General features: G+C 46.8%; 47 protein-coding genes. 22 read left to right on the forward strand and 25 right to left on the reverse strand.

Annotated elements, in window-relative coordinates:
• Positions 1 to 321 precede the first annotated feature (321 nt).
• Positions 322 to 1,191, reverse strand: coding sequence for a nucleotidyltransferase-like protein (locus KNP91_RS14980; RefSeq protein WP_012369566.1), 870 nt, complete (start codon positions 1,189 to 1,191; stop codon positions 322 to 324).
• A 134-nt stretch (positions 1,192 to 1,325) separates the two neighbouring features.
• On the opposite strand from KNP91_RS14980, the gene KNP91_RS14985 reads away from it, so the two are divergent.
• Positions 1,326 to 1,688, forward strand: a complete 363-nt coding sequence (locus KNP91_RS14985; protein WP_012369565.1) for a DUF2614 family zinc ribbon-containing protein — start codon at positions 1,326 to 1,328, stop codon at positions 1,686 to 1,688.
• Positions 1,689 to 1,704: 16 nt separating this feature from the next.
• On the opposite strand, the gene perR is transcribed toward KNP91_RS14985, so the two are convergent.
• Positions 1,705 to 2,127, reverse strand: a complete 423-nt coding sequence (perR, locus tag KNP91_RS14990) for a peroxide-responsive transcriptional repressor PerR (RefSeq protein ID WP_251027441.1) — start codon at positions 2,125 to 2,127, stop codon at positions 1,705 to 1,707.
• Between the two features lie 174 nt (positions 2,128 to 2,301).
• On the opposite strand from perR, the gene KNP91_RS14995 reads away from it, so the two are divergent.
• The gene (locus KNP91_RS14995) at positions 2,302 to 3,600 is read left to right on the forward strand and encodes a glutamate-1-semialdehyde 2,1-aminomutase (protein WP_214766355.1); all 1,299 of its coding nucleotides are present in this window, start codon (positions 2,302 to 2,304) and stop codon (positions 3,598 to 3,600) included.
• Positions 3,601 to 3,653: 53 nt separating this feature from the next.
• Here the strand turns inward: KNP91_RS14995 and KNP91_RS15000 are convergent, their stop codons facing one another.
• The 4 genes from KNP91_RS15000 to mutY all read right to left on the reverse strand — a co-directional run bounded on the left by KNP91_RS15000 (position 3,654) and on the right by mutY (position 7,585).
• A complete protein-coding gene (locus KNP91_RS15000; RefSeq protein ID WP_214766357.1) occupies positions 3,654 to 5,441 on the reverse strand; it encodes an ABC transporter ATP-binding protein in 1,788 nt (595 codons plus the stop codon).
• A 42-nt stretch (positions 5,442 to 5,483) separates the two neighbouring features.
• The gene (gene ntdP / locus KNP91_RS15005; RefSeq protein ID WP_012369561.1) at positions 5,484 to 6,026 is read right to left on the reverse strand and encodes a nucleoside tri-diphosphate phosphatase; all 543 of its coding nucleotides are present in this window, start codon (positions 6,024 to 6,026) and stop codon (positions 5,484 to 5,486) included.
• A gap of 117 nt (positions 6,027 to 6,143) precedes the next feature.
• Positions 6,144 to 6,569, reverse strand: a complete 426-nt coding sequence (locus KNP91_RS15010) for an SRPBCC family protein (protein ID WP_012369560.1) — start codon at positions 6,567 to 6,569, stop codon at positions 6,144 to 6,146.
• Entirely contained in the window at positions 6,569 to 7,585 is a 1,017-nt protein-coding gene (mutY, locus tag KNP91_RS15015; protein ID WP_012369559.1) for an A/G-specific adenine glycosylase, read from the reverse strand. Before mutY ends, KNP91_RS15010 begins: the two co-directional genes overlap by 1 nt.
• A gap of 114 nt (positions 7,586 to 7,699) precedes the next feature.
• Here mutY and KNP91_RS15020 point away from each other — a divergent pair, with 114 nt between their 5' ends.
• Positions 7,700 to 8,683 (forward strand): metal-dependent hydrolase, encoded by a 984-nt coding sequence (locus tag KNP91_RS15020; RefSeq protein WP_214850839.1) that lies wholly within the window; start codon positions 7,700 to 7,702, stop codon positions 8,681 to 8,683.
• A 54-nt stretch (positions 8,684 to 8,737) separates the two neighbouring features.
• On the opposite strand, the gene KNP91_RS15025 is transcribed toward KNP91_RS15020, so the two are convergent.
• The 5 genes from KNP91_RS15025 to KNP91_RS15045 form a co-directional block, all read right to left on the reverse strand.
• Positions 8,738 to 9,022, reverse strand: a complete 285-nt coding sequence (locus KNP91_RS15025; protein WP_214766361.1) for a YfhJ family protein — start codon at positions 9,020 to 9,022, stop codon at positions 8,738 to 8,740.
• Positions 9,023 to 9,024: 2 nt separating this feature from the next.
• Positions 9,025 to 9,339 (reverse strand): DUF1811 family protein, encoded by a 315-nt coding sequence (locus tag KNP91_RS15030; RefSeq protein WP_214766363.1) that lies wholly within the window; start codon positions 9,337 to 9,339, stop codon positions 9,025 to 9,027.
• A 59-nt stretch (positions 9,340 to 9,398) separates the two neighbouring features.
• Entirely contained in the window at positions 9,399 to 11,459 is a 2,061-nt protein-coding gene (locus KNP91_RS15035) for an ABC transporter ATP-binding protein (RefSeq protein WP_214850847.1), read from the reverse strand.
• Positions 11,460 to 11,476: 17 nt separating this feature from the next.
• Positions 11,477 to 13,204, reverse strand: a complete 1,728-nt coding sequence (locus KNP91_RS15040; protein WP_012369554.1) for an ABC transporter ATP-binding protein — start codon at positions 13,202 to 13,204, stop codon at positions 11,477 to 11,479.
• Between the two features lie 347 nt (positions 13,205 to 13,551).
• Positions 13,552 to 14,373 carry a RecX family transcriptional regulator gene (locus KNP91_RS15045; protein ID WP_214766367.1) on the reverse strand — a complete coding sequence of 274 codons (822 nt, stop codon included), beginning with the start codon at positions 14,371 to 14,373 and terminating at the stop codon, positions 13,552 to 13,554.
• Positions 14,374 to 14,499: 126 nt separating this feature from the next.
• Between KNP91_RS15045 and KNP91_RS15050 the strand changes: the two genes are divergently transcribed.
• From KNP91_RS15050 to KNP91_RS15080, 7 genes are all read left to right on the forward strand, one after another.
• On the forward strand, positions 14,500 to 15,408 hold the full coding sequence (locus KNP91_RS15050) for a TIGR01777 family oxidoreductase (RefSeq protein WP_214766370.1): 909 nt from the start codon (positions 14,500 to 14,502) through the stop codon (positions 15,406 to 15,408).
• Between the two features lie 15 nt (positions 15,409 to 15,423).
• Positions 15,424 to 16,569, forward strand: coding sequence for an amidohydrolase (locus KNP91_RS15055; protein ID WP_012369551.1), 1,146 nt, complete (start codon positions 15,424 to 15,426; stop codon positions 16,567 to 16,569).
• A gap of 259 nt (positions 16,570 to 16,828) precedes the next feature.
• Positions 16,829 to 17,386: a GNAT family N-acetyltransferase gene (locus KNP91_RS15060; protein ID WP_012369550.1), complete on the forward strand. Its 558-nt coding sequence runs from the start codon at positions 16,829 to 16,831 to the stop codon at positions 17,384 to 17,386.
• 136 nt (positions 17,387 to 17,522) lie between these two features.
• On the forward strand, positions 17,523 to 18,209 hold the full coding sequence (locus KNP91_RS15065; protein ID WP_012369549.1) for a response regulator transcription factor: 687 nt from the start codon (positions 17,523 to 17,525) through the stop codon (positions 18,207 to 18,209).
• Entirely contained in the window at positions 18,206 to 19,600 is a 1,395-nt protein-coding gene (locus KNP91_RS15070; RefSeq protein ID WP_214766372.1) for a sensor histidine kinase, read from the forward strand. Before KNP91_RS15065 ends, KNP91_RS15070 begins: the two co-directional genes overlap by 4 nt.
• A gap of 47 nt (positions 19,601 to 19,647) precedes the next feature.
• Complete coding sequence (locus KNP91_RS15075) at positions 19,648 to 20,238, forward strand: TVP38/TMEM64 family protein (protein WP_214850849.1); 591 nt, start codon at positions 19,648 to 19,650, stop codon at positions 20,236 to 20,238.
• Between the two features lie 53 nt (positions 20,239 to 20,291).
• Positions 20,292 to 21,173 carry an aldo/keto reductase gene (locus KNP91_RS15080; protein ID WP_214850851.1) on the forward strand — a complete coding sequence of 294 codons (882 nt, stop codon included), beginning with the start codon at positions 20,292 to 20,294 and terminating at the stop codon, positions 21,171 to 21,173.
• A gap of 91 nt (positions 21,174 to 21,264) precedes the next feature.
• Here the strand turns inward: KNP91_RS15080 and rlmD are convergent, their stop codons facing one another.
• Both rlmD and KNP91_RS15090 read right to left on the reverse strand, forming a co-directional pair.
• Entirely contained in the window at positions 21,265 to 22,650 is a 1,386-nt protein-coding gene (gene rlmD / locus KNP91_RS15085; RefSeq protein ID WP_214766378.1) for a 23S rRNA (uracil(1939)-C(5))-methyltransferase RlmD, read from the reverse strand.
• A 37-nt stretch (positions 22,651 to 22,687) separates the two neighbouring features.
• Entirely contained in the window at positions 22,688 to 22,900 is a 213-nt protein-coding gene (locus KNP91_RS15090; protein WP_012369544.1) for an SE1561 family protein, read from the reverse strand.
• 86 nt (positions 22,901 to 22,986) lie between these two features.
• Between KNP91_RS15090 and yfkAB the strand changes: the two genes are divergently transcribed.
• From yfkAB to KNP91_RS15105, 3 genes are all read left to right on the forward strand, one after another.
• Positions 22,987 to 24,099, forward strand: coding sequence for a radical SAM/CxCxxxxC motif protein YfkAB (yfkAB, locus tag KNP91_RS15095; RefSeq protein WP_214766380.1), 1,113 nt, complete (start codon positions 22,987 to 22,989; stop codon positions 24,097 to 24,099).
• 79 nt (positions 24,100 to 24,178) lie between these two features.
• On the forward strand, positions 24,179 to 24,361 hold the full coding sequence (locus KNP91_RS15100; RefSeq protein WP_012369542.1) for a hypothetical protein: 183 nt from the start codon (positions 24,179 to 24,181) through the stop codon (positions 24,359 to 24,361).
• 45 nt (positions 24,362 to 24,406) lie between these two features.
• Positions 24,407 to 25,585, forward strand: a complete 1,179-nt coding sequence (locus KNP91_RS15105) for an MFS transporter (protein ID WP_214850854.1) — start codon at positions 24,407 to 24,409, stop codon at positions 25,583 to 25,585.
• Positions 25,586 to 25,625: 40 nt separating this feature from the next.
• Here KNP91_RS15105 and KNP91_RS15110 read toward each other — a convergent pair whose 3' ends face one another.
• Together KNP91_RS15110 and KNP91_RS15115 are read right to left on the reverse strand one after the other, a co-directional pair.
• A complete protein-coding gene (locus tag KNP91_RS15110) occupies positions 25,626 to 25,913 on the reverse strand; it encodes a hypothetical protein (protein WP_214766384.1) in 288 nt (95 codons plus the stop codon).
• Positions 25,914 to 26,075: 162 nt separating this feature from the next.
• Positions 26,076 to 27,005: a DMT family transporter gene (locus KNP91_RS15115; protein WP_214850856.1), complete on the reverse strand. Its 930-nt coding sequence runs from the start codon at positions 27,003 to 27,005 to the stop codon at positions 26,076 to 26,078.
• A 186-nt stretch (positions 27,006 to 27,191) separates the two neighbouring features.
• On the opposite strand from KNP91_RS15115, the gene KNP91_RS15120 reads away from it, so the two are divergent.
• Complete coding sequence (locus KNP91_RS15120) at positions 27,192 to 29,141, forward strand: heavy metal translocating P-type ATPase (RefSeq protein ID WP_214766388.1); 1,950 nt, start codon at positions 27,192 to 27,194, stop codon at positions 29,139 to 29,141.
• 83 nt (positions 29,142 to 29,224) lie between these two features.
• Here KNP91_RS15120 and KNP91_RS15125 read toward each other — a convergent pair whose 3' ends face one another.
• From KNP91_RS15125 to KNP91_RS15140, 4 genes are all read right to left on the reverse strand, one after another.
• Positions 29,225 to 30,133, reverse strand: coding sequence for a YihY/virulence factor BrkB family protein (locus tag KNP91_RS15125; RefSeq protein WP_012369537.1), 909 nt, complete (start codon positions 30,131 to 30,133; stop codon positions 29,225 to 29,227).
• Positions 30,134 to 30,220: 87 nt separating this feature from the next.
• Positions 30,221 to 30,646 carry an NUDIX hydrolase gene (locus KNP91_RS15130; protein ID WP_012369536.1) on the reverse strand — a complete coding sequence of 142 codons (426 nt, stop codon included), beginning with the start codon at positions 30,644 to 30,646 and terminating at the stop codon, positions 30,221 to 30,223.
• Between the two features lie 27 nt (positions 30,647 to 30,673).
• Positions 30,674 to 31,585, reverse strand: a complete 912-nt coding sequence (locus KNP91_RS15135; protein ID WP_012369535.1) for a guanosine-inosine kinase — start codon at positions 31,583 to 31,585, stop codon at positions 30,674 to 30,676.
• A gap of 196 nt (positions 31,586 to 31,781) precedes the next feature.
• Complete coding sequence (locus KNP91_RS15140; RefSeq protein ID WP_214766389.1) at positions 31,782 to 32,675, reverse strand: 1,4-dihydroxy-2-naphthoate polyprenyltransferase; 894 nt, start codon at positions 32,673 to 32,675, stop codon at positions 31,782 to 31,784.
• Positions 32,676 to 32,835: 160 nt separating this feature from the next.
• Here KNP91_RS15140 and KNP91_RS15145 point away from each other — a divergent pair, with 160 nt between their 5' ends.
• From KNP91_RS15145 to menC, 6 genes are all read left to right on the forward strand, one after another.
• On the forward strand, positions 32,836 to 34,215 hold the full coding sequence (locus KNP91_RS15145) for an isochorismate synthase (RefSeq protein ID WP_214766391.1): 1,380 nt from the start codon (positions 32,836 to 32,838) through the stop codon (positions 34,213 to 34,215).
• Positions 34,205 to 35,851: a 2-succinyl-5-enolpyruvyl-6-hydroxy-3-cyclohexene-1-carboxylic-acid synthase gene (gene menD / locus KNP91_RS15150; RefSeq protein WP_214766393.1), complete on the forward strand. Its 1,647-nt coding sequence runs from the start codon at positions 34,205 to 34,207 to the stop codon at positions 35,849 to 35,851. The genes KNP91_RS15145 and menD overlap by 11 nt, the downstream gene beginning before the upstream one ends.
• Positions 35,848 to 36,645 (forward strand): 2-succinyl-6-hydroxy-2,4-cyclohexadiene-1-carboxylate synthase, encoded by a 798-nt coding sequence (gene menH, locus KNP91_RS15155; RefSeq protein ID WP_214850858.1) that lies wholly within the window; start codon positions 35,848 to 35,850, stop codon positions 36,643 to 36,645. Before menD ends, menH begins: the two co-directional genes overlap by 4 nt.
• A complete protein-coding gene (gene menB, locus KNP91_RS15160) occupies positions 36,642 to 37,466 on the forward strand; it encodes a 1,4-dihydroxy-2-naphthoyl-CoA synthase (RefSeq protein WP_012369530.1) in 825 nt (274 codons plus the stop codon). The genes menH and menB overlap by 4 nt, the downstream gene beginning before the upstream one ends.
• A gap of 73 nt (positions 37,467 to 37,539) precedes the next feature.
• Positions 37,540 to 38,913, forward strand: a complete 1,374-nt coding sequence (menE, locus tag KNP91_RS15165; protein WP_214766397.1) for an o-succinylbenzoate--CoA ligase — start codon at positions 37,540 to 37,542, stop codon at positions 38,911 to 38,913.
• On the forward strand, positions 38,910 to 39,989 hold the full coding sequence (menC, locus tag KNP91_RS15170; RefSeq protein WP_214766399.1) for an o-succinylbenzoate synthase: 1,080 nt from the start codon (positions 38,910 to 38,912) through the stop codon (positions 39,987 to 39,989). The genes menE and menC overlap by 4 nt, the downstream gene beginning before the upstream one ends.
• A 57-nt stretch (positions 39,990 to 40,046) precedes the next feature.
• Here the strand turns inward: menC and KNP91_RS15175 are convergent.
• The 6 genes from KNP91_RS15175 to KNP91_RS15200 all read right to left on the reverse strand — a co-directional run bounded on the left by KNP91_RS15175 (position 40,047) and on the right by KNP91_RS15200 (position 46,900).
• A protein-coding gene (locus KNP91_RS15175; protein WP_251136086.1) for an IS3 family transposase occupies positions 40,047 to 41,608 on the reverse strand; the annotation gives its coding sequence in 2 pieces (ribosomal slippage) (positions 40,047 to 40,978 and positions 40,978 to 41,608; 1,563 coding nt in all).
• A 119-nt stretch (positions 41,609 to 41,727) separates the two neighbouring features.
• Positions 41,728 to 42,474: a type I methionyl aminopeptidase gene (gene map / locus KNP91_RS15180; protein WP_290829809.1), complete on the reverse strand. Its 747-nt coding sequence runs from the start codon at positions 42,472 to 42,474 to the stop codon at positions 41,728 to 41,730.
• A 14-nt stretch (positions 42,475 to 42,488) separates the two neighbouring features.
• A complete protein-coding gene (locus KNP91_RS15185) occupies positions 42,489 to 43,679 on the reverse strand; it encodes an EAL-associated domain-containing protein (RefSeq protein WP_012369525.1) in 1,191 nt (396 codons plus the stop codon).
• A gap of 73 nt (positions 43,680 to 43,752) precedes the next feature.
• Positions 43,753 to 44,019: a hypothetical protein gene (locus KNP91_RS15190; RefSeq protein ID WP_012369524.1), complete on the reverse strand. Its 267-nt coding sequence runs from the start codon at positions 44,017 to 44,019 to the stop codon at positions 43,753 to 43,755.
• 95 nt (positions 44,020 to 44,114) lie between these two features.
• Entirely contained in the window at positions 44,115 to 45,707 is a 1,593-nt protein-coding gene (gene cshA / locus KNP91_RS15195) for a degradosome RNA helicase CshA (RefSeq protein ID WP_012369523.1), read from the reverse strand.
• A 338-nt stretch (positions 45,708 to 46,045) separates the two neighbouring features.
• Positions 46,046 to 46,900, reverse strand: coding sequence for a S1-like domain-containing RNA-binding protein (locus tag KNP91_RS15200; protein WP_214766405.1), 855 nt, complete (start codon positions 46,898 to 46,900; stop codon positions 46,046 to 46,048).
• A 504-nt stretch (positions 46,901 to 47,404) separates the two neighbouring features.
• On the opposite strand from KNP91_RS15200, the gene KNP91_RS15205 reads away from it, so the two are divergent.
• Both KNP91_RS15205 and KNP91_RS15210 read left to right on the forward strand, forming a co-directional pair.
• Positions 47,405 to 47,710, forward strand: a complete 306-nt coding sequence (locus KNP91_RS15205) for a hypothetical protein (RefSeq protein ID WP_012369520.1) — start codon at positions 47,405 to 47,407, stop codon at positions 47,708 to 47,710.
• Between the two features lie 43 nt (positions 47,711 to 47,753).
• Positions 47,754 to 48,011 carry a hypothetical protein gene (locus KNP91_RS15210; protein ID WP_012369519.1) on the forward strand — a complete coding sequence of 86 codons (258 nt, stop codon included), beginning with the start codon at positions 47,754 to 47,756 and terminating at the stop codon, positions 48,009 to 48,011.
• Positions 48,012 to 48,137: the final 126 nt, after the last annotated feature.

A 48,137-nucleotide genomic window follows, 5' to 3' on the forward strand; every position in this document is an offset into this window, starting at 1 on the left:
TGACCAAAGTCACGTTGACGAAGCTTGCGCTTCATTCATTGTTTGTATCCGAAGATACGTTTTTTGCCTCATCGTTCAGTTTTCAAAGTTCGTCGTGTCGTTTTCAGCGACTTTAATAAGATATCACGGAATAACTTATGCGTCAACCGTTTTTTTCTTGTTTTTTTCATCGCGTCAATGGCGTGTGCCTGTCGACATCTATTAATATACTATCTCGAGATAATAACGTCAATGCTTTTTCTTAATTTTTCTTTTCATTATTTTTTTCTTCTATATATGCTGGTTCTATATTTATTAAAAAAAAACAAAAAAACCGGTCTATCACACGACCGGTTCGTATGTCACGAGTTCCACACCAAGTCCTTTTGTCCGTTGATACGAAATTCGGATCAATCCTTTCCGAATGAAAAAATCAACCAGGCTCCCTAAATCAACCTTCAATTCTGTCAGACGACTTTCTTCCATCAACTCATGCATCGTCCAAGGACGATCCCGCTCTCGCATGACTTCAAATAAGTATTTACCACCAGACAAGACTTTTGACTGCAACAGATGTTCTAATCCGATTAACGCCAAGTGAATCCGTTGTTCCAGTGTTTCTTCACTCAACAGAAGTTGTTCATATAACTTATAGACATCCGGATCGTCCAACCGGGCCTGTTCCCAAACGACGACTTCCGGATGCGCTCCCTTTTCGAGAACGGAAAGCCGGGCCAGATGATGCAATGCATGATGGACATGCGTATAAGCATCATAATAATTACCGCGGCTGAATAGATTCCGTCCATCCTGAAAACGACGCAGTAATTTAGCGAATGATAACGACATCTGTAAGCAGCGTTCCGTCTCCGGGAAGTTGCGTAATTGTTTTTTCAAATCCGTTAAGTAATCATTCCGTTCAAAAATGATGGTTCCTTCCGACACCCAATGGACGGCCCGGCGATTTGCATTTAAGATTAACCAACGGGAGAGGACTTGTTCATGCACAAGATGTAATGAAACCCGCAATGTATTCAATCGATAATGCTTAACGGTCCACTCGACGGAAGGATCTCGTGTAATGACTAAAAGTAAAACATCAAATTGATCGGTTAAAGAGTCTCTCGGTTGTCTTTTCTCAACGGCGATGATTCCCTGTGTCTCCGGATAAGCCGCATATTCTGAATAAATTGTTCGTGTTGCCTGTTCCATTTCCTTCTCACCCTTCTCTACTCCGTACTCGTTACTCTGATCATTCGTCCGTTACCATTTTCGACAAAAAATCAATCGTTCCTGCTTCTGACTCGATCCCACAATATGCTAGACTGGCTACAGGGGGAATTCATGTGAAAAAACAACGTAAGAATAAAATAAACCGGGCCCGTAACTTGGCAATGTTCCTCGTATTCGGCGGAATGCTTGTCATGTATGGCGGTCTTTTGTTAAAACAATTCGAAATCATCATGGTCATCCTAATGCTTGTCGGGTTTGTCATGGTCCTTGCCAGCACAGCGCTCTATTTCCTGATCGGACTTACTTCGACGAAAGCTGCCGTCGTCACCTGCCCGAATTGCGGTAAAGAAACGAAAGTCCTCGGACGCGTTGATTTATGTATGCACTGCGACGAACCTCTGACGATGGATCGTAACCTTGAAGGAAAAGAATTCGATGAAAAGTACAACAAACACAGTAAACGAGCTCCCCGTTAAAAGGAAGCTCGTTTTTTTAATGCACGTTCGATTGGCAATCCGGGCAAGTCCCGTAAACCTCAAGACGGTGGCGGTCTACTTTAAAGCCTGTTAAATGCGCCGCAACAGTCTCGACGTCATCCAGGACAGGGTAATTGAAGTCGACGATTTTTCCGCATCCTTCGCAAATCATATGGTAATGACGCGTCGTGACGAAGTCAAAACGACTGGAAGCATCTCCATAATTCATCTCTTCTACGATTCCTTTTTCACGGAAGACCCGTAGATTATTATAAACTGTCGCCACACTCATATTTGGAAAACGATGTTCGAGCGCACGATAAATTTCATCTGCTGTCGGATGTGTATGTCCCGTCGTTAAATATTCCAAAATCGCATGACGTTGTGGTGTCATCCGAACGCCTGATTCACGTAAAGAGCGTACTGCATCATCTAGCATCTCGTTCGCCACGTCATCCCCTCATTTCTATCTTTCATTGATTATTAGATTGTAATCTTTATAATTAGTCTACCTACATTCTTCCTTTCCGTCAACGGCTCTGCTCTACGTTTGACGGACATGATACAATCATATCGTGATATTTTTCACGTATCAATGATTGGAGGAATCATCATGTCAACTCATACAAAACGTCCTACTTCGGAATCCTTATATGAAGTGGCCCAAAAATGTATCGTCGGAGGTGTGAACAGCCCATCCCGCTCGTATAAAGCAGTCGGAGGCGGTGCGCCCGTCTATATGGAACGAGGAGAAGGAGCTTACTTCTATGATGTCGACGGCAACCGTTACATCGATTACTTAGCAGCTTACGGTCCGATCATTACCGGTCACGGGCATCCACATATTACGGAAGCGATCACGAATGCTTCACGCAACGGGTTATTATACGGTACACCTCATCGCCTAGAAATCGACTTTGCCCATAAACTGCAACAGGCGATTCCATCGTTAGAGAAAGTCCGGTTCACAAACTCAGGGACGGAAGCCGTCATGACGACGATCCGTGTCGCCCGTGCTTATACAGGACGTGAACTCGTCGTGAAATTCAGCGGCTGTTATCACGGTCACTCAGACTTGATGCTGATTGCAGCAGGAAGCGGTCCGGCAACACTCGGTTCACCCGATTCAGCCGGTGTGACGAAAGCAACAGCAAAAGAGGTCATTACGACACCGTTCAATGATATTGAATCTTATCGTCAAATCATGGCAGAATGGGGCGATCAGGTCGCCTGCGTTCTCGTCGAACCGATTGTCGGGAACTTCGGCATCGTCGAACCGCAACCCGGGTTCCTCGAGGCCATCAACGAAATTACGCATGAACACGGCGCACTCGTCATCTATGATGAAGTCATCACGGCTTTCCGATTTACGTACGGCAGTGCCCAAGAACTTCTGAACATCCGCCCGGACATGACGGCACTCGGAAAAATCATCGGTGGCGGTCTCCCGATCGGTGCCTACGGTGGACGCCAGGATATCATGGAACACGTCGCTCCGCTTGGTCCGGCGTATCAAGCAGGTACGATGGCCGGAAACCCAGCTTCGATGGCAGCCGGTATTGCCTGCCTCGAATTACTCGAACAGCCGGGTGTGTATGAAGAGTTCGACCGCCTCGGTGCTAAACTCGAACAAGGCATTTTAAAAGCTGCCGATACACATGGCGTCACGATCACAATCAACCGTCTCAAAGGTGCATTGACGGTCTACTTCACGGATGAAACGGTCGTCGACTATTTGGGTGCCGAACGTGCCGACAGTGAAATGTTCGGCCGGTTCTTCAAATTAATGCTCGAACAAGGCGTCAACCTTGCGCCTTCGAAATACGAAGCCTGGTTCTTGACAACGGCTCACACGGAAGCAGACATCGACGAAACAATCGTTGCTGTCAACCGTGCGTTTGCCCAACTGTAAGTCAGTCCTTCATAACAAAAAGACTGTTCCGTTTTTCGCGGAACAGCCTTTTTTTATTCAACCAGCTCGAGGTTTTGAATCGCATACAGTTCAAAATAAGCGCCGCGTTTTCGCATCAGTTCTTCGTGACGTCCCATTTCCGTGATTTGACCGTTTTCAATGACAACGATCTTATCGGCATCGGTGATCGTCGAAAGACGATGGGCAACGGTAAACGTCGTCCGTCCTTTCGCAAGACGCGCAAGCGAGTCCTGAATCATCGATTCACTTTCGAGATCCAGGGCACTCGTCGCTTCATCCAAAATTAAAATCGGTGGATTTTTAAGGAAGACCCGGGCAATTGCCAAACGCTGTTTTTGACCGCCTGATAATTTGACCCCCCGTTCGCCGACCGGTGTTTTATAACCGTCCGCCAGTCGTTCGATGAACTCATGGGCATTGGCTGCCTTCGCTGCCGCGACCACCTCTTCATCCGTCGCCTCGGGATTCCCCATCTTAATGTTCATTTCGACCGATTCACTGAACAGAATCGATTCCTGCATGACCATTCCGATTTGATCGCGTAAACCACGTAACTTCAAATCACGAATATCGACTCCATCAAGCGTGATCCGCCCGGACGACACATCGTAAAATCTAGGAATCAGACTGACAAGCGTGGATTTCCCGCCGCCCGACATCCCGACGAAGGCAATCCGTTCTCCCGCCTGTACATCGAGCGTCAACCGGTCAATCGCCCGTTCGCCGCCTTCTTCGTAGGAGAAGCTGATATTTTCAAACTGGACGTTCCCTTTGACATGAACCGGATTTTTCGCATTGGCTTTTTCCGTAATATCATAGGGTTCGTCCAAAAACTCAAACATCCGGTCCATCGAGGCAATCGACTGCGTCAATGTCGTCGACGAGTTGACAAGACGACCGAGCGGCGCGTACAGGCGATCGATATAGGCGATGAAGGCGACCATCGTGCCGAGTGATTCCTGACCGTTCAGCACAAGGAAAGCCGCTGCGCCGAAAATCAGAATCGGGGCAAAATCGGTAATCGTCGAGACGACGACGTACGTCCGGGCATTCCAGTTCGTTTGACGTAATGCTGCCGTCAAGAAGCCATCGTTTTGTTTCTTGAACGCCTGATTTTCATGGGGTTCAAGCGCAAAACTGCGAATGACCGCCATTCCGTTGACCCGCTCCGTCAAGTGCCCCTGCAGTTCAGCAAGTGCCGCCGAACGGTCACGTGTCAGACTGCGGAGTCGTCCATAAAAGAACTTGACCGCGAGTGCATAAAACGGCAACGGAATGATCGCAACGAGCGTCAGCTTCGGATCGATTGTCCACATGATAGCAATCGCTATCAAAATCGTAATCATGTCGAGCCATAAGTTCATCAACCCGGTAACAACAAAATCCTTTGTCTGTTCGACATCGTTGATGATCCGGGAGATGACTTCCCCGGTCTTCGTGTTCGAATAAAAGCGGAGTGACAGCTTCTGGACATGATCAAACAGCCGGTTCCGGACATCAAACAAAATTTTTGATGCCGACCACTGGGCCAAATACTGCCGGATGTATTCAAGCGGCGGTTTGATGACGAGAAAAACGAAGAATCCGGCGCCGATCAAATAGGCAAGTTCTTTACTGCGTTCCGCGAGCGGAACCGTTTGATTATCGAGCAGATTGTCGATGATGTACTTGTAGAGAAGCGGCAATCCGAGCGGAATCGAAAACTTGATGATCCCGACGAATACCGTCAAAAGAATTTGTTTTTTATACGGTTTGACGAATTCCATGTACCGTCTGATGGAACCCTTCTTTTTTAACTGTTTTCGCTTTGCTTTACCCATGTGTTCCCCTTCTTTCCACTAAAAAAAGACGATGGCGAACCATCATCTCCGATACCTTGTTTCGTATTCACGATACCACGTTTCAACGAATGCCGGGTTAAACGGACCCTTGCGACTGCGGATCCATTGAATCAAAATCTGAACGTTGTCTTTCAGAATACGATCAATCGCTTTCGGATAGTTCATCTCCCGGCGGTGTTTCTCGTACTCATCCTCATCCAAAATCATGTAAGACATGTCCGGATAGACTTTGATATCTAAATCATAATCAATGTACTTGACTGCTCGATCCTTTTCATCAAACGTCGAAGGTGAACCCAAGTTGCAGTAATAGTAGATACCGTCTTCACGAATCATACAGATTACATTAAACCAAAGTTCTGTCGAAAAATAACAAATCGCGGGTTCTCGTGTCCGCCACTGACGACCATCCGATTCACTGACCATGATCCGGTCATTGAATCCAATCAATTCTTCTTCCGTCGATTTAAGCACGAGCGTTTCTTCCCAAACTCTGTGTAAGCTGCCATTATGTTTGAAACTTTGAATCTCAATCTTGCTACTTTCTTTTGGGAATCGACTCATGTGCTACTCCTTTCTGAAGCTTTTTATTCAGTTTTTTCAATACTCTCGTGCTTATTATACCCATTTTCAGAACACATGAAAAACGAAAGGCTACTTTTTCAGGAAAATGACTGGTATTTAACTTGAAAAATGATGTAAAATCGCCTGTTTCCGTTGCTGAAACATCGGTTTCAAAATAAATAAATCCACCAGTACTTTCGGTAAATACGATTTATAAATTAAGTCATCAATCATATAGACACCGTCCGGGCGCTCTTCGACACGGTGTGTATGACACCACGCAGAGAAAGGAAACGGTACCTTCACTCCGACGTCAACAAATGCATCTTTGCCGACCATCGGGATGATCGAATCCCATTTTACAAAAAACGGTGGAACACCGACCTTCAGCTGAATTGTATTGCCGGCATATGTCCGGGTGTCCCCGATGGTCTGCACTTTCGGAAACGTCGTCATTCCCGTCAAGGCTTTGGCATCACTTAAAAAGAACCAGGCTTGGTCTTTTGTCGCCGGCACTTTCGTTTCTGAATAAAAACGATTCATCAGAGTTCCTCCTTTAATAGGCGATCAATCTTCATTTGGGCGACCGAAATCGGTTGCTTGTCATATGTCTGTTCATCCATCAGAACGGTTCCTTCCGGTTGTGTCGCAACACGATAAACCGTAATATCCCATATCCGGTGCGAAAAGATGTGTTTTACACTGCCGATTTGCATTCCGGGTTGCTCTTCCGTCGATTCCACTAACGGATACTGCCACATGCCGGCCAACAGTCCCGTTTCCGGACGTTGCATGACGGCGACTTGTCCGTTTTCTTCATAGACCAATGCATCGTACCGGATCGTCTGTGTTTTACCTTTTTTTGTTTTGACAGGCAACTCCGCCTGAACCGAGCGGTCGTAAGCAAAACAGACATCATTGACCGGACACAGTCCGCACATCGGTGATTTCGGTGTACAGACCATTGCACCGAGTTCCATCAACCCTTGATTGAAGCTTGACGGATCCGCATGATCAATCAATTCATGAACGGCCGCTTCAAAGACTTTTCGTGTTTTCGGTGCGGCAATGTCGTCATAAATTCCGAGGACACGCGATAAGACACGCATGACGTTCCCGTCGACGGCAGGCTCCGGGTGGCCGTAGGCAATTGAGAGAACCGCACCGGTCGTATAGGGACCGACTCCCCGTAAACTTTCAAACCGTTCTTTTTCATCCGGTACGATCCCGTCATATTTTTCAACAACTTCCTGAACTGCGATTTGAAGGTTCTTAACCCGGGAATAGTACCCTAAGCCTTCCCAATATTTTAAGACTTCACTTTGGTCGGCCGACGCCAAATCGTGGGGTGTCGGAAACCGTTCCGTAAACCGCTGGTAATATGGAATCACTGTATCGACCCGTGTTTGTTGCAGCATGATTTCACTGATCCAGATATGATAAGGATTTTTGGTTTCACGCCACGGTAACTGTCGTTGTTCCCGCAAGAACCACTGCACCAATTCCGTCGTAAAATGCTGTTTATTAAAGTTTCTGAAATATTCTGTGACAAGAGTCAAAATATTACCTCTTTTCTGTTTGATACGTTATAGTAAGTTCAATTAACCTTAAAAATTAAAATCAATTTACGTTTATTATGATTTCGAATACTTTGATAGAGGAGCGAATTTGCATTGGATACTGGGACGCATATCGGAATGGGACTTTGCCTCGCCGCCATTTCCACACTTGAACCGGATATCGCAGCAAGCGCTACGCTGTTTGCGGCTGTTACGACTACGGCGTTGGTCGGTTCCCATGCTCCAGACTTTGATACTGTATTTAAATTTAAAGGCAACAGTGCCTACCTGAGACAGCACCGTGGTAAATCCCACGGTCTGATCGCCTTGATTGCCTGGCCGTTGTTACTATCAATCGTCATCGGCGCCCTGTTCGGCGTTCCGCCTACTTCATTATGGCTGATGGCACAGATTGCTGTCGCCCTTCATGTCTTCGTCGATCTGTTTAATGCTTACGGCACGCAGGCACTTCATCCCTTTAAGAAAACCTGGATTGGTTGGGGCGTCATCAATACATTTGACCCTTACCTGTTCACGATGTATTACGGGGCGTTCGGCATTTGGCTGTTGACCCGTGCCACGATGGTCATTTTCCCGATTTTGATTGCGATCGTCATCATCTATTATGCGGTTCAATTTAAGTTGCGTAACGATGCTTTGGCGACGGCCGCTCGTTATTACGGCGGAGCACACAAGCTATTCATTTCTCCCGGCATGAAATGGGATGAGTGGCATGTCGCAGCACGTCTTCGAAATGAATATGCGGTCGTCAAGATTAATTCCGGAACAGTCGTCGAGTGCGGTAATTTCCGGATCAAAAATGAACCGCATGGGGATGAATTGTATGACATCGTCAAGGAGAACGCGGATCTACAGGCGTTCCTTGAATTTTCAAAAATTCATACGTATACGGTTTCCCGAAAAGACGGAATCGTCGAATACCGGTTCACGAACTTACGTTATTTCACGAAAGAAGTCTATCCGTTCGTCGCGGTCGTCCGGATTGATGCAACGTCACGCCAAATTGTCAGTTCCTATACAGGATGGGTTTTCAGCGAACGGACGTTGCAAAAAAAATTGTTTGTACCTGCATTATAAAAAAAGGACTCGCCATGTTCGGAAAAGTTTCTTTTCCGAACCGCGAGTTCTTTTTTAATTGATTGACTGATCGTCGCGCCCAATCATCAAATGCTTGAACTTCTCGTTTGTTGTATTAAAACGGTGAAGCATCGGACCATGTTGCTTGATTTGTTGCTGAACGAAACGAACGGCAACTGCCTCACCCTGATATTTTTCTCCCGCCTTTGCAAGTGTCGCTTCGAAATCTTCCCATAAGACTTCGACCCACGTCAAGGCTTCAAGCGGCGTCAATGTCTCATTGACTTTTTGTAATTCTTCCGCCAATTCGTTTAATGCTTCTGTACGATTTTGATCCATCTTCATTCCTCCTCTTCCTGAATCAATGCGAGCGGAATCGCCACTTCGTTGACCGTTCCCTCAAAATGTCCCCAGCCCATCACACCGTTGACGAAATGCAGTTCAAATCGTGTCTCTTCTCCATCAATCCGGTAAAAGCGACCCGTCTCAAACCGGCTTGTGTCGACGAGATAACTTTGGGCAATCGCAATCTTGCGGATAATCACCTCGACTTCACTCATGTTCCCGTGTTGCTCCGCTTTACGTTTTTGCTCATTCAATTTCGTCACGAGCATCTCTAATTCATATTTTGATAACTGGCTCATACGTGTCTCCATAAAAAAACTCCCCCTCTTCGTCATTAGTATATACGAAAAGGAGAAGAAAAATGATGGAGTTAGCTTGATTTCAATTCGAGATTGCGTTTACTTTGCAACGCATACATTTTGGCATAGATTTTTTGTTTTTTGAGTAACTCTTCATGCGTTCCGCGTTCGGATATCCGTCCATGGTCGAGGACGATGATTTCGTCGGCGTCTTTGATCGTTGACAAACGGTGGGCAATGATGAAGGTCGTGCGCCCTTTCGTCAACGTCAATAAGGCATCCTGAATCATCGCTTCCGTCTCCGAATCGACGCTCGCCGTCGCTTCATCGAGAACTAAAATGGCCGGATCAAACGCCAAAGCCCGGGCAAAACTGATCAACTGCCGTTCGCCGGCAGACAAGGTCGCGCCTTTTTCGATGACGGGTTCATCGAGACCTTTAGGAAGACGGTCGATGAACCGGTCTGCCCCAACGGCGACGATTGCTTCCCGAATCCGTTCTTCGGAAATCGCCGGGTTGCCGAGCGTGATATTCGATCGGATTGTTCCCGTGAATAAAAATGGATCCTGCAGGACGATGCCCATATGATCGCGGACCGCCTGTTTCGGCAGTGACGTGACATCCTGTCCGTCAATCAGCAATTGACCGGATGACGGATCATAAAAACGCATCAGCAGATTCATGATTGAACTTTTCCCGCTGCCCGTATGTCCGACGAGAGCGATTGTCGCTCCGGGACGGGCGTCAATTTCGATGTCCTGTAAGACAGGATGACCCGGATCATAGCTGAAACCGACCTGCTTGAACTCCACACGTCCGGCGAAACGGGGTAAACGTCCTTTTCCGACATCTTCTCCCTTTTCGTCGAGCAGTTGGAACATCCGGTCTGCTGAAACGAGTGCTTGTTGCAACGGCGACAACTGATTCATGATTTGTGTGACCGGTTCAAAGAGACGTGACACATAATCGATGTAGGCATATAAAATCCCGAGCGATAAAAAGGTTCCGTCGGTCAGGCTTTTACCCGCCACGACCCAGATCAATAAGGCCAGCGTCAGGTTTTTCAGGAAATACGATAAGTTATGCGACATCAAGGCATCAAGCCGCAACAACTTCGAACGGGTTTGATAATTCTCTTCATTTTTTTGTTCAAATTCCGCCAACACTTCTTTTTCCCGCGCATACGCTTGAATGATCGGCATCGTTTGAATGTTCTCGTTTAACTGACCATTCATATCTGCGACAAGCGACCGGACCTTGAAGTTATTTTCCGTTGCAAGTTTCTGGAACAGCTGAATCCAGAAGTAGACGATCGGAATAATCAACAGCGAAACGAGTCCGAGACGGACATCGAGGAAAAACATCGCCACTAAAATTCCGGCCATCGTAATCAACCCTGAAAAGACGCGTGCGAGCACACCCAAGTACAAATCACGGATTGTTTCCGTATCGTTTGTGACACGACTGACAATCTTTCCGATCGGTGTCTGGTCAAAATAGCGGACCGGTAACCGTTGTAAATGTGTAAAGACATCGAGCCGCATCCGTTTGACGATTTTATGCGCCGACCGCTGAAGCAGGATTTGTTGGACCCAGTTCAAACCGGCCGCGATTAACAGCAGGACGATATACAGCAAGGACAGCCAGCCGACCGCTTTTAAGTCAGAGGCATAAAAATCATATACCTGTCCTTGCGTCAGCTTCTTGACGCCCGAATAACGAAACGTTTCTTCCCCACGCGTGACGGTTAACGTTCCACCGGTCACGTTGCGTTCTCCTCCGCTGACGACTTGTTCGGGCACAAAATAATAACCGCTCTTCGATTGAACAACTGAAATCGCTTGAATGACATCGGAAGACGGCACATCCTGCTTCTTCGCAAACTGGCGCCCGTCATACTCGACCCTTCCTCCGTCCTTCACTTCAACCCAATCCTTTTCAATCGCAACAATATGTTCATCGATGATGACTTTCGCAATATATGGTCCGGTCAATTCTGCTCCGACTGCCAGAATCAAGAGAAATAATCCGAGGAAAATTGCTTGTTTTTCATACATCGCATAACGAACAAGTGATCGAATCGTCGTTTTCCGACGAACGGGATCTAATAGATATAATTCTTCTTCCTTCACGTTCGACACCTCCTACCTTACGTTTCTTCACTTTGCCGTTCGAATTGTTCGGCGTACCACCCTTTATGATCCATCAACTGTTCGTGCGTACCCCGTTCTGTCACTTGACCGTCCTGCAAGACAAGAATTTCGTCCGCATGGGCAACGGCAGACAGACGGTGTGCGACAATCAATGTCGTCGCCTGCTCCCGATTGGTTCGAATCGCTTCAATGATATGCGACTCGGTTTTTGCATCGACCGCAGACAACGAATCGTCGAGCAATAATAATTTCGGTTTTTTCAACATCGCCCGGGCAATCGACAGCCGTTGCTTCTGACCGCCGGATAACGTGACACCACGTTCACCGACCAACGTCTCAAGACCTTGATCGAGCATGGTAATGTCCGTTGTGAATGACGCCAGACGAATTGCTTCCTGCAGTTCGGCTTCCGTTGCCGTTCCGGCGCCAAAGAGGATGTTATCCCGCACTGTTTTCGAGAACAAAAGGTGTTCCTGCGAAACATAACCCGTCCATCCCCGGACCGTTTCCAAAGCGACGTCTTCATAGGGAACACCGTTGACTTGCAGCATATGACGGTCAAGTGGATATTCGCGTAAAAATTGGCGAAGCAACGTCGTTTTCCCGGCACCGGTCGGACCGACAATCCCGATTGTCTTTCCTTGTTCGATCGTCACGTTGATGCCGCGCAATGCGGGCTGTTTCGTTCCCGGGTACGTAAACGTCAAATCCGATAAGACAATCGTTTCAGGAGTAGTAATCTCTACGACAGGAGTCGATGAAATCAACGGTTTGACCCGCATCGTCGCCTGAAGACGATCGAGACTCGCTGTTCCGCGCTGGATGACGTTGATCAGCTCTCCGAACGCATACATCGGCCAAATCAACATTCCGAGATAAATATTGAAGGCGACGAGTTGTCCAAGCGTAATATCGTTCGTAAAGACGAGGTACGTCCCGAACGATAGACCGATCAAATAACTGATTCCGACGAGTAATTTAATAATCGGCTCGAACAAGACATCAATTTTTGCGACATGCATGTTTTTATCAAATACATCCGTCGTGACATCATCAAATTTTTTAACATCGATGTCTTCCTGAACGAATGAACGAATGACCCGCAGTCCGGAAATCGACTCCACGACTTGATCATTCATCGTGCCAAAGGCATCCTGTGCTGTCATGAAGCGGCCGTGGATCTGACTGCCGAGTTTATTCATCGCGTACGCAAGAATGGGCATCGGCAATAAGGCGGCAAGCGTCAGTTTCCAATCGATCGCTACTCCCATGACGACAAGTGTAATGGCCGTCATATTCAGCGAGTCAACGAGCGTCAGGACACCAAAACCGGCTGTCCGTTCGACCGCTTTCAAATCATTGGTCGCAAGCGCCATTAAATCCCCTGTGCGGTTACGTTGATAAAAGGTCGGGGTTAACTTTAATAAATGCGTAAAAAATTGACTTCGTAATGTCCGTTCGAGTAAAAAGGCTGTTCCGAATAATTTCGCAAGCCATAAATACGTCAGAATAAAGGACATAATGGAAATAACGGTCAGCCCGACCACATACTGAATCAATGTCGTCCGATCCATGGATCCGGAACGCAGTCCGTCAATCACCTTTCCGATCAACCATGGTGGTGTCAAGTCGATGAAGCCGGTCACAATCAGCAATAACACGGCAATCAAATATGATTTTTTATGTTCCTTCAGAAACCAGCTGAGTTGGCGAAACAATCGCACGATGGTTCCCCCCTTTGTCGTTCATAATGGTGTTACGTTGTTTCCAAGCACGCAAAAAAGGCAGACGGATTTCCGGAGCAGTCCGAGAATCCATCTGCCTTTCTAAAGACGATGTGAATCGACGATATGGTCTGCGTGCTCGGGGAACGGATTCCCTGTCAATCGCACACTGAAAATAGTGTTTATACGAGTTCGAGAGTCTCCGCCATATTCAGCTGTTTGATAAGTGCGTTTACAATTGGCTGTTTCATTTGACGGTTCCTCCTTTTCTTAATCTGAGCGTAGAATAGCATAATTATCGAACAATTGTCAATTTTGTGTCTAATCTTTTAAAATGAAGCCGAAACTTATATTCCGTCCGCTTCTTCCTGCTTGACCTGTTCGATCACTTCCGACACGAGTGCATACGGAAATCCTTTTCGAACTAACGCCTGTTGCGTTTTCTGCACTCGGGCGAACGGTTCCAGATTCCGATACTTCGGATAGTATTTCCGCGCTTGGTATAAAGCAGCCGATTCTTCCGTCTCTGCTTCGACTTCTTCAAATACGAGTTGAATCCCCTGTTTTGAAACCTCTGATGAGAATCCGCGTTGCATCAATGTTTGTTGCAGTTTTTGTTTCAGTTCCCGAACCGACCGGCGGGCAAGTTCTTTTTGTTTTTGCTGGAGAAATTTCAATACCTTTTCTAGTTCCTCTTCTTCCGTAAATGATTCCAGCGCTTGATCAATGTACGTTTTGTTCACTTTCAGCGCTTCTAAATCACGCCGGATTTTTCCGGGTCCCTGCGGTGTCGTTGCTTTTTTTGTCGCTGTATACGCCTCGGCAAACTGTTGATCGTTTAAATATTTTTGGTCGGTCAATCGTTTGATGGCATGCTTGACGGCATGTTCCGGTGTCTCTTTTTCCATCAAGTATGCTTCGACTTCGCTCGTCGCCCGCATTCGGTATGATAAATGATTGAGTGATAAACGGTATGCTTTTTGCTGTTCTTCCGCTGTCAGTACTTCTTTGACGAAATCATCGTCAAGCTCCTTGTCCCGTTGCAGGTTATACTTGATCAAAATATCGGCATCGACGGCAAAGGCATATTCTTCCTTACCTTCACGTTCAATATAGATATTGAAGCGCTCCGTATTTTTCTTTTGGGTCGAAATCCGTGTGATTTTCAAGTCGGTTCCTCCTTTTTTTATCTTCTCTTGCAACGATAACATGTTGAATCAGGTTTGAGTGAAACAGAGAAACGGGAACATATGTACAAGTATTACTACAGACAGGACGAGAGGATGATTCACGCCATGAAAATCGCGATTACAGGCGGAACCGGAATGATTGGACAGGCACTAACGAAACGATTACTTAACGAAGGCCATCAAATTGTTATTTTAACCCGTTCACCGAAAGCTGCGGCGGGAGCCGTCAGCTACGTTGAATGGTTGACGGATAAAGCAACACCGGAGCAAGAACTGAATGATGTGGATGCCTTCATCCACCTGGCAGGTGCTTCGATCAATGAAGGACGCTGGACAGAAGAGCGTAAACGCGTCATCTTGGAAAGCCGCATCGACTCGACGAAAGAACTCGTCCGGATTGTCAGAGCACTTGATTCCAGACCTGACGTCGTCTTATCAGCTTCTGCCGTTGGAATTTACGGTCAGGACCGCCATCAAACCTTTACGGAAGAAACGGCACTGCCTCCGACTGCCGACTTCCTCAGCCATGTCTGTGTCGCTTGGGAAGAGCTTGCTCAACCGATTGCCGAAAGCGGTGTCCGGCTCGTTCATCCGCGGATTGGGGTCGTCCTCAGTACAGAAGGCGGTGCCTATCCATTAATGCGTTTGCCTTATCAATTATTTGGCGGCGGGACAATGGGCGACGGGAAGCAATGGGTTTCCTGGGTTCATATCGATGACCTCGTCGAAATGTTCCTGTTCGCACTGACGACCGCTTCTGTAGAAGGTCCTCTCAATATTACAGCCCCTCATCCGGAAACGATGCGACGGTTCGGTCAAACGATCGGAAAAGTGTTGCACCGTCCGCACTGGTTACCGGCTCCACGCTTCGCTCTCGAGCTGGCTCTCGGAGAAAAAAGTGTCATCGTTCTCGAAGGCGCCCGTGTTATTCCGAAAAAAGCTCTCGAAAACGGCTACAAGTTTCGGTATGCTGAACTAAAGGATGCACTGCAGAATCTCGAGCACACAAACTAATACAGGGGTTGAAAAATGTTGGATGTTTTAATACGAAATGCACATATCTTTCCCATCACATCAGATAATTTTTATGGCGATATCCGGATCAAAGACGGAAAGATCCACGAAATCAATGAGTTGCTGGATGCCGAGGAGCACGAACGGGTCATCGAAGCAGAAGGACGTTTCTTGCTTCCCGGCTTCATCGATGCTCATACGCACCTTGGACTGTACGATGAAGGAACCGGAACGGTCGGAAACGATGCCAACGAAACCATTTTTGCGATGACCCCTCACTTGCGGGCCATCGACGGCGTCTATCCGCTCGATGAAGGATTCAAGGAAGCTATCGAACACGGCGTCACAACGGTCCAGGTCATGCCGGGCAGCATGAATATCATCGGCGGTGTCACGAGTGTCATTAAAACACACGGCCGTTTTATCGATGACATGATTTTACGGAAATATGCCGGATTAAAAATTGCGCTTGGAGAAAACCCGAAACGTGTCCATAGTGCCGGTCGTGCCGGTGAACTGACACGTATGGGCATCATGGGTATGTTGCGGGAAGCATTTCTTGAAGTCAAGATGCAACGGACAGCTGATACCTTTGCCCACCGGATGATTGAACGGGTTCTCAAAAAAGAGATGCCGCTTCGTGTCCACGCTCACCGGGCCGATGACATTTTATCGGCGATTCGTTTTGCCGAAGAGTTTGAGCTCGATGTCCGGATCGAACATTGTACAGAAGGTCATCTCGTGGCCAAAGAACTGCAACAATTACCGATTGAACACGTTACAGTCGGTCCGACCTTTACACGAAAGTCAAAAATCGAACTGAAGAACAAGACCTGGGAAACATATCGTATTCTTCATGAGCACGGTCTTGAAGTGTCGATTACGACCGATCATCCGTATACACCTGTTCAATATTTAAATTTATGTGCCGGTCTTGCTGCACGTGAAGGACTGCCGGTCGACATCGCGCTTCGCGCGATTACGATTAATCCGGCCCGTTCGATCGGCGTCGCAGACCGTGTCGGCTCGATTGAAGTCGGCAAAGATGCCGACCTCGTTCTTTGGAGTCACTTCCCGCTCGATTATCTCGCGAAGCCTTTGATGACGATGATTGATGGAAAAGTGATTTTTGAACATACTCATCTGACATCCATGTCTTAAAAAAAAACCTATGATTTTAACGGAAAATCGTTGAAAATCATAGGCTTTTTTTGTTATGAAAATGAGGCTTTTTCGTTTGCAAGAAATGCCTTATTTTCGTATGTTTTTTCACAAAAATTATTTACTTGCTTTTTTAAAAAAAGAAGGTAATATTATCTTATCCGACAACTGAAGAAGGCATACCATGCGCGGTTCAAACGAGTCAGACAGGTAGCTTTCGACAATCATTCTAGCGGTCTTAAGAAGGAGGAATGGAAGTATGCTCAAGCAACGGGAGCTGAGCGACTGCGCTGATTTGTTCGAACTGATGCAGCATCAAGACGTATATCCGTACGTCCGCCAAAAAACACGGTACTTTGATGAATTTCTGTTTACTACAAAGCAGGCAATCGAAGAGGAAGAACGCGGTGAGCTCGTCTCACGCACGATCCTAGACGAATTTGACCAACCAATCGGTACAATCAGTTTACTCGATATCGAAGGACAGTATGGGTTTCTCGGTACATGGTTAGGTAAACCGTATCATGGGAAAGGTTATAACAATCTTGCAAAAGAAGCATTTTTTGCAGAACTATTTTTTGACCTTGATTTCGAAAGTGTCTTCATGAAGATCCGCAAGACTAACATCCGTTCACAAAAAGCAGCGGAAAAACTGCCTTATGCTTTTTGCGCCGATGCATTACGACCGGCATTACTGGAACAGCTGAATACCGGAGAAACTCAATTTACACTCTATGAAGTCTCCAAATCAAGTTTTCAAATGTATATCCACGGCCGCGAATTCGAAACGGTCTACGAACAACAACTCGAAGCATGAGAGGCACCTGCCTCTTGTGCTTTTTTGTTCGTACTTTTGATGCGGATCGAAAGCTTCAAATGGTATGATAATAAGGAAAATTCACCTGTCGGAAGAAGCCATCCCTTCTTCCCATATGAAATGGAGTGATCAACTGATGCCAGAACAATCCTTTAAAATACTTGTCGTAGATGACGAAGCACAAATGCGTGATCTGCTTGTCTCAAATCTTCAAAAAGAAAACTATCAGACGACGACGGCTTCGAACGGTCAAGAAGCACTTGATTTAATGCAACGTGATGCCTTCCATCTCGTTTTGCTGGATGTCATGATGCCAGAAATGGACGGTTTGACGGCTTGCATGCGAATCCGTGAATTCTCGAACGTCCCGATCATCATGCTAACGGCCCGTTCGGACGAACTCGACCGGATTCACGGTCTGAAAATTGGGGCCGATGACTACATCACGAAACCGTTCAGCCCTCGTGAACTGTTGGCCCGCATCGAAGCGACGTTGCGACGTTCCCATCGTTTTACAGTCGATCAATCGGCGACGTTGACGATCGGCAAACTGGAGCTTGATACAGAAAGCCGCAGTGTCCACGTCAGCGGAAAACCAATCAGTTTAACGCGGAAGGAATTTGACTTACTCCATTTGTTTGTCCAAAACAACGATAAAGTCTTTTCACGCGAACAGTTGCTCGATCAAATTTGGGGCGCCGACTACATCGGAAATCTGCGGACTGTCGATACCCATATCAAAACACTTCGTCTGAAACTCGGTGAAGCCGGCGGCTCGATCCAAACGGTCTGGGGCATCGGATATAAATTCGAGGAAGTATGATTAAGCGGTATACCATTCGCCGCCGGATTTGGATTACGATTTGGTTCACAAGCGTTTTTTCTGCCGTTTTGTTCGTATTATTGACATTTTATCTGTACGATCGGTTTTACCTTCAAACGCAGGAAGATTTATTGCTCAATCGGGGCGAAAAATTGATTAACATTTATGAATCAGAAGGACTATCCGGTGCGTTTTATGACGGGATGACGTATACGAATGAATTAACGGAATCCAAAGTCTTTTTCATCGACTTTCTGAAGAAAAATCCGGCCGGTCTCCGGTTCTTGACGAATGCGGATATTGAACAGTTACGTAATGGTGAAACCGTCGTCTCCAGCCGAACCCACCCGATTGAAGGAACGGACATCCTGCTGACCGGTTTCCCGATCATTGAAAACAATCGGCTCGTCGGAACGCTGATTCTCTATTTGGAGCTCGGTCAAATCAGTGAACCGTTCCGACCGCTTCGCCTGATGATTTTCTTCATGATTGGTCTGATTGTGTTGAATCTCGTCATTTTCGGCCGGCAGATCATTGATACGATCATCCGCCCGTTGATCGATATGAAGCGGGCCTCAACCGTCTATGCCCAAGGAGACTTTGCCTATCGAATTCCGATTCAATCCGATGATGAAATCGGCGAATTGGCAGAAACCCTGAATAAGATGGCAGAATCCCTCGGTGAAGTGGATGAACAACGTAAGGAATTTTTGGCGAACGTCAGTCATGAATTGCGGACGCCCCTGTCCTATATCCGGGGATATACGGAAATGATGCAGGATAAAGCACTCGATGAAAAAACACGCGATCAATATTACCAAATCATCGAACGCGAAACGGAACGGTTGCAACGTCTCGTCAACGATCTGCTCGACCTTGCCCAGTTGGAACGGGATTCGTACCCGATGACAAAACAACCGCTTGTCTTCAGTCAGGTTTTAGAAGATGTCGTCTACCGGATGGAACCGATTGCGAAGGCGAAAGGTGTCTCCATCATCACCGACTTCGATCCAAGTCAAATCGTCCTCGGTGACAATGACCGGCTTGAGCAAGTCATCGGAAATCTGCTGGACAATGCCTTACGTTACACGCCTGCTTCAAAACATATCTATCTGTCGACAAAAACAGACGGCGAACAGACGATTTGTTCGATTCGGGACGAAGGAGAAGGCATTCCACCAGAACATTTGGAGCGTTTAACGAAACGGTTTTACCGTGTTGATAAATCCCGGACACGAAAGGACGGCGGAACGGGTCTCGGTCTTGCCATCACAAAACACATCATCGACCGGCACGACGGAACGATCTCCTTCGAGTCCGTGCTCGGACAAGGAACAACTGTCTTGATTACGTTACCATTGTTGCCGGACGAAGACGACGGATTTTCCTAATGACATTTCGTAAGTCCAAAAACGATGTTGACTTGATGTGTTAAAGGTTGAAAGGAAGTCTTACTATCGAAGCCACACTCCTTGATTGGTTGCAACGGGCAGAAATGTTTGCTGTACCAATCAGTCTTTTAGTCAGTATAATCATCAGCCTGTTCGGTGTTTTGCCGAGCGCCTTTGTCACGGCAGCCAATCTACTGTATTTCGGTTTTTGGCAAGGTTTGATGTTGTCGTTTCTCGGCGAAGCCCTCGGTGCCGGAGTTGCCTTTTACGTGTATCGTTACGGTATCCGGCGGGTCGAACCGTTGATTCAATCACCGTTCATCTTGAAGTGGCTTGAAAAACTGACGGCGCAAACCGGTTGGGATGCCTTTTGGACAATCATCTTTTTGCGGCTGTTGCCGTTCGCCCCTTCCGGACTCGTCACGTTCTTAAGTGCGACAAGCGGCGTCTCACCGGTGATTTTTTTAACCGCCAGCACCATCGGGAAAGTACCGGCACTTGTCATCGAAGCTTTTGCCGTCAATGAATTGATTGAACGGGATTCCATGCTTCCTTGGTTGATCGTCGGACTGTTTGCGGTGTTCTACCTGATGTATCTTTATAAAAAACGGTTGCATCGATCGAGGGATATCGATTGATGCAACCGTTTTCTTCGTATACTGTTAGAGACGTAACTAAAGGAGGAAACAGTATGGAATTACGTTCATTCGGCAATACCGACATCCAGGTCTCACCTCTTGGATTCGGTGCCGGTCATATCGGTTCCGATGACTTATCCGATCAGGAAGCAAGTTATATTCTCCATCAGGCATTGGATACAGGCATTCGTTTGTTTGATACCGCCCGCGGCTACGGCTTATCCGAAAAGCGGCTCGGGCAATTTTTAAAACAGCGTCGTCACGATGTCGTCCTGTCGACAAAAGTCGGGTATGATGTCCCGCGCACGGAGGATTGGACGTTCCAGGCTGTCGCCGGCGGAATTGACCAGGCTCTTTTGACGATGCAGACAGACTTTATTGATATCGTTCATTTACATTCCTGCAGTAAGGAAATACTGGCTCAAGATGACGTCATCGAGGCACTCGAACGGGCAAAACAGGCCGGAAAAGTCCGCCTGATCGCGTATTCCGGTGACCGGGAAGACTTAGACTACGCCATCACGACAGGACGATTCGACAGTTTTCAAACGTCTGTTAATTTGTACGATCAACGGGCATTGACTGATTTGATTCCACTGATTCATCAGCAACAAAAAGGTATCATCGCCAAACGTCCGATTGCCAATGCACCATGGCGGTTTGCGTCCCGGCCGGCCGGGCAATATGTCGAACCTTATTGGGAACGGGCACAGCAACTCGATTTCCCGCTTGAAGAAGCTTCTTGGCTTGAAACCGCACTCCGGTTTACCGTTTTTGAACCCGGTGTCACAAGTGCCATCATCGGAACAGCAAATGCGGAGCATCTGGTTCAAAATATCCGATTGTTGGAAAAAGGACCTTTACCGGCAGAACGGGTCGCTGATCTTAAACGACGTTTTCAGGAACAGGATGAAAATTGGCTACAACAAACTTAAAAAGATCGCGAGACAAAACAAAAAGGAAAACGGCGACTCAGCCGTTTTCCTTTTTGTCATAGAGATCGGTTCTCCTAACCGTTCGATCCGTTTAAAACTTTTTCTTTTTCTTTTTTTCCAATACGACGATGGCTTCGACATGTGCCGTTTGAGGGAACATATCGTACGGCTGGATATAGCTGACTTTGTAGCCAGCTTTCATCAGATGATCGCAGTCGCGTGCCAAAGTTTGCGGATTACATGAAACGTAAATGATTTTTTTCGCTTTTGACGAAATCATTGCGTTTAATAGTTGTGTATCACACCCTGAACGAGGTGGGTCGACGATGAAGACGTCCGGAATCCACCCTTCTTTCACCCAACGCGGAATCCAGGTTTCTGCTTTTCCGACCACGTACTGGGCATGGTTAAATCCGTATTGCTTCATGTGTGCCGTTGCATCTTCGACGGCTTCCTCGACGATTTCCATACCGCGGACTTCTTTTGCACCGTTCGCAATCCAAAGACCAATCGACCCGACACCTGCATAGGCATCGACGACACGTTCTTCGCCCGTCAAGGCTGCCGCTTTGACGATTTCACCGTACATCCGCTCCGCTTGTTCCGGATTCAACTGGAAGAAGGCACGCGGTGACAATTGATACGTGAACTCGCCCATCTGTTCCTCGATTCGTTCCACACCGCGTAAAATTTCCGTTTGTTCTCCAAACACGCGTGATGTCATCTTATCGTTAATATTGAGTGCAACGGAAATGACGCCGGGAATATCATAAATATCGCGTGATAAGCCTTCGAGATCCTTAAAACCATCTTTAAAGGCAACCAGCACGACTTGAATTTCTCCCGTCTTGATGCCGGTCCGAACGACGATATTCCGGATGACGCCGTCTTGTTTCGCTGAATTATAGACCGGTACATTGTAGTCATTTAAAATCTTCGTCACGGCTTTGTTGACGCGCAACGTCTCTTTGTTCTGGACGATACACTCGTCGATTGCCACCAGACGGTTCGAGTTTGCTGAATACAATCCGCTGACGATTTGTGTGCCTTCTTTTCCGACGGCAAATTGTGACTTATTCCGATATTCCCATTCCGTCGTGCCAATCGTCGGACGGATGTCTGATTTCTCAACATTCAACTTCGTTGATTTCGTAAAGGCATTCCGGACCATATCTTCCTTATAACGGAGTTGTCCTTCATAACTCATATGTTGCAGCTGACATCCGCCGCACTGGCTGTAGATCGGGCATAACGGTGTCACACGGTCCGGTGAACGGACATCGCGTTTTAAGATTTTTGCATTTGCAAAATTATTATGGATTTCCGTAATCTCAATTTGAGCCGTTTCTCCGACGAGCAAACCTGGAATGAAGACGATTTGTCGTTCGAGTGTCGCAATCCCCTCTCCGTTGATTCCCATACGCAGGCAGGTTACGGAACGAACTTCTCCTACCTGTAATTTAATTTTAGTTGTCATCTCATTCATCCTTTCCATGATCCAAATCAAAAAGCGGTCATTTCGAACCGCTCTCTGATTCCTCATGTTCCTTCATATCTTTTGCATAACGAAGCACCTTGGCTTTCAACTGATCCAAGGAGACGGCTAAACGTTCCAAATCCTCAATATCTGATGTTTCATCCAATGAATCGATCGTATGGCATAAAAGCTGCATTCTTGATTTTAGCACATTCATCTGTCCAAGTTTATCAGTTCTTGCTTTTCCCATTATTCTGACTTCCTTTCTTGTTCTTTATTCCTGTATACATTTAGCATACGATACGTAGTGGAGCCTAAAAAGGAGGAAAATGTATCATGTCATTAAAATCACCCATCACCATCAAAAATGATCCGTGGGAAGCGTACCGTGATATCGAACAGTATGGACAAGCCCGACTGACGAACATCGAAGTCACGACGACAACCCTTTGTAACATGCGCTGTGAACATTGTGCCGTCGGCTATATGTTGTCGAACAGCGAAACACCCACGATTCCGGTCGAACTGCTTATCAAACGACTGGATGAGATTGAACATCTGCGTGCCTTTTCGATTACAGGCGGCGAACCGATGCTGTCGATGAAATCGGTCCGGGAATATGTTGTGCCTTTACTTAAGTATGCCCACGAACGGGGAGCTAAAACCCAAATCAATTCAAATTTAACACTTCCCCTTTCCCGGTATGAGCTGATCATCCCGTATCTTGACGTCTTACATATTTCTCATAACTGGGGAACCGCAGACGATTTCATTGATGGCGGATTTGCAATGATGGAACGGAAACCGTCGCGCGAAGCACGGACAAAACTGTTTGAACAGATGAAGGAAAATGCCCGGATTCTGAATGCACGCGGGGTCCTTGTTTCTGCCGAGACGATGATTAACAAACGAACACTGCCTCACCTCGAAGCCATCCACCAGGAAATCGTCGAAATGGGATGCGTCAGGCATGAAGTGCATCCTATGTACCCCGCCGATTTCGCCTCGATGATTGAAGCCGCCAGTCTGGATGAAATCCGTGACGGCATCCATCGTCTGCTTGATGTCCGGGATCCGGACGTCTGGATGCTGTTCGGGACACTGCCGTTTTATGCCTGCTCGATGAAAGAAGAAGATTTAGCGCTCCACCGCCGCCTCCGCCGGGAACCAAATGTTTCCGTCCGAAATGATCCTGACGGTCGTTCACGTCTGAACGTCAATATCTTTGACGGTGAAATCATCGTGACGGATTTCGGCGACGAACTCGCTTCACTCGGAACGATTCATGACACATCATTTAACGAAGCTTATGCGATGTGGCAACAAACAGAACTCAATCAGAGTTTATCCTGTCACTGTCCTGCCGTTCAGTGCCTCGGTCCAAATGCACTCGTCAAAAATGCCTATTATCCGGAAGTCGATTTCCTGAAACAATCCAGTCGCCTGTAAGCAGGTTTGAGTCTCTTTTAAAACGGGAAAATTTTGTCACAAAGTCGCCACACTTTCCTTGTTCGAAGGGGGTTTCAAAATGGAATGGCTTGTTGGAATCGTTGCAATTATCGGGATGTTCAGTATGGTACTTGGAATCATGATGATCGGGATTCGGGCGTCTCACAGTATCGAACACGACGAAGTGTTTGACCAAACGGACTGGGACGAGCACCTTTTACACATGCCCCGCCCGACACGCTTTGAACAAAATAAACCATAACAGTGTGACATGCCCCGGTGTACAATCGTACAGCCGGGGCATGTTATGCTTAAACAAAAAAAGGAAAGGCAGTTGTTTGTTTTGTCACGTCGTTTTGCTCTGATTCTTTCGATTGTATTTATTTCTGGTTTTACTCAAGGGTTACTCATCCCTCTTCTTTCCATTTTGCTTGAACGTCAGGGAACACCTGCTTACATAAACGGACTGAGTGCTGCTGTACTGTATGTCGGTGTCATCGTCGCAGCGCCTTTAATGGAAAAGCCGTTACGCCGCCACGGGTATGTTCCTGTCATCTCGTTCGGGCTTATCTTAGTGGCTGTTGCCGTCTTTGCTTTTCCGCTCATCCCAAGCGTTCTCGCTTGGATGGTGTTACGATTTGCAGTCGGCTTCGGGGATCAAACCCTCCATTACGGTTCTCAAGTATGGGTCACATCGATTACACCCAATCATAAACTCGGCCGGACGATGTCTCTGTACGGTATGGCCTTTGGTCTCGGTTTCGCTCTTGGTCCACTCGCAGCGCCGCTTGTCGACTGGATCAGTTGGCTGCCGTTCGTTCTGACGGGAACATTAACCGTTCTCGTTTTGATTGCTTTAAGACGGTTACCGAATGAAAAACCTTCTGATATCATGCCAGAAGAACTTCAGTCCGCCGCTTCCCGTTACCGTCTTGTCCTGACGAGCGCTTGGTTTACATTGTTGCCCGGCTTCACCTATGGTTTTTTGGAAGCAACATTAAATGCCAGCTTCCCGGTCTTCGCAATACGAAACGGTTATGAATTATCTCAGACAAGCAGTCTAATTACGACATTTGTCGTCAGCTCTTTATTGATGCAATTACCCCTCGGACGTCTCGCTGATCATTTCGGAAAACGACGGACGCTGATTACCGTCCTCAGTATCGGAGCGTTTGCGTTTTTGGCAGCCTGTTTTTTCTTTCAAAGTTACGGAGCATTATTTATGATTTTTGCTGTCAGCGGTATGGCACTCGGCTCGACTTATTCGCTCGGCGTCGCTTACATGACGGAACAGTTACCCAGTCATCTGTTGCCGACCGGTAACCTGCTTGCCGGGATTTCCTTTAGTCTCGGTTCGATTCTCGGACCGATTTCCGGTAGTTTGTTCGTCATGTTACCTCCGGGATTTTATTTTATTTTGTTCGTCCTGGTTCTCGCGACACTCGCCTATCTTCTTTTTAGGTCAAAGACTTCCCGCTCGTCGTAAACAAACAAAGACGATCGTCCCATGCGGAACGACCGTCTTTTTATTTCACGATTCCTTCTTGTCGAAAACTGCGCCAGAGCTTATCGTCGATTGCATACGGTTGTTCTTTTGCCCGTTTCAATTCTTCCGTTTCCAGCAAGACGACGACCTCTCGACCGTTGATTGACCAAATGGAGTCGTATCCTCTTTCCGCCTCAACGATTTCCACACCGACATTTCCATGCGTCTCCTTTAATTGTTGACTGACACAAGTGACGACAAACCGGGCAAACTCATCCCGCGGACGACGGTTGGCAATGATCTTTCGAACGATCTCATTCCGTTCCACTTCTCTCATCTCCTCTCGTTTTTTAGTTGCACTAGCCTTTGCAGCAAGGCCGAATCGGTGGTTTTATGACCGTACAGAAAAAGCCGAACGAGTCGGCTTAGCAACGAACGATTAAAAATAACAGATTGATTGAGACTATTTTTGCACGATTCAGAATCTTCGTCAACTGCGCTTTTGAAACCAAACCGGCAGATAGGTCGAGACCAAAATACCGGCGACTACAAATACTAATCCAAGGAATGCCTGGGGTGGAATGGATTCCCCGAGAATGAGCGCGGATAACGTCACACCGTAAATCGGTACAAAAAACATGAACAATGACACCCGGCTGACCGGATTGTATTTCATCAAGAGATTCCACAATGTGAATCCCGTCGCTGACAAGAACGCTAAATACATCAGCATCCAGACGGTCGTACTGGTGAAGTTAAACGGGAACCAGTCTCCATTTAAGACCGCTCCGACAATGAATAAGCCGATTGATCCAATAACCATGGCCCAACCTGTCATCGGGGCGACCGGATAACTGGCCGAATATTCCTTGGCGATCAAATTTCCGAATGCACCGGAAATCATCGCTAAAATCAACAGGATTTCTCCGGCACCAAACGAGACACCGGCAGACCCTTGCGGCCAGTTCGCTAAAATGACGCCTGTAAATCCTAAAAATAAAGCGAGTCCCTTAAATCGATTTAACCGGTCATCTTCATACCGGAAATGAGCGAGCAACATTTGAAAGAAGGAAGTCGATCCGGCAATGATTGATCCTTGCACGCCTGTTGATAAGGAAAGCCCGATGTAAAAAAATACATACTGGAGAAACGTCAAGAAGAAACCAAGCCGGCTGTAAGCGAGTGTCCGCTTTTTCAACGTAATCGGCTGTTTAAATATCAGGACGCTGACAATCAACAATAAGACACCGGCGAGGAAAAAACGGTAACTGGCAAACAACAGCTGTTCTCCATATTCGGTTGAGGTGATGGCAAGTAAAGCATAACTTTTTTTAATGAAGGGAAATGCACTTCCCCAAAGAAAGGTCGTCACTAAAGCGAGCACAACCATACCAAATCGATCGGTCAATATTTTTTTCATTTTTACTGATTCCTTTCCTGTTCCTTTTGACATAGACATGGTATAGTAGTTTTACAGATAATAATTATTATAATCTAGCGACAATGAAACTCATTATCATTCATGAGAAAACGTTGGTAATTAACATTCTCATTGTTTTAACATAATGATTTCTTTTCTCATTTAGACTTGAAAGGAGTTTTCCATATGACTACCTCTACTACTACTGATGTCCATCAGCGTTCCGCTCTCCGCCATGCTTGGGAGGAACATCACGAATTGATTTTAGCACTCTTTAGTGGAATATTGATTTTAATTGCTTACACACTCGAAAAGCTCAACATTCCGGCTGCCGGTTATGTCACGCTTTATCTCTCCGCTTATTTGATCGGCGGTTATGCGAAAGCAAAAGAAGGTTTAACCGAAACTTATCATGATAAAACCTTAAACGTAGAATTGTTGATGATCTTGGCTGCCATCGGTGCAGCGGCGATCGGTTACTGGATGGAAGGTGCTATCTTGATTTTCATCTTTGCTTTATCCGGTGCCCTTGAAACCTATACGATGAATAAAAACGAACGGGCATTACAAAGTTTGATGTCCCTGCAACCGGAAGAAGCTACTCGTTTAAACGCTGACGGTAAGCTTGAAGTTGTCGGCCTTGAGCAATTGATTGTCGGCGAACTGGTCTATGTCCGACCGGGCGAACGCATCCCTGTCGATGGAACCATCATCCGCGGTCAAGCCGCCATTGAGGAAGCCTCGATTACAGGCGAATCGATTCCTGTCGAGAAACATGTCGGGGATACCGTCTACAATTCAACCGTCAATATGAACGGTGTTTTGACGATTGAGATGACAAAAGCTGCAGACGAGTCGTTGTTCCAAAAAATCATTCATATGGTTCAAAACGCTCAAAGCGAGCAATCACCCTCTGCACAATTCATTGAACGGTTCGAAAGCCGTTATGTCAAAATCGTCTTACTCGTCGTTGCTTTGATGATGGTCGTTCCCCACTACTTAATTGGTTGGACATTTGAAACGAGCATTTACCGGGCTATGATTTTGCTTGTCGTCGCTTCTCCTTGTGCTTTGGTCGCTTCGATTACACCAGCTGCTTTGGCAGCAATCGCTGCCTCTGCCCGAAACGGTGTTTTATTTAAAGGTGGTGCACACATCGAGACACTCGGACAAGTCGATACGATCGTCTTTGATAAAACCGGAACATTAACGACCGGAAAACCTGTCGTCACGGAAAGCCATTATGCTGACGGAGTGGATGCATTCGCCGTCAAACAAGCGGTCGCGTCCATCGAAGCACAATCGAATCATCCGCTCGCACAAGCGATTGTCACGCATTTAAAAACGGATATCATCGACCCATCCACTTTTAAGGATGTGACCGGCTACGGAATCGAAGCCACGGTTTCCGGTCAGACATACCGGATCGGAAAATATGCGTTCCACGAAGGATTAATTGATCCTTTCCTATCGATGGAGCAAACCTTAAAAGAACAAGGAAATACGATGGTTTATGTCAGCAACGGACAATCAATCATTGCGCTTTACGCATTACGGGACACTATTCGTCCTGAAGCCAAAACAGCCATCACCTCTTTAAATGCTCTCGGTATCACAACGATCATGTTGACCGGGGATAACCCGGTGACTGCCGCTGCGATTGCGAAAGAAGCAGGTCTGACGGATTATGTAGCGGAATGTCTTCCTGAAGACAAAGTCCGTTATATCAAGCAGTATCAGACTGAAGGAAAAACCGTTGCGATGGTCGGAGACGGAATTAACGATGCTCCCGCCCTTGCCTTGGCTCACGTCGGGATTGCAATGGGTGAAGGAACCGATGCTGCTCTTGAGACAGCCGATGTCGTTTTGATGAAAAACGATTTAGGACGCCTCGCTTACGCTGTCAACAAAGCGCGTAAAATGAATCGTGTCGTCAAACAAAATATCACGCTCGCCATCGGCGTCATCCTGTTGTTAATCATTTCGAACTTGTCACAGTTCCTGATCATGCCGTTTGCAGTAGTCGGTCATGAAGGTTCTACAATCCTCGTCATTTTGAACGGATTACGCCTGCTCCAAAAAGATACGCCGTCTCAGAAAATTCATGCTCCGCTTTCAAAACAAGCGGCAGCTTAATCCAATCAAAAAGCATCTACCGTCGGATTATCGACAGTAGATGCTTTTTTGGTACGGTCGCTCAAAATACGGGACGATTAAAATCAGCCAAACGTATTGGTCGGAATCGAGTCCAGATCCGCCTGTTCTTTTAATCGTTTTTCTTCCATTTTTTGCGGATCTGCTTTTTTCATGAACCGTTCCCACGAGGCGTTCAGTTCAGATCCGAGTAAAATGATGAGTCCTGTAAAATACAACCACAACAGTACAATGACGACACTTCCGAGTGAACCGTACGTTTGGTTATAGTTCGAAAAATTCGAGACATAAAATCCGAATCCAACCGATAACAGTTGCCACACGATGACACCAAAGACAGCTCCCGGAATGGCTTCCTTAAATGTAATGGGACGTTTCGGCGCAACACGGTAGAAAATCGACAAAATCAGAATCAACAGTACAGTGGAAATGGCATACCGCAATACCGTCAGCAGAATTTTTTGTCCCATATCAATCGGAATGACAAAGTTGGCTAAGTAGCTGATAATCGGACCGCCCAAAACGTTCAAGACGATCAACAGCAACATGCCGATACCGAGAACAATCGTTAAAATCAAGGCGATTCCACGGGCTGCGACGAATCCGCGCGGCGAGAAATCTCCGTACGCATGGTTCGCGGTCGTAATCAGACGATCGACACCTTTTGACGCCGACCAGATGGCAAGAATCGCACCGACGGATAGGAGACCGCCCTGTGGTTCTTTAATGGCCTGGAAAATGACATCAGTAAACGTATTCACCGACCCACCCGGCGCTAAATCACGAATTTGGGATTCAAGCGTCTGTTGATCAATGTCAAAGAATGATAATACTGAAATAACAAAAATGATACCTGGAAAAATGGATAAAAACCAATAATATGCAAGTGTTCCTGCATAATCCGTAATGTTGTGATCGGACATCCGTTGCTTTAGATTCAAGGCTAATCCTTTAGGATCACGTGTATGTGCCATCGTCATCTCTCCTTCATAAAAAAGAGGCAGTCTAGGACCACCTCATTGTCTTACTATACTTTTTCCCTGTTTATTTCAACTAAAACCTCAATTATCCTTGAGCTCGATATTATAGAAACGATCCGTCATCTTAGTCAATTCCTGCACAAGCGATGTCGGACGAATCGGTAAATCGGTTAACGCTTCGCGTTTGATCCACAACGGTGTATACCCGGACGACTCATCTTCGAATTCTTCTCCGGTTCCCGTCCCGAATACACCACCCGTTATTTTTGCCCAGTAATACGGATTTTCCAAGCCGTTAAAGTGAACGTTCGCAGCAACACCTTCAAGTTCTACGTCCACACCAAGCTCTTCATGGGCTTCCCGAATCGCCGTTTCTTCCAGTGTCGCTCCGGCTTCCCGTCCACCGCCGGGGAATACATAATACGTCTCACCCGGTTTATCCCGACGAATCAAGGCAACTTCATCTGCTTCATTAATTAAAATAATCGCACTTCTTTGAATCGGCATTGATTCTCCTCCTCACAAGCTGAGGACTCAACGAAGGGTCTCAAGCATTTCCGGAATCAGTCCGTTTTCCGTCGATGCAATGACTTGTGCGGCAACTTTCATTCCAAGCTGTAGTGCCTCTTCTGCCCGCTTCGATTCCGTCAATTCGGAAAGAACAGCGGAAAAGAATGAATCTCCTGCACCTGTTGAGTCGACTACTTTCACTTTTTTTGTTCCGACATGACCGGAAGTAGCCGTCCGGCGATCGACATAAACAGCACCTAACTCACTCATCGTGACCACGGTGAAAGGGGCTCCTTTTTTCGCCAGTTCGTTCGCTACATGGATTGCGTCTTCTACCGTCACAATCGATAAATCCGATAAAATTTCAGCTTCTTCACGGCTGCAGATGAATCCTGTGAATCCTTGCAACAGATGACGGTTGCGTTCAATGACACTCAAATGTCCACAGACACCATAAAGCGGCAACTCCATTTTGCGGCAGATGTGAATCAATCGTTCAAGCACTGTAACCGATAAATCCAAATCGATTGCGACTGCGTCCACTCCGTCCAGCGCATAGACAGATTGGCGAAGAATGGCTTCTTCAAGGAGTTTGGCGTCCGGTTGTTTGGAAATCGACGTCTGCAAATCTCCTTCATTGTCCATCACTGCAAGCCACATTCCCATTCCATGATCTTCGAGCATCTCTACATGATCGACGTTGGCGCCGTAAGATTTTAACTCTTCAAGTACCCCGACACCAATTTGATCGTTCGTAACCGTCGAGATAAAACGAACATCATTTCCGAGAACAGCTAGATTTTGTGCTACGTTTCGTCCTGTACCACCGTTCGAGAAGGTGATATCCCCGACGTTTTTGGCATCCTTATGCAAAGGCGCAAACGAAGTTCCTTTTATGTCGACGAATACTTTTCCGATTACCGCAATTTTATTCATTCCTGTTCCACCTCTAAAAAAATTTCATGAACCCGAAGGATTTTATACGCGTTCTAGGCACATTGCTTCCATTATAGTAAAATTTCAAAACTGTTACAACCAATCAAACCATTGACTATACCAACAAAAAAATCCCGACGAAGACAGTTTTATCCGTCCATCATTCGGGATTCCGTTCATAAAAACAGTTTTCCGGTCACAAGTTGGCAATCGTCAAACTGATCGCAAGCAATAATCCGAAAATCGTATTGACCTTTCCGGTCTGAGCCATACCCGGCATCAATTCCTGCGGTGGCAGATCACGCCAGAATAATTTTACGGCTTTGATCATCAGCGGAATGCTTAAAAGAGCAAGCAATGCCCACCAGGTGACGTTAAAGGCCAGTACGGCAATCAAAAGTGAGATGATTGCAGCGGCAAAAAAGGCAATCAGGACATAAACGGCTTTTTGATGCCCGACTAAACAGGCGATTGTCTTTCGGCCGTTGACTTTATCATTGTCGAGATCCCGTATGTTATTTGCGAGCAAAATCGAGCCGATTAAAATCGATACCGGAATCGAAATGGCGATCGCTTCCGTCGGAACATACCCGATCTGCAAATAAGCTGAAATCGCGATGATGACATAGCCCATGAAGAAACCGGCGACGATTTCCCCGAATGGTGTGTAGGCGATCGGTAACGGTCCGCCCGTATAGATGTAACCAACGAACATCGACACGATGCCGATTAGTAGTAACCACCATGTTGTTTCAAGGCACAAATAGATACCAAGCAAGGCCGAAATACCATACAACGAGAAGGCAAACGCCAAAATCGTTCCCGGTTTAAAACCGTCACGGACAATCGATCCGCCGATGCCCACCGAGTTTTCCGTATCAAGCCCGCGCTTGTAGTCGTAATATTCATTAAATAAGTTCGTCGCAATCTGAATCAGCATCGATGCGATCAACATGGCAAAAAACAGATCCATCCGTAACGATTCGATCCGCGGTGCCACAATGGCCGTTCCTACGACGACAGGTACAAAACTTGCCGTCAGCGTATGTGGTCGTGTCATTCGCCAGTATACAGCGATTGATTTATTCATATAATAAACCCCTTTCCTGTCTAAGTGTATCGGGTTTCGTTTTTTACTGTCAATGCTCAATCCAAGATAGCTTATTCCTTCTTTTTTTCACATAAAAAGTTTACACTGAGAATAAGTGAAACGTATCACAGTATCTTTAGACTAGGGGGCAATGAGCGGTATGGCCTACGCTCAACATGAGCTTAAACAATGTATTGAACGTGCTGTTGGTCATGCGAATGCATATCAACGGTCTATCATCGCCGCGTATTCTTGGAATGTCGAGGCGCAGGATGTTAGCGCGCTGTCATTCGGGACGGAAGAACGCTTTTATTTTACGACACCTGATCGATCGATGCGCGCCATCGGTTTTGGTATTACGCAACAATTAAAAACAGCAGGACAGGACCGGTTTTTACGGATGCAGTCCATGTGGTCAAATTTGAATCGGGATCATGTCGGCACCGATTTATTTGCCTTTTGCGGCTTCTCTTTTTCGGAACTGAAACACACTGAATTTCGTTGGTCTTCTTTTGGGGAAGCTTCAATGACCATTCCGAAGTATCTTTATCTGGAACAACATGGTCGTACGACGGTAACGGTTTTTGCGTTCGTTGAACCGCAATCTAACGTAGAAAAAATCCTCAATCAGTTGGCTGTCGAATATGCAGAACTGCATACTCCAAAATCCGACCGGTTCGTGACCCGGATTCGACTGACGCGTGACGGAAATGATGCTTTCGAAGCTTCTTTCCATCAAGCGACACAACTCTTAAAAACATCACTCAAAAAAATCGTCTTGGCCCGTGAAGTCGTCTACGAGCTTGATCAACCAATCGACTTGGCCGGACTTGTTCAGGAACTCGAATCATCGCAGCCAGGCAGCTATATCTTCTTCTTTCAACCGACGGCAGACGAAGCTTTCCTTGGTGCGACACCGGAACGATTGATTTTAAAATCCGGTCTTGAACTTAAGACAGCTGCCGTCGCCGGATCTGCTCCTCGACATGCCATCGAGACGACAGATACCGCACTCGGACAGTCGCTGTTACAGGACGACAAAAACCGTCATGAACATGCGATTGTCGTTGATTCAATCGAACAGACACTCCAAGGACTCTCGACGACGATCGACAAACCGGATGAACCGATGTTGCTGAAGAATCGTCACATCCAGCATCTGTACACTCCGATCAACGCTACGCTGTCACCTGAAGTCAGTCTCTTTCAGCTGATTGAAAAACTTCACCCTACACCTGCTCTCGGTGGAGAACCAAAAGAGGAAGCCGTCGCCGCCATCCGCGAAATTGAAACGTTCGAGCGTGGCTGGTACGGTTCTCCCGTCGGTTGGATGGACGGACAGGAAAACGGTGAGTTCATCGTCGCCATCCGCTCCGGTCTGTTTACCGATCGCTCGGCTGTTCTTTATGCCGGTTGTGGACTCGTCGAAGGATCCGTTCTTCACAGTGAACTCGAAGAAACCGAAACGAAACTATCACCGATGCTGCAGGCTCTGTCGCATCTCTGTACGATAGAAAAGGATGATATTTATGTTGAGTAAATGGATGCACGCATTAATCGATAATTTAGTGAAAAGCGGTGTCCGGGATTTCGTCATCAGTCCCGGATCCCGTTCGACACCACTTGCCATCGCTGCCTTTCTTCACCCTTTTAGCCGTACCCACGTCCTCATCGACGAACGGTCGGCTAGTTTTTTTGCCCTTGGTTTGACACGGACGGAGGATGTCTTGCGTCCGGTCGCCCTGATTTGTACGAGTGGAACAGCAGCTACGAATTATTATTCGGCCGTGACGGAAGCCAATATTTTCGAGCTGCCTTTGATCGTATTGACGGCGGATCGCCCCCACGAGTTGCGTGGTGTCGGCGCACCCCAAGCAATCGATCAAGTCGCTCTCTACGGAAAACAGGTCCGCCATGCCTTTGATTTGCCGTTACCGGAAGAGACTGCTCTTCCTTACGTCCAGCACGCGGCGGAACGAGCCGTTCTTCTCGCGCTTTCAGAGCCCGCCGGTCCGGTTCATATCAATATTCCGCTTCGGGAACCATTAATTCCCGAACTGGATCTCTTACAAACGGGTCAGCCTGTCGGACAACTGAATCAACCACAGGCGGAAAATCCTACCGAAAAACTCATTGAAATTTTATCAATCTCGCGTCTTTTGATTGTCATCGGACCTCAAATTTCTCTTGCCGATACACAAATCATTCTGGACTATGCAAACCGTGCACGAATTCCTGTTTTGGCCGATCCGTTGAGTCAAGGCCGCCGTTCTTCCAACGATACGGTTTTCGGCTATTACGATACGTGGTTAAAGGCAACAGCGATTCACGATAAAATCCGCCCGGAACACATTTTACGATTCGGTGCGATGCCGACCTCAAAACCGTATCTGCTTTGGTCAAAAGGAATTCCGACGACAGTTCTCGGCCATCCCGGAAACTGGCGCGATCCCCAGTTGCAGGCTCATTTTTTAAGCGGTCATCCGAGCCAACTGAAAACCGCTCCTGTGACCGTGCATGAAACCTCTTATCTCGAGACCCTGCAACGGGCAGAGAACACCGTACAGACTGTTTTTTCTTCTCTGGATGCCAATCAGCTGACGGAATATAATGTCGTCCGGGCATTAAATGATTTAACAGACGGCAGTCTGTTTGTTTCGAACAGTATGCCGATTCGGGACTTGGATACCTTTTTACCGATGGGGACACCGCTTCGTATTCTTGCCAACCGGGGTGCCAATGGCATTGACGGCATTCTTTCAAGTGCTCTCGGCGCGACCTATGAAGCCGAAAACCGTTATCTGCTTGTCGGTGACCTGGCGTTCTTGCATGATATCAACGGATTGCTGATGGCGCAGACCGTTCCGATTACGATTCTGTTAGTGAATAACACGGGTGGCGGGATTTTCAGTTTTCTGCCGCAACAAAATCTCGATCCGGCGTTGTTCGAACCTTTATTCGGAACAGCACAAGACGTTGATTTCAGTCATCTTGCTGCCGGTTACGGTGTCGAGTATGAACGGATTTCCTCGATTACGCATCTTCATTCGACCCTGCAACAACAAGCGACTGCGACACGGGTCTTGGAAATCGTCACCGATCGTCCGGAGAATGTCCGCCTGCACCGTTTGATTTGGGAGCAGACAAACGAGGCACTGCAGGAGACGTTCCGATGAAACTGCGGCATCAGGAATACCATGTCGAGATCAGCGGAAGCGGTCCGCCGCTTTTGCTGTTGCACGGTTTCACCGGGAGCAGTGCCACATGGGATCTGTTCGGAAGCCGGTTGCAGTCAGACTATACCGTTTACCGGATTGATTTGCTCGGCCACGGCCGTACCGCATCCGCTTCTTATCAACGTATGCGCTTGACGGAACAAGTAAAAGATTTAAAAAGTTTGCTTGCGACCCGTAAGGAAGACTGGTCCGTTCTCGGTTATTCGATGGGCGGACGAATCTCGCTTCTGCTTGCTGCGACATCGAAACAGGTAAAGCAGACGATTGCTGTCAGCACGACTCCCGGTCTCCGGTCGGCACATGAGCGACGATTACGCCGTCAAGCCGACCGTCGTCTCGCTGATCGTTTACTGACAGATGGTTTAGCCGATTTCATCGATTATTGGGAGTCGCTCCCGCTGTTTGCAAGCCAACGTCATCTGCCGGTTGAAGTACAAGAATCGATTCGCCGTGGACGCCTTGCCCAATCACCGGAGGGGCTGGCCGCTTCTTTGATCGCTCAAGGAACCGGCAATATGGCTCCGGTCTGGCATTTACTTGACACCTCCTCGATTGATTGGATTGTCGGAAACGACGATGATAAATTTAAAAAAATTGCCATCGAAGCCGCTCCATCGGAAAAAATTCATTTAATTGAAGGTGCATCACATGCCCCACATATCGACCAACCGGAAAAGTTTGTTACAATAGTAGAGAAACTACTCTTAATTAATCAAATGGGGGAATTGAAATGAGATACGTTCCAGAATGGGCAGCTGCCCGTAGCTACGAAGACATCAAGTATGAAAAATGGAATGGGATTGCTAAAATTACAATCAACCGTCCAGAAGTACGGAATGCTTTCCGTCCGAAGACGGTTCACGAATTGATCGATGCTTTTTCACGTGCACGTGACGATCAAAACGTCGGTGTCATCGTCTTAACCGGTGAAGGCGATCTTGCTTTCTGTTCAGGCGGCGACCAAAAAGTTCGCGGACATGGTGGTTATGTCGGTGAGGATGAAATCCCGCGCTTAAATGTCCTTGATTTACAACGTCTGATCCGTGTTATTCCGAAACCGGTCATCGCTATGGTAGCAGGCTATGCAATCGGTGGCGGACATGTTCTTCACCTCGTCTGTGATTTGACGATCGCAGCAGACAACGCCAAATTTGGACAAACTGGTCCTAAAGTTGGTTCGTTTGATGCTGGTTATGGTTCTGGTTACCTCGCTCGCGTCGTTGGTCATAAGAAAGCACGTGAGATCTGGTACCTTTGCCGTCAATACGATGCCCAACAAGCACTTGATATGGGTCTCGTCAATACGGTCGTTCCACTGGCTGATTTGGAGCAGGAAACAATCCAATGGTGTTCTGAAATCCTTCAGCATTCACCAACAGCACTTCGTTTCTTAAAAGCTGCGTTTAATGCCGATTCAGACGGCCTTGCAGGTATTCAACAACTTGCAGGTGACGCCACGTTACTGTATTACACGACAGAGGAAGCAAAAGAAGGCCGTGACGCGTTTAAAGAAAAACGTGATCCTGACTTCGGACAGTTCCCACGATTCCCATAATACAAAAAAGGTTCAATGTCGAAAGACGTTTGAACCTTTTTCTTATCATCATTCAGAAAGGAAGTGACAATCCGTGTATCCTTGGATTTACACGCGTGCCAAAGAACAGCCGGATGATCTTGCCCTCATCACGGACAACGAGCGTCTGACCTGGTCTGCCCTTTATACAAAAGCGCATGAACTCGCCAGTTCCTGGGCTCCCCTGCTGTCACGCGGTGACCGCATCGCTTTATACGGTCCTTCAAGCAGCAGCTATATCATTGCTGTCCACGCGGCTCAATTGCTTGAATTGACGATTGTTCCGATCAATATTCGTCTGAGCCAAGCGGAAGTCCATCTGCAACTCCAACAAGCCGATGTCCGATTCGTCATCTCAGATCGTCCGATCGATCCGCCGGTTAAACGGCTGCCGTTTCATGTCGTGAAGCCGGCACCTGATGTTCTCGTCCGGCATATGCCAAAACATTATATTCAGTCGATGTTATTTACAAGCGGTACGACCGGGCGGCCAAAAGCAGTCGAACAGACAATGCTCAATCATTTTTCAAGTGCCATGAATGCGGCCCGCCATACCGGTTCCTATCCGGATGACCGGTTCCTGGTCGTCACGCCGTTATTTCATATGAGCGGTCTCGCCGTCGTTTACCGCTCCGTCATCTATGGTGTTCCGCTTATTCTTGAGCCTCATTTTTCACCGAACAAGACCATTACATGGATCCAGACAGAACACATCACACATATTTCTCTCGTTTCCGTCATGTTGGACCGGTTGCTCGAAGCCGGATTACGACGGTTTGATTTACGCGTTGTTTTGACGGGCGGAGGGCCTGTCCCGTTACCGATTCTGACACGGGCGTTAGACCGCGGCATTCCCGTCATGCAAACATACGGTATGACCGAAACCGCTTCACAAGTGGCGACACTCCTGCCGGAAGAAGCGATCCGGAAAATCGGTTCTGCCGGTAAAGCCATCGCTCCGACGGAAATCCGGATCAATCGGTATCAGGAAATTGAAGTCAAGGGACCGACTGTCATGAACGGATATTTCGCTAATCCGGAAGCGACAGCCGCCGCTTTTACTGCTGACGGTTATTTGAAGACCGGTGATCTCGGACGGATCGATGCCGACGGTTACCTGTATGTATTAGATCGAAGAAGCGACTTGATCATTTCCGGTGGTGAAAATATTTATCCGGCAGAAGTCGAAGCCGCCTTATTATCAATCTCCGGCATCACGGAAGCCGGTGTCGTTGGACGGTTTGATCCGGTCTGGGGGCAGGTACCGGTTGCCTTCATCGTCAGTACACTGTCAGAAACTGATGTCCGGCAAGAAATGGAACGATTACTAGCCAAATATAAATGTCCCGTCAGCTACTTTTACCGTGATACATTACCGCGCAATGCAAACGGTAAACTGATTCGCCGTCAACTGAAGGAGTCGCTATGACGACCATTACCCTGCGCAGTGCGGAGCTGTTTGATGTCTATCTGACGTTTCGCCAGCCGATGCAGACCGCCATCTCTACCTTGTCGAAACGACGGACGACCATTTTACGGCTGACCGACCAGGAAGGACGCATCGGCTACGGGGAAGGCGTCGCTTTCGAGACACCTTGGTACACGGCGGAAACACAGGATTCTCTTCGTACCTTGTCCCCGCTCCTGTACCGTTTGCTTGCTGCAGCACCTTTATCCTCACCCGCTGCCGTTGCTGCACGCTTTCAGCCGATTAAAGGAAACCAGATGGCAAAAGCCATGTTCGACGGGGCTGTTCATGAATTATTTGCCCAAGCGGAGCAGACCTCTCTTGCCGCTTACCTCGGTGGTGACGAAAACCGGTCGATTCCGTGCGGAAAAGCACTCGGTCGCTCCTCAGCCGAGCAAACGGTGGAAGCAGTAGGTCAAGCATTAAACGATGGATTCGAACGGATTAAGTTGAAACTCGCTCCGACGGATACTGCGGTTTTGGAACAGGTTCGCAAATCTTTTCCGGATGCTCCGTTAATGTTTGATGCCAACGGAAGTTTTCAGGTAGCTGATTTACCGCTCCTTCAAGAGTGGGATACATTTTCGATGCTGATGATGGAACAGCCGTTTCCCGCTGACGACTGGTTAAGTCATCAGCATGCCGCCTCCTTACTGAAGACACCGCTTTGTCTCGATGAATCCATCCAGACGACACAGGATGCTTTACTGATGCGAACATTGCAGGCGGGTCAAATCATCAATATCAAGCCGGCTCGTCTCGGCGGTCTGACAGCAGCGCTCGATGTGCGAAGCATTTCGCCATCGTACTGGTTAGGCGGCATGTTCGAGAGCGGGATTGGACGGCGCCAAACGTTGGCATTCGCCACCTTACCGGGACTTGCTTATCCGATTGATATGTCTGGAACCGATCAGTATTTCATTGAAGATTTACTCGAACAGGACTATATCGTCGAAAACGGGTCTATCCGATATGCTGAACATCCGGTTTCCCGGGAACGGCTCGAACGATTGGCCGTTTCAACAAAAAAACTTTAAAAATAGGAGTATTGAACTGCTCCCCGTCAAGTAGACAGGATAAATAATAAAAATCTCTTAAACGGCTTGAGCTCTGTATTCTAATGGAGCCAAGCCGTTTAATCGTTGTTGGTACCGTTCTTCATTGTAGAAGTGAATATACTTCTGAATCGCAAGCTGGAGTTCGTCGAACTCCGCAAACTTATGTAGGTAATAACTTTCGCATTTTAAGGCGCCCCAAAATGATTCCATCGGACCGTTATCAATACATTTACCAACCCAAGACATACTTTGTGTAATGCCTGCCACGCGTGTCATGTGTCGAAACGCATGTGAAGTATATTGAAACCCTCGATCACTATGAAGCAAGGGACGACTTCCGGATGCGCCCTGCAGGGCGAGTTCGAATGTATCAAACACGAGCTGATTATTGTTAGAGTGCCCTAGAACGAAGGCACGGATGGAGCCGTCATATAGGTCCAAGATGGCGCTCAAATACGCCTTCTGAGAGGCACCGTACTTCAATTCCGTGACATCCGTCACCCATTTTTGATTCGGTCCTGCCGCGTTGAAATCACGGTTCAGAATGTTTTCGGCAATCTGTTGAGGACGATTACGAATGTACAAAGGACGTTTCCGGCGTATGACACAATGAATACTCGCGATGTGCATCAGGCGCCGGACACGCTTCGCATTAACGTTTCTTCCGAAACGACGTTTCAAGTTCAATTTCATTCGTCGATAGCCATATATTCCTTTCACCGAAAGGTGGATCTGGTTCATCTCTTCGATGATTTTCATGTTCTCAGCCTCATGTGTTTTCGGTATACCTATACGACGCAACCACTTGTAGTAGGCAGCACGCGAGACATCCGCTAGATGACATAGGGCGATGATCGGATAACCGAATTGCTCTACCGATGATTGAATGGCTTCATATTTATCTTGAAGACGAATTTGACTTAACGTGACCTCCTCTCGATCTCCTCTAACTTTTTTAGGAAATCGTTCTCCATGCGTAGTCGTTCATTTTCTTTCTCTAGTCGTTTCAGTTCCAACGCAAAACGCTCTGTATCCGTCAATTCTGCTACCGGCTTCTGACGTCCGCGACGATCCATCAGTGCGTCCATTCCGTCCTTCTCGAACTTCCTTACCCAGCTATAGATTTGTTGATAGGAGACCCGATGGGTCTTCATGATGTTTTGATAGTCTTTCCCATTTTGTATACAGTCCATAACTGCCTGGACACGCTCTTCAAACGTAGTGGTTCTACCTTTAGTCATAATGGATCGCTCCTTCAATGGTTTCCCTTGAGTATTATGACTAGTATACTTCCGAATCCATCTTGCAAGTACGCTTAAACTCGAAATATTAAACCGTACTGTAGCGCTAGTGAGCGATTCCTCTTGAGTCAGAACTGCGCGTACAGCCTCCATTTTTAGTTCTTCTGGATAACCTGTCCATTCTGTTCGATCACGGAGTGACGAGGAGCCGTATGTACGATATTTTGCTCTCCATCTATTCAAGGTCGTGACTGAAAGCTCGAAGAGCGAGGCAATCGATTTTATCGAGTCCATTCTATCCTCACACATCCTAATGATCCGTAATTTTTCATCCGGCGAAAACTTAGATTTAGACATAGAAATAGCTCCCTTCAAAAAGTGGACAGTTTTTGTTATTTCAACTGTCTACTTTTTGGGGAGCATATCAAAAGGGACTTGATACTCCTGTTTATTTTCAGCAGTTCATAAATTTAGACTCAATCGACTTTCGTTAAAATCTCATATCCGTCTTTTAAGACGATGACGCTATGTTCAAATTGCGAAACGAGACTTTTATTTGGTGTATATAAGGTCCAGCCGTCTTTCTCGTCTTCCATACAGAATTCGTCGCCGGTCGAGATAAATGTTTCGACGGCAATGACTTGTCCTTCTTTCAACAAATCATTTTCCTCACGGCTGAAGTAGTTCGAAATCGATTCCGGCTCGCCGTGTAATGTCTTTCCGAGACCGTGTCCCGCCAAGTTCCGGATGACGGTAAAGCCGCTTTTCCGTGTCTCGGCATAAATCGCTTTCCCAATCTGATTGACCTTCGTTCCGGCCTTTACTTTCTCCAATCCTTTTTCAAGGGCAGACAACGAAACTTCGACCAACCGAACATCTTCCGGACGACGGGCTTGTCCTGCGATAACCGTTTTGCCGGTATCGGAGTAATAACCGTTCTTTACGGCTGAGACATCAACATTAACAATATCTCCCTCTTTGATGACGTACGCTCCCGGAATACCATGTGCCGCCACTTCATTTACACTGATACAAGTTGCTCCCGGAAAGTCATACATGACGATCGGTGCCGATTCCGCCCCGTGTTCTTTCAGAATCCGTGCCCCGATCTCATCTAATTCCTTCGTTGTAATCCCCGGTTTGACGGCATCTGCCATCTCATCGCGTGCAATGGCGACAATCCGTCCGATTTCACGTAATGCATCGTAATCATAATCCAACATCATTCATTTCCTCCTCATTCACTCAATCGTTCTTGATATAAATAGTCTGCTGAAATATCAGCAAATAAGAACATCCCATTATTCAGCGGCATACTGAAAGTCCGTGTCTGCTCCCCGGAACTGAAGTCGACGTACCGGTCCGATAAATAGCCGGTATGCCGTCGTTCCATCGCTACTGTCGTACGGATGAAATACGGTCGGAAACTCCAATTGTATCCTTGGTAAAACGAATAACGTTTCCATTCGCCGCTTTTTTTACTGATATTTGATGACTGCTGGAACCCGTTGGCATCCGTAATATAGAATCGAATGAATTCCGGCTCCATCTTTTTCGCTAACATTAACAACCAGCTGTCGAGGTCTTCCTCCGGCCTGACGGACTGGCAATATTCGTTGAATCGAACGGTCCAGTCCTGTTCGAGCTGAAACAGCCGGTTCATTTGTTCCCGGTCATATTTATAAAACATCGGAACCTCATGCAGCAAAATGTCCATTCCCGGGCAAGTCGTCACCCAGTCCGGCGTCGTTTCACCGAGCAGGTTCCCCATGTAATAACGTCCGCCGTGCTGCCAGGCATAACGCAACTGACCAAGGTGGCTGATATTTTTGTACAGCAGCGGAGCACCCAGCTGATCGCAGAGATGTTCCATCGTCTGCAATAAATGCGGGTAACTGGCCGAGACCGTTTTTTTCTCAATCATCGATGCCAAATCGACAATCAGCATGTCCGGTGACATCGAAAATACCCGTTCGAGACTCGTTGCTTCCGCCCGGTCGAGCGCTACCTTCAAACCGGAATTTTGATAATAGGCGACAATCCGGCCGAGGCGGTCAAAATCATCGACCTGAACATCTGTTAATGTCACGTATAACCGGTCTTCCGGGAAATCAATCTGCGCATCACGCAGAATACTTAAAAAATCTTCGCCGCCGTTCTCAAATAACCAGGCCGGGCGACAGCGGACCAGAACAAACGAATGGGCATCCGTCGGTACTTTTTGAAAGGCATGTCGAATGACATGACTCATCACTTCGAGTTGGTATTCGATTGGTACATCATCTTCTTGAAAAAACGGTTTTAACGGTTCTCCCCGGAAATGGGATTGAATTTCATACCCTTCTACTTTAAAAGGCGCCGCTCCGACAATCGGCTGAAACCAAGCTTCAATTTGTTCGGGATGAACAATGACATCTAAGGCATCCATTCTTCTGCCCCCCTTTTCTCTTGTTCCATCTTATCAAAAAAAGAACCCCTCTGTAATCAGAGAGGTCCTGTCTTTAAAATAAGGTCGTATCTTTTCTGACTGCGATGTACAAATAGACACCAAATGTCGCCGTTAAATAGATGATACTCAGCACGCCGTATTGAATACCGGTTGCCCCACCTTTTCCAATCGCCAAGACAAGAAAGATAATCCCGCCAAACAGAAGGGTTGCTAAAGGAATATAACGGAAGTGCCCTTTCGTCGTCCGCTCACTGATCTGTTTTGTCGCGACGACTAGCACAATGAGACAAATAAATGCCAAAGCGTAGATAATATACACAAAATTCCGCCCTCTCTATATCGTTCATTGCTCATTTTAGCACGAGATTTCATAAAAAAGAACCGACTTGTCTGTGACAAATCGGTTCAAACTTCTTACTTTTCAAAACGTGGTTTACGTCCACCACGGTTGCGATCACTTTCACTGCGGTTACGGCCAGCGTATCCACCTTCACGGCGATCTGATGACGCTGATGAAGAACTACGGTTTCCTTCAGAAGGACGACCGCCTTCACGGCGCTCCCCACCACGTGGGTTGCTGCCACGGTATCCGCCACCACGGTTAGAAGAAGAACCAGAACCTGATCCACCTTTGTTGCCGTAAGGACGACGGTTACCACCGCCACCGTTGCTGCCAAAACGTTTAACACGGATTGGTTCGATTGACGAAATTTGAACTGGCGTTGCATCCGGCTCTTTCGTTAATCCTTTAAGCGCTGCTGCGATTAATTCAACCGCTTCATACTCTTCAAGAAGTTCTTGAGCGAGTGTTGTATACTCTTGTGAGTTTTTCGCTTCTACACGTTTGATCAACTCTTGTGCAGCAAGTTTCAAGTTGCCTTCCAAGATTTCGTCAAGCGTCGGTGCATGACGACGTGACATTTTTTTGTTTGTTACACGTTCGATTGTTTTGATTTGACCAAACTCACGTGGTGTAACGAATGTGATTGCTGATCCTGTTTTACCAGCACGACCTGTACGACCGATACGGTGAACATAGCTCTCCGGATCTTGCGGGACGTCGAAGTTGTAGACGTGTGTAACGCCTGAAATATCAAGTCCACGTGCCGCTACGTCAGTTGCAACAAGGATATCGATTGTTCCTTTTTTGAAGCGACGGATGACTTGGTCACGTTTTGCTTGTGTTAAGTCACCGTGTAAGCCGTCAGCTGTATAACCACGTTGGATTAGACCTTCTGTCATCTCATCGACACGTTTTTTCGTACGACCGAAGATGATCGAGAGTTCCGGAGAATCCGTATCAATCAAGCGGCAAAGGACGTCGAATTTTTGGCTTTCTTTTAATTCGATGAATGATTGGTCGATGTTTTCGACAGTCATTTCTTTTGCTTTTACTTTGATGTGAGTCGGAGTCGTCATGAAACGATCTGCGATTTTACGAATCTGCGGCGGCATTGTCGCAGAGAATAAAAGTGTTTGGCGAGTTGGCGGAAGTGTACCCAAGATTTTTTCGATATCTTCCACGAAGCCCATGTTCAACATTTCATCTGCCTCATCCAAGATAACTGTTTGGACGTGGTCAAGGTTTAATGTTTTACGGTTCATGTGGTCCATTAGACGACCAGGTGTAGCGACGACGATTTGTGGGTTCTTACGAAGCGCACGAATCTGACGGTCGATTTGCTGACCACCGTATACTGGCAATGCATGAACACGTTTTACTTCACCAATGCGGTTAAGTTCTTCTGCTACTTGAATCGCAAGCTCACGAGTCGGTGCAAGGATCAATGCTTGGATATAACGTGATTTTGCGTCAAGACGCTCAATCGTTGGAATACCGAATGCAGCTGTTTTCCCTGTTCCTGTTTGTGCTTGACCGATTAAGTCAACGCCGCTAAGACCGACTGGAATTGTTTCTGCTTGGATTGGAGTTGCTTCTTCAAAGCCCATTTTTAGGACACCTTTGATAAGTGCCTCACTAAGATTTAATTCACGAAATGTTGTCAATGCTAAATACTCTCCTTTGTCATATGAAAAGCGTCTGCCACTAAACAGACGCTACCGTAACGAATACAATCGACTACCTATTATAGCAGAACCTCTTCCTTAAAGATAGGGGCTATTTCTGCGTATAATAATGTTTAGGGAAGTCACCATCATAATCGTTGCCATAAGGGCGAGGGAAAGGCATGATGCCCGGACCGTACAACGCTTGAATTCGCGCCGTTTGCCCCCACTAGTGATGGGGTTTTATTTGGAAATGGTCGCCGGTAAGTACCAGCCGCAACCACCAAAATGATGAATTCCTAACTATTTATTCGAAACGTAGGCTTAAGTTGGTTAACTTATTTCGTTAACCGAATACCCGTTTCATGTTTTTCTATTTTTTTGTCTTTCAACAATCGACCTAAAGCACGTTTGAAGGCAGCCTTACTTAGGCCAAATACCTCATCAATCGTCTCAGGAGGTGTCTTATCACCATACGACATCTGACCACCATGTTCAAGCAGGTGATTCATGATCAAATCCGCATCGATGTCGATTGCCTCGTGAGCACGTGGTCTTGCTGAAAGTAATACTGTACCATCTGGCTTCACATTTGTCACCCGTAATTTCATAACTTCTCCAAGTCGCGGCCACCGTTCCATCTCTTGTTCATGGAGAAAACCAATCGTCTGTTCATTGACCCAGACGTTGACGCCGGGATCCCGCTGAGCAAAGACAAGTCCTTCGACATCCATGTTATTCCACTCTTCCGGTGCCGGTTTTGCCCGTAAGTTAAAATACGCATAGGGAGCCGGATCTCCGAGTAAACGAAGTTTTTGGTCATGTTTGAGACGAATGTAGAGTTGATCTCCTTCTTCCGGCCAAAATGTCCGGCGTTGCGGCAAATCATCAAGAGATACTAACACGTCTTTTTGAATACCGATGTTTGCAAATACGCCTGTATTGTAACGCGTACCGTTAATCGTCGTTTTGACGTAGTCTTCAAACGATGCTTCCGGAATCGTCATCGAAGAAGCGAGACGCCCTTCGTTGTCCTGATAAAGAAAGACTTCCACTTCTTCGTCAAGTTCGAGCTTTTTTGTTTGTTCATTATTATGAAGTAAGATGTCCTCTTCCCCGTTGCTTAAGAAAACACCAAACTCTGCTTCTCGTTCTACTTTTAATGTGACAACCTGTCCTGCGCGTAATGCCATGAGTGGTCATCTCCCTTCTGTTGTTTCCATCTGTTCCTGCGTATCACCTATCATACTATACTCTTTTTCCTCCCCTCTCCGACATGAAGCAAAAGTGACCAAATATGACATTTTTGTGAACGGTTCTGATTTGAGTGATTTTTTTGAAAAAAAGATATATGATAAAACAATAGGAAAAAGAAGGTTTAGTTTAGTTAAATATGGGGGAAAAACATGTTTCATAACATTCAATCGCGTTCTTTCGCAAGACGCTTCACAAAAACATTGGTATTTGCTTTTTTTGCATTCCTCGCAACGATCGGAATCGTTTTTGCAGAAGGTTCGAACAGTACAGACCTGTCTCCGAAGACACCTGCACTTCAACATATTGACACTCCATAAAATCTACACTAAGCGTGTGGATTTTTTTATTTTTCCCGAAGTTTTACAGGACGATACAGGAAATCACGGTTTCGTCACGAATTCTTTAGAAGATGTATATCATCTAAATAAGGAGGGCGTGTCATGTGGTTTTATCTTTTCACGACGTTTACAGGTCTCATCAGTACATATTTGAGTTATACGACCGGCTATTATACAGATTCAATCGGTGTATTCGTTTTTACACTCGCCATCTGCTTATCGCTCTCTTCCTTCAGACAGCTCCTTCGGACATCTCACCAGTCCTATCATGAATATGTGCAGCATCGCCGAGTCAAAAAGCAGTATGAACGGATGAAAAAACGGGAACAGTCGTATCAATTGTCTTACGATCAACGTGAATCCATTCCACCACTTGCATTATCGGCGACAGAACAGCATGATAAATAAAGAACCGCTTTAACTTCGTATGATTAGGAGGAACTGAGTCATTATGAATGAAATTCCCTTATCCAACGGTTGGACCCTTCGTTACTCGCCTGTCATCGACCTGTGGTTAAAAGAAGACGGCGTCCTGCTTGTCGATCACGAAGATAAGGTCCGACTGACATTGATCCTTGACGAGGAGTCGATGGAAATCAAACAGATTGATAATACTAACGCTTCTTTCTCGATTGACCCAACGACCCGTCGTTTGACGTTTGAACTTGGAGAAACCGAAGAAGAGTCGGAACCTCGTTATTGGGAATAATGACGAAGACTGGGTGCGATACCCGGTCTTTTTTTGTACGACGGTTTGTCAAATTAAGTGCAACACTTCTTCCGTGAAGACCTCGTATGCAGTTTTCCAGTTAAGACATTTTCGTGGTCTCCCATT

Source organism: Exiguobacterium sp. s138 (assembly GCF_018618775.1).
GTDB classification, from domain to species: domain Bacteria; phylum Bacillota; class Bacilli; order Exiguobacteriales; family Exiguobacteriaceae; genus Exiguobacterium_A; species Exiguobacterium_A artemiae.

Bases quoted from the DNA above. Each gene is read 5' to 3' on its own strand.
- menH (WP_214850858.1), top strand. From the start codon at position 35,848: ATGAAACTGCGGCATCAGGAATACCATGTCGAGATCAGCGGAAGCGGT.
- KNP91_RS15210 (WP_012369519.1), top strand. From the start codon at position 47,754: ATGAATGAAATTCCCTTATCCAACGGTTGGACCCTTCGTTACTCGCCT.
- KNP91_RS15100 (WP_012369542.1), top strand. From the start codon at position 24,179: ATGGAATGGCTTGTTGGAATCGTTGCAATTATCGGGATGTTCAGTATG.
- KNP91_RS15060 (WP_012369550.1), top strand. From the start codon at position 16,829: ATGCTCAAGCAACGGGAGCTGAGCGACTGCGCTGATTTGTTCGAACTG.
- KNP91_RS15135 (WP_012369535.1), bottom strand. From the start codon at position 31,585: ATGAATAAAATTGCGGTAATCGGAAAAGTATTCGTCGACATAAAAGGA.
- KNP91_RS15140 (WP_214766389.1), bottom strand. From the start codon at position 32,675: ATGAATAAATCAATCGCTGTATACTGGCGAATGACACGACCACATACG.
- KNP91_RS15030 (WP_214766363.1), bottom strand. From the start codon at position 9,339: ATGGAGACACGTATGAGCCAGTTATCAAAATATGAATTAGAGATGCTC.
- KNP91_RS15010 (WP_012369560.1), bottom strand. From the start codon at position 6,569: ATGAATCGTTTTTATTCAGAAACGAAAGTGCCGGCGACAAAAGACCAA.
- map (WP_290829809.1), bottom strand. From the start codon at position 42,474: ATGTTGGATTATGATTACGATGCATTACGTGAAATCGGACGGATTGTC.
- KNP91_RS15200 (WP_214766405.1), bottom strand. From the start codon at position 46,900: ATGGCATTACGCGCAGGACAGGTTGTCACATTAAAAGTAGAACGAGAA.
- menB (WP_012369530.1), top strand. From the start codon at position 36,642: ATGAGATACGTTCCAGAATGGGCAGCTGCCCGTAGCTACGAAGACATC.
- KNP91_RS15065 (WP_012369549.1), top strand. From the start codon at position 17,523: ATGCCAGAACAATCCTTTAAAATACTTGTCGTAGATGACGAAGCACAA.
- KNP91_RS15185 (WP_012369525.1), bottom strand. From the start codon at position 43,679: ATGGATGCCTTAGATGTCATTGTTCATCCCGAACAAATTGAAGCTTGG.
- KNP91_RS15125 (WP_012369537.1), bottom strand. From the start codon at position 30,133: ATGGCACATACACGTGATCCTAAAGGATTAGCCTTGAATCTAAAGCAA.
- KNP91_RS15025 (WP_214766361.1), bottom strand. From the start codon at position 9,022: ATGGATCAAAATCGTACAGAAGCATTAAACGAATTGGCGGAAGAATTA.
- yfkAB (WP_214766380.1), top strand. From the start codon at position 22,987: ATGTCATTAAAATCACCCATCACCATCAAAAATGATCCGTGGGAAGCG.
- KNP91_RS15070 (WP_214766372.1), top strand. From the start codon at position 18,206: ATGATTAAGCGGTATACCATTCGCCGCCGGATTTGGATTACGATTTGG.
- KNP91_RS15120 (WP_214766388.1), top strand. From the start codon at position 27,192: ATGACTACCTCTACTACTACTGATGTCCATCAGCGTTCCGCTCTCCGC.
- KNP91_RS15115 (WP_214850856.1), bottom strand. From the start codon at position 27,005: ATGAAAAAAATATTGACCGATCGATTTGGTATGGTTGTGCTCGCTTTA.
- KNP91_RS15080 (WP_214850851.1), top strand. From the start codon at position 20,292: ATGGAATTACGTTCATTCGGCAATACCGACATCCAGGTCTCACCTCTT.
- KNP91_RS15105 (WP_214850854.1), top strand. From the start codon at position 24,407: ATGCTTAAACAAAAAAAGGAAAGGCAGTTGTTTGTTTTGTCACGTCGT.
- menC (WP_214766399.1), top strand. From the start codon at position 38,910: ATGACGACCATTACCCTGCGCAGTGCGGAGCTGTTTGATGTCTATCTG.
- rlmD (WP_214766378.1), bottom strand. From the start codon at position 22,650: ATGACAACTAAAATTAAATTACAGGTAGGAGAAGTTCGTTCCGTAACC.
- KNP91_RS14980 (WP_012369566.1), bottom strand. From the start codon at position 1,191: ATGGAACAGGCAACACGAACAATTTATTCAGAATATGCGGCTTATCCG.
- KNP91_RS15205 (WP_012369520.1), top strand. From the start codon at position 47,405: ATGTGGTTTTATCTTTTCACGACGTTTACAGGTCTCATCAGTACATAT.
- ntdP (WP_012369561.1), bottom strand. From the start codon at position 6,026: ATGAGTCGATTCCCAAAAGAAAGTAGCAAGATTGAGATTCAAAGTTTC.
- KNP91_RS15145 (WP_214766391.1), top strand. From the start codon at position 32,836: ATGGCCTACGCTCAACATGAGCTTAAACAATGTATTGAACGTGCTGTT.
- KNP91_RS15050 (WP_214766370.1), top strand. From the start codon at position 14,500: ATGAAAATCGCGATTACAGGCGGAACCGGAATGATTGGACAGGCACTA.
- KNP91_RS15130 (WP_012369536.1), bottom strand. From the start codon at position 30,646: ATGCCGATTCAAAGAAGTGCGATTATTTTAATTAATGAAGCAGATGAA.
- KNP91_RS15055 (WP_012369551.1), top strand. From the start codon at position 15,424: ATGTTGGATGTTTTAATACGAAATGCACATATCTTTCCCATCACATCA.
- KNP91_RS14995 (WP_214766355.1), top strand. From the start codon at position 2,302: ATGTCAACTCATACAAAACGTCCTACTTCGGAATCCTTATATGAAGTG.
- KNP91_RS15090 (WP_012369544.1), bottom strand. From the start codon at position 22,900: ATGGGAAAAGCAAGAACTGATAAACTTGGACAGATGAATGTGCTAAAA.
- menD (WP_214766393.1), top strand. From the start codon at position 34,205: ATGTTGAGTAAATGGATGCACGCATTAATCGATAATTTAGTGAAAAGC.
- KNP91_RS15000 (WP_214766357.1), bottom strand. From the start codon at position 5,441: ATGGGTAAAGCAAAGCGAAAACAGTTAAAAAAGAAGGGTTCCATCAGA.
- perR (WP_251027441.1), bottom strand. From the start codon at position 2,127: ATGCTAGATGATGCAGTACGCTCTTTACGTGAATCAGGCGTTCGGATG.